The sequence below is a fragment of the Pseudomonas sp. Q1-7 genome (assembly GCF_028010285.1).
Taxonomy (GTDB): Bacteria; Pseudomonadota; Gammaproteobacteria; order Pseudomonadales; family Pseudomonadaceae; genus Metapseudomonas.
On record NZ_CP116304.1, the window covers coordinates 1,497,859 to 1,554,990 of the forward strand.

Annotated in this window: 47 protein-coding genes and 1 pseudogene (2 of these 48 cut by a window edge); 27 read left to right on the forward strand and 21 right to left on the reverse strand. The window is 65.3% G+C overall.

What is annotated here, in order from left to right; genetic code table 11:
* Window positions 1-940, reverse strand: partial view of an amino acid ABC transporter substrate-binding protein gene (locus PJW05_RS06965; RefSeq protein WP_271410990.1) — the 5' portion only. Its footprint begins 89 nt before the window's first position; the window shows 940 of its 1,029 coding nt (coding positions 1-940); the start codon lies at window positions 938-940; the stop codon falls past the left edge of the window.
* A 465-nt stretch (window positions 941-1,405) separates the two neighbouring features.
* Here PJW05_RS06965 and PJW05_RS06970 point away from each other — a divergent pair, with 465 nt between their 5' ends.
* The 5 genes from PJW05_RS06970 (at window position 1,406) to rhlB (ending at window position 8,036) form a co-directional block, all read left to right on the forward strand.
* Window positions 1,406-2,065, forward strand: coding sequence for an alpha/beta hydrolase (locus tag PJW05_RS06970; protein ID WP_271410991.1), 660 nt, complete (start codon window positions 1,406-1,408; stop codon window positions 2,063-2,065).
* A 27-nt stretch (window positions 2,066-2,092) separates the two neighbouring features.
* Window positions 2,093-3,991: an acyl-CoA synthetase gene (locus tag PJW05_RS06975; protein WP_271410992.1), complete on the forward strand. Its 1,899-nt coding sequence runs from the start codon at window positions 2,093-2,095 to the stop codon at window positions 3,989-3,991.
* A 252-nt stretch (window positions 3,992-4,243) separates the two neighbouring features.
* Entirely contained in the window at window positions 4,244-5,182 is a 939-nt protein-coding gene (locus PJW05_RS06980; protein ID WP_271410993.1) for a GGDEF domain-containing protein, read from the forward strand.
* Window positions 5,183-5,304: 122 nt separating this feature from the next.
* Window positions 5,305-6,462, forward strand: a complete 1,158-nt coding sequence (locus PJW05_RS06985; RefSeq protein ID WP_271410994.1) for a dipeptidase — start codon at window positions 5,305-5,307, stop codon at window positions 6,460-6,462.
* A gap of 98 nt (window positions 6,463-6,560) precedes the next feature.
* Window positions 6,561-8,036: an ATP-dependent RNA helicase RhlB gene (gene rhlB / locus PJW05_RS06990; RefSeq protein WP_271410995.1), complete on the forward strand. Its 1,476-nt coding sequence runs from the start codon at window positions 6,561-6,563 to the stop codon at window positions 8,034-8,036.
* Window positions 8,037-8,717: 681 nt separating this feature from the next.
* On the opposite strand, the gene PJW05_RS06995 is transcribed toward rhlB, so the two are convergent.
* From PJW05_RS06995 to PJW05_RS07005, 3 genes are all read right to left on the reverse strand, one after another.
* Window positions 8,718-10,049 (reverse strand): DUF58 domain-containing protein, encoded by a 1,332-nt coding sequence (locus tag PJW05_RS06995; RefSeq protein ID WP_271410996.1) that lies wholly within the window; start codon window positions 10,047-10,049, stop codon window positions 8,718-8,720.
* On the reverse strand, window positions 10,046-11,065 hold the full coding sequence (locus PJW05_RS07000; protein WP_271410997.1) for an AAA family ATPase: 1,020 nt from the start codon (window positions 11,063-11,065) through the stop codon (window positions 10,046-10,048). The genes PJW05_RS06995 and PJW05_RS07000 overlap by 4 nt, the downstream gene beginning before the upstream one ends.
* Window positions 11,066-11,407: 342 nt before the next feature.
* Entirely contained in the window at window positions 11,408-12,301 is an 894-nt protein-coding gene (locus PJW05_RS07005) for a LysR family transcriptional regulator (RefSeq protein ID WP_271410998.1), read from the reverse strand.
* A 138-nt stretch (window positions 12,302-12,439) separates the two neighbouring features.
* Here PJW05_RS07005 and PJW05_RS07010 point away from each other — a divergent pair, with 138 nt between their 5' ends.
* The 4 genes from PJW05_RS07010 (at window position 12,440) to PJW05_RS07025 (ending at window position 17,338) form a co-directional block, all read left to right on the forward strand.
* Window positions 12,440-13,537, forward strand: a complete 1,098-nt coding sequence (locus tag PJW05_RS07010) for a 4-oxalomesaconate tautomerase (RefSeq protein WP_271410999.1) — start codon at window positions 12,440-12,442, stop codon at window positions 13,535-13,537.
* 231 nt (window positions 13,538-13,768) lie between these two features.
* On the forward strand, window positions 13,769-15,073 hold the full coding sequence (locus PJW05_RS07015; protein ID WP_271411000.1) for a CitMHS family transporter: 1,305 nt from the start codon (window positions 13,769-13,771) through the stop codon (window positions 15,071-15,073).
* Between the two features lie 107 nt (window positions 15,074-15,180).
* Complete coding sequence (locus PJW05_RS07020; RefSeq protein ID WP_271411001.1) at window positions 15,181-16,452, forward strand: OprD family porin; 1,272 nt, start codon at window positions 15,181-15,183, stop codon at window positions 16,450-16,452.
* A gap of 202 nt (window positions 16,453-16,654) precedes the next feature.
* Complete coding sequence (locus PJW05_RS07025) at window positions 16,655-17,338, forward strand: TerC family protein (RefSeq protein ID WP_271411002.1); 684 nt, start codon at window positions 16,655-16,657, stop codon at window positions 17,336-17,338.
* Window positions 17,339-17,596: 258 nt separating this feature from the next.
* Here PJW05_RS07025 and PJW05_RS07030 read toward each other — a convergent pair whose 3' ends face one another.
* The 4 genes from PJW05_RS07030 to PJW05_RS07045 are packed head-to-tail and all read right to left on the reverse strand — an operon-like array spanning window position 17,597 to window position 22,095.
* The gene (locus tag PJW05_RS07030) at window positions 17,597-18,817 is read right to left on the reverse strand and encodes a DUF4350 domain-containing protein (protein WP_271411003.1); all 1,221 of its coding nucleotides are present in this window, start codon (window positions 18,815-18,817) and stop codon (window positions 17,597-17,599) included.
* Window positions 18,814-20,397 carry a DUF4129 domain-containing protein gene (locus PJW05_RS07035; RefSeq protein ID WP_271411004.1) on the reverse strand — a complete coding sequence of 528 codons (1,584 nt, stop codon included), beginning with the start codon at window positions 20,395-20,397 and terminating at the stop codon, window positions 18,814-18,816. Before PJW05_RS07035 ends, PJW05_RS07030 begins: the two co-directional genes overlap by 4 nt.
* On the reverse strand, window positions 20,384-21,364 hold the full coding sequence (locus PJW05_RS07040; RefSeq protein ID WP_271411005.1) for a stage II sporulation protein M: 981 nt from the start codon (window positions 21,362-21,364) through the stop codon (window positions 20,384-20,386). Before PJW05_RS07040 ends, PJW05_RS07035 begins: the two co-directional genes overlap by 14 nt.
* Entirely contained in the window at window positions 21,361-22,095 is a 735-nt protein-coding gene (locus PJW05_RS07045; protein ID WP_271411006.1) for an RDD family protein, read from the reverse strand. Before PJW05_RS07045 ends, PJW05_RS07040 begins: the two co-directional genes overlap by 4 nt.
* A gap of 319 nt (window positions 22,096-22,414) precedes the next feature.
* Here PJW05_RS07045 and sbcB point away from each other — a divergent pair, with 319 nt between their 5' ends.
* Window positions 22,415-23,845, forward strand: coding sequence for an exodeoxyribonuclease I (gene sbcB / locus PJW05_RS07050; protein WP_271411007.1), 1,431 nt, complete (start codon window positions 22,415-22,417; stop codon window positions 23,843-23,845).
* 82 nt (window positions 23,846-23,927) lie between these two features.
* On the opposite strand, the gene mvaT is transcribed toward sbcB, so the two are convergent.
* A complete protein-coding gene (mvaT, locus tag PJW05_RS07055; protein WP_271411008.1) occupies window positions 23,928-24,308 on the reverse strand; it encodes a histone-like nucleoid-structuring protein MvaT in 381 nt (126 codons plus the stop codon).
* A gap of 325 nt (window positions 24,309-24,633) precedes the next feature.
* On the opposite strand from mvaT, the gene purU reads away from it, so the two are divergent.
* From purU to PJW05_RS07070, 3 genes are read left to right on the forward strand one after another with little or no spacing between them, the layout of a single operon-like run.
* The gene (purU, locus tag PJW05_RS07060) at window positions 24,634-25,485 is read left to right on the forward strand and encodes a formyltetrahydrofolate deformylase (protein ID WP_271411009.1); all 852 of its coding nucleotides are present in this window, start codon (window positions 24,634-24,636) and stop codon (window positions 25,483-25,485) included.
* A 48-nt stretch (window positions 25,486-25,533) separates the two neighbouring features.
* Window positions 25,534-25,959, forward strand: a complete 426-nt coding sequence (locus PJW05_RS07065) for a CBS domain-containing protein (protein ID WP_271411010.1) — start codon at window positions 25,534-25,536, stop codon at window positions 25,957-25,959.
* A gap of 11 nt (window positions 25,960-25,970) precedes the next feature.
* Entirely contained in the window at window positions 25,971-26,147 is a 177-nt protein-coding gene (locus PJW05_RS07070; protein WP_271411011.1) for a hypothetical protein, read from the forward strand.
* A gap of 152 nt (window positions 26,148-26,299) precedes the next feature.
* On the opposite strand, the gene PJW05_RS26705 is transcribed toward PJW05_RS07070, so the two are convergent.
* Together PJW05_RS26705 and PJW05_RS26710 are read right to left on the reverse strand one after the other, a co-directional pair.
* Window positions 26,300-27,064: a methyl-accepting chemotaxis protein gene (locus PJW05_RS26705; RefSeq protein WP_442969244.1), complete on the reverse strand. Its 765-nt coding sequence runs from the start codon at window positions 27,062-27,064 to the stop codon at window positions 26,300-26,302.
* Window positions 27,065-27,205: 141 nt separating this feature from the next.
* A pseudogene (locus tag PJW05_RS26710) lies at window positions 27,206-28,216 on the reverse strand (cache domain-containing protein); the annotation flags it as partial.
* A gap of 86 nt (window positions 28,217-28,302) precedes the next feature.
* Here PJW05_RS26710 and PJW05_RS07080 point away from each other — a divergent pair.
* Together PJW05_RS07080 and PJW05_RS07085 are read left to right on the forward strand one after the other, a co-directional pair.
* Window positions 28,303-29,796 (forward strand): helicase HerA-like domain-containing protein, encoded by a 1,494-nt coding sequence (locus tag PJW05_RS07080; RefSeq protein WP_271411013.1) that lies wholly within the window; start codon window positions 28,303-28,305, stop codon window positions 29,794-29,796.
* 173 nt (window positions 29,797-29,969) lie between these two features.
* Window positions 29,970-31,192 (forward strand): IS3 family transposase gene (locus PJW05_RS07085; protein WP_271411014.1). Its coding sequence is split into 2 segments (ribosomal slippage): window positions 29,970-30,321 and window positions 30,321-31,192, totalling 1,224 coding nucleotides; the frame shifts between segments, so codons are not numbered across the junction.
* 57 nt (window positions 31,193-31,249) lie between these two features.
* On the opposite strand, the gene PJW05_RS07090 is transcribed toward PJW05_RS07085, so the two are convergent.
* The 4 genes from PJW05_RS07090 to ccoG form a co-directional block, all read right to left on the reverse strand.
* Complete coding sequence (locus PJW05_RS07090) at window positions 31,250-32,722, reverse strand: inorganic phosphate transporter (protein WP_271411015.1); 1,473 nt, start codon at window positions 32,720-32,722, stop codon at window positions 31,250-31,252.
* 155 nt (window positions 32,723-32,877) lie between these two features.
* Window positions 32,878-33,075: a hypothetical protein gene (locus PJW05_RS07095; RefSeq protein WP_271411016.1), complete on the reverse strand. Its 198-nt coding sequence runs from the start codon at window positions 33,073-33,075 to the stop codon at window positions 32,878-32,880.
* 302 nt (window positions 33,076-33,377) lie between these two features.
* Window positions 33,378-34,799, reverse strand: coding sequence for a GntR family transcriptional regulator MpaR (gene mapR, locus PJW05_RS07100; RefSeq protein WP_271412184.1), 1,422 nt, complete (start codon window positions 34,797-34,799; stop codon window positions 33,378-33,380).
* Window positions 34,800-34,880: 81 nt separating this feature from the next.
* Window positions 34,881-36,296: a cytochrome c oxidase accessory protein CcoG gene (gene ccoG / locus PJW05_RS07105; RefSeq protein WP_271411017.1), complete on the reverse strand. Its 1,416-nt coding sequence runs from the start codon at window positions 36,294-36,296 to the stop codon at window positions 34,881-34,883.
* 298 nt (window positions 36,297-36,594) lie between these two features.
* On the opposite strand from ccoG, the gene PJW05_RS07110 reads away from it, so the two are divergent.
* From PJW05_RS07110 to pbpG, 3 genes are all read left to right on the forward strand, one after another.
* A complete protein-coding gene (locus PJW05_RS07110; RefSeq protein ID WP_271411018.1) occupies window positions 36,595-37,035 on the forward strand; it encodes an acyl-CoA thioesterase in 441 nt (146 codons plus the stop codon).
* Between the two features lie 9 nt (window positions 37,036-37,044).
* Entirely contained in the window at window positions 37,045-37,431 is a 387-nt protein-coding gene (locus PJW05_RS07115; protein ID WP_271411019.1) for a DUF488 domain-containing protein, read from the forward strand.
* A gap of 218 nt (window positions 37,432-37,649) precedes the next feature.
* Window positions 37,650-38,492: a D-alanyl-D-alanine endopeptidase gene (pbpG, locus tag PJW05_RS07120; RefSeq protein WP_271412185.1), complete on the forward strand. Its 843-nt coding sequence runs from the start codon at window positions 37,650-37,652 to the stop codon at window positions 38,490-38,492.
* 74 nt (window positions 38,493-38,566) lie between these two features.
* Here the strand turns inward: pbpG and PJW05_RS07125 are convergent, their stop codons facing one another.
* From PJW05_RS07125 to PJW05_RS07140, 4 genes are all read right to left on the reverse strand, one after another.
* On the reverse strand, window positions 38,567-39,832 hold the full coding sequence (locus PJW05_RS07125) for an MFS transporter (protein WP_271411020.1): 1,266 nt from the start codon (window positions 39,830-39,832) through the stop codon (window positions 38,567-38,569).
* 52 nt (window positions 39,833-39,884) lie between these two features.
* Complete coding sequence (locus tag PJW05_RS07130; RefSeq protein WP_271411021.1) at window positions 39,885-40,958, reverse strand: sugar phosphate isomerase/epimerase family protein; 1,074 nt, start codon at window positions 40,956-40,958, stop codon at window positions 39,885-39,887.
* Between the two features lie 117 nt (window positions 40,959-41,075).
* The gene (gene pdxR / locus PJW05_RS07135; protein WP_271411022.1) at window positions 41,076-42,572 is read right to left on the reverse strand and encodes a MocR-like pyridoxine biosynthesis transcription factor PdxR; all 1,497 of its coding nucleotides are present in this window, start codon (window positions 42,570-42,572) and stop codon (window positions 41,076-41,078) included.
* 710 nt (window positions 42,573-43,282) lie between these two features.
* On the reverse strand, window positions 43,283-44,209 hold the full coding sequence (locus PJW05_RS07140) for a LysR family transcriptional regulator (protein ID WP_271411023.1): 927 nt from the start codon (window positions 44,207-44,209) through the stop codon (window positions 43,283-43,285).
* A gap of 114 nt (window positions 44,210-44,323) precedes the next feature.
* On the opposite strand from PJW05_RS07140, the gene lysA reads away from it, so the two are divergent.
* From lysA to PJW05_RS07155, 3 genes are all read left to right on the forward strand, one after another.
* Window positions 44,324-45,559: a diaminopimelate decarboxylase gene (gene lysA, locus PJW05_RS07145; protein WP_271411024.1), complete on the forward strand. Its 1,236-nt coding sequence runs from the start codon at window positions 44,324-44,326 to the stop codon at window positions 45,557-45,559.
* Between the two features lie 121 nt (window positions 45,560-45,680).
* Window positions 45,681-46,787 carry a cell division protein ZapE gene (zapE, locus tag PJW05_RS07150; RefSeq protein WP_271411025.1) on the forward strand — a complete coding sequence of 369 codons (1,107 nt, stop codon included), beginning with the start codon at window positions 45,681-45,683 and terminating at the stop codon, window positions 46,785-46,787.
* Window positions 46,788-46,870: 83 nt separating this feature from the next.
* Window positions 46,871-48,601: an AMP-binding protein gene (locus PJW05_RS07155; protein WP_271411026.1), complete on the forward strand. Its 1,731-nt coding sequence runs from the start codon at window positions 46,871-46,873 to the stop codon at window positions 48,599-48,601.
* Here PJW05_RS07155 and PJW05_RS07160 read toward each other — a convergent pair.
* Window positions 48,579-49,169, reverse strand: a complete 591-nt coding sequence (locus PJW05_RS07160) for a Crp/Fnr family transcriptional regulator (protein ID WP_271411027.1) — start codon at window positions 49,167-49,169, stop codon at window positions 48,579-48,581. The two genes, PJW05_RS07155 and PJW05_RS07160, sit on opposite strands and share 23 nt — an antisense overlap.
* A gap of 166 nt (window positions 49,170-49,335) precedes the next feature.
* On the opposite strand from PJW05_RS07160, the gene PJW05_RS07165 reads away from it, so the two are divergent.
* The gene (locus tag PJW05_RS07165; RefSeq protein WP_271412186.1) at window positions 49,336-49,755 is read left to right on the forward strand and encodes a hypothetical protein; all 420 of its coding nucleotides are present in this window, start codon (window positions 49,336-49,338) and stop codon (window positions 49,753-49,755) included.
* Between the two features lie 224 nt (window positions 49,756-49,979).
* Here the strand turns inward: PJW05_RS07165 and PJW05_RS07170 are convergent, their stop codons facing one another.
* Entirely contained in the window at window positions 49,980-53,459 is a 3,480-nt protein-coding gene (locus PJW05_RS07170) for a hybrid sensor histidine kinase/response regulator (protein ID WP_271411028.1), read from the reverse strand.
* Between the two features lie 250 nt (window positions 53,460-53,709).
* On the opposite strand from PJW05_RS07170, the gene PJW05_RS07175 reads away from it, so the two are divergent.
* From PJW05_RS07175 to PJW05_RS07195, 5 genes are all read left to right on the forward strand, one after another.
* Complete coding sequence (locus PJW05_RS07175) at window positions 53,710-54,279, forward strand: GNAT family N-acetyltransferase (protein ID WP_271411029.1); 570 nt, start codon at window positions 53,710-53,712, stop codon at window positions 54,277-54,279.
* 3 nt (window positions 54,280-54,282) lie between these two features.
* On the forward strand, window positions 54,283-55,125 hold the full coding sequence (locus PJW05_RS07180; protein WP_271411030.1) for an AraC family transcriptional regulator: 843 nt from the start codon (window positions 54,283-54,285) through the stop codon (window positions 55,123-55,125).
* Between the two features lie 36 nt (window positions 55,126-55,161).
* Window positions 55,162-55,893, forward strand: a complete 732-nt coding sequence (locus tag PJW05_RS07185; protein ID WP_271411031.1) for an AzlC family ABC transporter permease — start codon at window positions 55,162-55,164, stop codon at window positions 55,891-55,893.
* Entirely contained in the window at window positions 55,875-56,204 is a 330-nt protein-coding gene (locus tag PJW05_RS07190; RefSeq protein ID WP_271411032.1) for an AzlD domain-containing protein, read from the forward strand. The genes PJW05_RS07185 and PJW05_RS07190 overlap by 19 nt, the downstream gene beginning before the upstream one ends.
* A gap of 206 nt (window positions 56,205-56,410) precedes the next feature.
* Window positions 56,411-57,132 carry the start of an MFS transporter gene (locus PJW05_RS07195; RefSeq protein ID WP_271411033.1) on the forward strand. It continues 1,153 nt past the right edge of the window, so the window shows 722 of its 1,875 coding nt (coding positions 1-722); the start codon lies at window positions 56,411-56,413; its stop codon lies off the right edge, out of view.

Sequence of the window (57,132 nt, forward strand, 5' to 3'; positions counted from 1 at the left end):
TGTTGCGGTCGAAGATTTCACCGTAGTTGCCGACTTGCTTGACGATTTGCACCGCCCAGTCCTTCGGCAGCTTCAGGTCCTTGCCGAACTCGCCTTCGGTGCCCAGCAGACGGGCAACGTCGGGGTTCTTGGTGGTCTTGGCCTGTTCTTCGACATTCTTCGAGTTCAGGCCCAGTTCCTCGGCGTTGACCATGGCGAACAGGGACCAGCGCACGATGTCGAACCACTCCTCGTCACCCTGGCGCACGGCCGGGCCGAGCGGCTCCTTGGAGATCACTTCCGGCAGCACCACGTACTCGTCCGGCGCAGCCAGCTTGATGCGCTGTGCATAAAGCTGGGACTGGTCGGAGGTCAGCACGTCGCAACGACCGGACTCGAGGGACTTGGCGCTCTCGTCGGAGGTGTCGTAGGTGATGGGGGTGTACTTCAGGCTGTTGGCGCGGAAGTAGTCGGACAGGTTCAGCTCGGTGGTGGTACCGGCCTGGATGCAGACGGTGGCACCGTCGAGTTCCTTGGCACTGGATACGCCGAGCTTCTTGTTCACCAGGAAGCCTTGACCGTCGTAGTAGGTCACGCCGGTGAAGTTCAGGCCCATGGCGGCGTCGCGGGAGCTGGTCCAGGTGCTGTTGCGCGAAAGGACGTCGACTTCGCCGGACTGCAGCGCGGTGAAACGTTCCTTGGCGGTCAGCGGGCTGTACTTCACTTTGCTGGCATCGCCGAATACCGCGGCGGCAACCGCGCGGCAGACGTCGACGTCGATGCCCTTGTAGTTGCCTTTGGCATCGGCGTAGGAGAAGCCCGGGAGGCCGTCACTGATGCCGCATTGCACGTAACCTTTCTTCTTCACCGCGTCCAGGGTGGCGCCCGCCTGCGCGAAACCGCTGACACCGAGAACGGTTGCCGCGGTCAGCACGGCCAGGGTGGATTTCACCATCTTCATCAAAACCTCCAGTTGCTTTTATTGGTGTTGGAGTCTCGGTCCCACCGCCGTACCCTCGTGAGGCAGGTTCAACCTTTCATGCACTGGAAAAGGTCAACCGGGGTGTCGGACCTAAGGAAGGAGTCTAGTTGGCGCTGCTCCGCTCGCCACCAGACCTTTCCTCGCCCATTGGTCAAATGGGCTGGAGACGGATTGCGACCACCCTGAATGCCACCAGGCGATCACTTGCAAGGCAGTGGCCGAAGCCGCTACCCAACCCGTTGCACGCCTGGTGTTACCGCAAACCGGGGCGTGTTTCGATCTGCTGCTGATTAGCAAAGGGCGTACCAGCCAGGTGCCAGTAGGCCTATTCCGATAGGTCAATAGGTAAAGTTTTAGCCTTGCGACATCTTCTTCAGTTATCAAACCGTCCTCACGGACGGCATTGCCTCATTTTTGTGCAGATGCACCACAACGGAGCCACACATGAGCGACACACTGATTCTCGAGCCCACACATCGCGCCGATGCCTGCGTTATCTGGCTCCACGGCCTGGGCGCGGACCGTTACGACTTCCTGCCGGTCGCCGAGGCCCTGCAAGAGGTCCTGGGCACCACCCGCTTTGTGCTGCCGCAGGCGCCGACCCGTGCGGTCACTATCAATGGCGGCTGGTCCATGCCGTCCTGGTACGACATCCTCGCCATGAGTCCGGAGCGCGCCATCGACGAGGCGCAACTGGAGGCGTCGGCGGCGCAGGTGGTGGCCCTGCTGCAGGCACAGGTCGATGGCGGCATCGAGCCCCGGCGCATTTTCCTCGCCGGTTTCTCCCAGGGCGGCGCCGTGGTGCTGCACACCGCCTTCCTGAGCTGGACGGACGAGCTGGGCGGGGTACTGGCGCTGTCCACCTACGCGCCGACCTTCACTGACGGGATGACGCTGCCGGATACAAAACGACAACTGCCGGTCCTTTGCTTGCATGGCACCTTTGATGACGTGGTGCTGCCCGCGATGGGCCGCGCTGCCCACGATCGCCTCGCTGCTGCCGGGGTTCCCGTGGCGTGGCGCGACTATCCGATGGCCCACGAGGTATTGCCACAGCAGATCCGCGACATCGGCGCCTGGCTGGTGGAGCGTCTGCATAGCTGACCCAACCCCACAGAACAAGAAGCGACCATGGCCCAGACATCCGCCCCGCCCATCGCCACCCTGCGCGATATCGAAGCAATCGAACGTCTTTCCCTGGAAGAACGCGGCATGCCGGACAGCACCTATGAGCTGATTCGGCGCAGCGCCGAACGCCATCCGCAGAAGCGCGCGATGACCTTCCTGCTCCAGGGCGACGCCAACGAAACGCCCTATGAGCTGAGCTACGGTCAATTGCTGGCGCGGGTCACCCAGGCCGCCAACGCCTTCCACCACTTGGGCGTGCGGCCGGGCAAGGCGGTGTCCTTCCTGCTGCCCAACCTGCCGCAGACCCACTTCACGATCTGGGGCGGCGAGGCGGCCGGCGTGGTCAACGCCATCAACCCGCTGCTGGAGCCCGAGCACATCGCCGAGCTGATCCAGGCGGCCGACTCCAGGGTGCTGGTGACCCTGGCGCCATTCCCCGGCACCGACCTCTGGGACAAGGTGGCCGGCCTGCGGGAGCGCCTGCCGGAGCTGGAGGCCATCGTCACGGTGGACCTCGCCAACCTGCTGCCCGAGCCGCAGCGCAGTGCCATCAAGGCGCAACGCGGCAACTGGTCCGATGGCGTGCTGGACTTCGACGAACTGCTCGACCGCTTCCCCGACGATCACCTGCAGAGCGGCCGGGTGATCGCGCCGGACGACGTCGCCTCCTACTTCCATACCGGTGGCACCACCGGTACGCCCAAACTGGCGCCCCACAGCCACCGCAACGAGGTGGCCATGGCGATGATCCTGGCCTACGCCATCAACCTGGGGGAGGGCGACAACACCCTCTGCGGCCTGCCGCTGTTCCACGTCAACGGCGTGATGGTGACCGGGCTCGCCCCGTTCTTCGCCGGCGCCGAGATTCTCGTCGCCACGCCCCAGGGCTACCGCAACCCGCATTTGATCCAGAACTTCTGGAAAGTCATCGAGCGCTACCGGGTGAGTTTCTTCAGTGGCGTGCCGACCATCTACGCGGGCCTGCTGCAGGTGCCCAGCGAAGGCCATGACCTGTCCAGCCTGCGTTACGCCCTGTGTGGCGCGGCCCCCATGCCGGTGGAGCTGATCCGCCAGTTCGAGGCCAAGACCGGCCTCAGGCTGATCGAGGGCTACGGCCTCACCGAAGCCACCTGCGGCACCTGCGGCAACCCTGCCCATGGCGAGCGCCGGCCCGGTTCCATCGGCATGCGCATGCCCTACTGCCAGGTGAAGATTGCGGTGCTCGACGAGCAGGGCCGCTATCTGCGCGATGCCGCCCCGGACGAGATCGGCAATCTCTGCGTGCGGGGCGTGACCGTGTTCAAGGGTTACCTGCAGGCGAACAAGAACAAGGACATCTGGATCGACGGCGACTGGTTCAACACGGGCGACCTGGGGCGCATGGACGCCGATGGCTACGTCTGGCTCACCGGCCGCAGCAAGGACCTGATCATCCGCGGCGGCCACAACATCGACCCGCAGATGATCGAGGAAGCCCTGCACCGGCATCCGGCCGTGGCCATGGCCGCCGCCGTCGGCAAGCCGGATGACAAGGTCGGCGAACTGCCGGTGGCCTATGTCCAGCTCAAACCCGGCGCCTGCGTCAGCGAGGCGGAGCTGTTGGAGCACGCGGCGCAGCATGTGCCCGAGCGCGCGGCGGTGCCCAAGGATGTCTGGATCATCGACGCCATCCCGGTCACCGCGGTGGGCAAGACCTTCAAGCCGGCGTTGCGTTTCGACGCCATCCGCCGCGCGCTGGAGGATGTTCTGGGCGCCATCGCGCCGGGAGTGAAGGTCGAGGTGGTCGGCGACGACCGCCATGGCCAGGTTGCCGAGATTCGCGCGCCGGGGTTGGATGCGGCGCTGCGGGCACGCCTGGAGGCGCGCATGGCGGGGTATGCGGTGAAGTACCGCCTGCCCTGACGCCAGGGGGGCGAGGGGCCGCTTGCGGGCGGCCCTGCGCTTCCCGGACAGGCACGGATGCGTGTGACGAAATTGTGGCCAACGTCAGGAATCGTCGCGTTCCCCACCGATATCCGGCCGTCTGTCGGCCCAACTTTGGCTGGGCATTGCCAGTCAAAAAGTGCGGGAATACTGTCGCAGCGGGTTAACACCTGAAACAGGGATCGTTAGCGGTGCCGTCCGCTTCGACTGCCATCCGAGGCCGTTGCAGCCATGAAGCATGTCCACTGGCAAGAAGACTTGGCTCTGCTGAGCCGACTGCGTCTGTTCCAGAACGTCACCGCGAACAACCTCGAACAGTTGCTCAAGGAATTCCGTGCCTGCGACCTGGAGGCCGGTGAAATCCTGTTGTCGCCGTTCAACCGCAACCAGTACCTGTATCTGGTCATGAGCGGGCGGCTGAAGGTCTACCTCGGCTCCCTGGACAACAGCCCGGTGAGTAGCATCGAGCCGGGCGAATGTGCTGGCGAGATCAGCTTCATCGACAATGACCATCCTTCGGCCTATGTGGTGGCCAGCGAGCCCACCACAACCCTGCGCCTGCATCGCCAGTCCCTGGTCAAGCTGTTCCAGCAGTCGCCGCAGCTGATGCAGAACCTGCTGGAAGTGCTCTGCGACCGCGTGCGCCAGGGCAACCGGATCATTCTCGACACCGAGCAGAACGCCAAGATCGACACCCTCACCGGGCTCTTCAACCGGCGCTGGCTGGAGCACATCTATCAGCGCGAGAGCACCCGTTGCACCTTTAACGACCAGCCGCTGTCGATGCTCATGCTCGATGTCGACCACTTCAAGGCCTACAACGACTGTCACGGCCACCTGGCCGGCGACTACGCGCTCTGCCTGGTATCCCACACCCTGCGCAACCAGCTGCGGCCCAAGGACAGCATGGCCCGCTATGGGGGCGAGGAGTTCGTCATCCTGCTGCCGGAAATGAACGGCGATGAGGCGCGGACCATCGGCGAACGGCTGCGCAGTAGCCTGGAGCAGATTCCCTCGTTCTATTCGCCGCTGGGGGTGCTGCCCGGCGTGACCGTCTCCATCGGCCTGGCCGAAATGCGCCAGCCGGACAGCCTGCAGGGCCTGATTTCGCGGGCCGACACGGCGCTCTACCAGGCCAAGCAGGAAGGGCGTAACCGCCTGAATGGGTAGGGCGCCTTAGTCCTTCTGGTGAACGAATCGCACCCCGAGGACGCCTCGGCCTGGATTTCGGCTTCCCTCGAACGTCTGTTTGCTAGAGTCCGTTCACTACACAGACAGCCGGGAAGCTGGACATGCGTAAACTTTCGATCGTTTTACTGCTGCTATTGGCCGTTGGCCTGGGGATTTTCTTCTACCTGCCAGGGTTCCTCGACCGCGAGATGAACACGGTGGCCGTGCCGCCGCCCTACCGCGCCTCGGACGACGCCGAGAATCTGCACAAGACCCTGTTCGTCGCCGACCTGCACGACGACGCCCTGCTGTGGAACCGCAACCTGCTGGAGCGCCATGACTTCGGCCACAGCGACCTGCCGCGTCTGCTGGAAGGCCATGTCGGCCTGCAGGTGTTCTCCACCGTCACCAAGACCCCACGCGGCCTCAACTACGAAAGCAATGGCGCCGACAGCGACGACATCACCCTGCTGGCGATGGCCCAGCGCTGGCCGCGCGCAACCTGGAGCAGCCTGCTGGAGCGCGCCCTGTACCAGGGCCGGAAACTCGAAGAGGCCGCCGCCGGCAGCCGGGGCAAGCTGACCCTGGTGCGCAGCCGCGACGACTTCGCCGGCTATCTCGCGGCCTGGGAGAAGGCCCCGAACCAAGTCGCCGCCATCCTCGCCACCGAGGGCCTGCACCCGCTGGAAGGCAAGCTGGAGAACGTCGACCGCATGTACGACGCGGGTTTCCGCATCATGGGCCTGACCCATTTCTTCGATAACGAAGTCGGCGGTTCCGCCCACGGCCTGGAGAAGGGCGGCCTGACCCCCTTCGGCCGCCGAGTGATCGCCCGCCTCGAAGAAAAGAAGATGCTGGTCGACCTGGCCCACGCGTCCCGTGCGCTGATCGACGACGTGCTGGCCATGGCCGAGCGCCCGGTGCTGGTATCCCACACCGGCGTCGAAGGCACCTGCCCGGGGCCCCGCAACCTGAGCGACGCGCACATCCAGCGCATCGCCGCCACCGGCGGGGTCATCGGCATCGGCTACTGGGACGGCGCGGTCTGCGATACCTCGGTGGCCGCCATCGTCAAGGCCATGCGCTATGTCGTCGACAAGGTGGGCGTGCGGCATGTCGCCCTGGGGTCGGACTTCGACGGTGCGGTGCATACGCCCTTCGATACCAGTGGCCTGGCACAGCTGACCCAGGGCCTGAAGGCGGCCGGGTTCAGCGAGGCGGACATCGCCGCCATCATGGGCGGCAATGTCCGCCGGCTGCTGCTGGAGAGTCTTCCTTAGTCCGCGTCAAGTCCTTGAATGCCCGCAGCACTTCGCCCTGCGGGCATCTTGCTTTACACTGGCGGCCGTTCATTCCTTAACCAATCGACGAGACCACCGTGCTCAAGGCACTCAAGAAGATATTCAGCAAGGGTGAAGAGCCGCAGGCCAGCCCCGCCCCCACCGCTCCAGCCCCCGCCCGTACCGAGAAGGAAGAGCGTCCGGCCAAACCGAAGAAAGCGCCTCGTGCAGCAGGCGAAAAGGCCGAAGGCTCCAGCGAACGTCCGCCCCGTGGCGAGAAAAAGCCGCGCGGCGACAAGCCCAAGTCCGACAAACCGCGTCGCGAGCGCCCGGCCAAGGCGGCCGCGCCTGTGGATACCTGGAAGCTCGAGGATTTCGTGGTGGAGCCCCAGGAGGGCAAGACCCGCTTCCATGACTTCAACCTCGATCCGCGGCTGATGCACGCGATCCACGACCTCGGCTTCCCCTACTGCACCCCGATCCAGGCCCAGGTCCTCGGCCACACCCTCAGGGGCAAGGACGCCATCGGCCGTGCCCAGACCGGCACCGGCAAGACCGCCGCCTTCCTCATCTCCACCATCACCCAGTTGCTGCAGACCCCGCCGCCGAAAGAACGCTACATGGGCGAACCCCGCGCACTGATCATCGCGCCGACCCGCGAGCTGGTGGTGCAGATCGCCAAGGACGCCCAGGCGCTGACCAAGTACAGCGGCCTCAGTGTCATGAGCTTCGTCGGCGGCATGGACTTCGACAAGCAGCTCAGGCAACTGGAGTCGCGCTTCTGCGACATCCTGGTGGCCACCCCCGGCCGCCTGCTGGACTTCAACCAGCGCGGCGAGGTGCACCTGGACATGGTCGAGGTGATGGTGCTGGACGAAGCCGACCGCATGCTCGACATGGGCTTCATTCCGCAGGTCCGCCAGATCATTCGCCAGACCCCGTACAAGGGCGAGCGTCAGACCCTGCTGTTCTCCGCCACCTTCACCGAAGACGTGATGAACCTGGCCAAGCAGTGGACCGTCGACCCCGCCATCGTCGAGATCGAGCCGGAGAACGTCGCCAGCGAGACCGTCGAACAGCACGTCTACGCCGTGGCCAGCAGCGACAAGTACAAGCTGCTGTACAACCTGGTGGCGCAGAACAACTGGGAGCGGGTGATGGTGTTCGCCAACCGCAAGGACGAGGTGCGCCGCATCGAGGAGCGCCTGACCAAGGACGGCATCAGCGCCGCCCAGATGTCCGGCGACGTGCCTCAGCACAAGCGTATCCGCACCCTGGAAGGCTTCCGTGAAGGCAAGATCCGTGTGCTGGTGGCCACCGACGTGGCCGGCCGTGGCATCCACATCGACGGCATCAGCCACGTGATCAACTTCACCCTGCCGGAAGACCCGGACGACTACGTCCATCGCATCGGCCGTACCGGCCGTGCCGGCGCCAGTGGCACCTCCATCAGCTTCGCTGGCGAGGACGACGCCTTCGCCCTGCCGCCGATCGAGGAGCTGCTGGGGCGCAAGATCAACTGCGAGATGCCCCCGACCGAACTGCTCAAACCGGTGCCGCGCAAGCACCACTGAGCCTCGGCGGAATGAATAAAGGCGAAGCCACGTGGCTTCGCCTTTTTCTTTGGGGGTGGGGAGACCTGCGGTCTCCTTGGCGATTGAAATGGCTATGTTCGCGTTAGCTGTTATGGTTTCAGACGGAGGGCCCTAGCGCGGTTCGTTCAGGCCTCTGCGCCAGCCTGACACAGCCCTCTCCCCCGCCCCTCTCCCGTAAGCGGGCGAGGGGTGACTCGCGCCGACAAGGTGCAAACAGTCCTGAAGCCACCAGCGGTCTGACACCGAGCAGAGAAAGGTGGGGCAGCGACCCCGCCCCGTCAGGAGGCCGAGCGGAATCCTTGCAGAGGGGGACGAGCGGCATGGATGCCGCGAGAGGCGTGCGGGGCCATGGATGGCCCCTCACGCCGTGCCCCCGGCGCAAGGATGCAGCGAGGGCACCCGACGCAGTCGGGCCGGATGCAGGGGCAAGCCATTTGGTTACTTTCGGCGACTGAGAAAGTGACTCGTCCGGGGGACGAAACCAGAAACCTCAGCGGAACTCGGTAATCAGCTAGGCGCCAGACCTGCTAGCAACACTTAACGCAGACATAGCCGTTGAAATCGCCCCTGCAGGAAAGGTACAGAGCCCGGATGAAACCCGGGAGCGGCGGTCAGGTTCCCCCCTGGATTTCATCCAGGATCTACTGACTGCAACCGCGGTTACAGGGCCCCGGCCTTTTTCCACGCCAGGTAGCGGCTTACCAACTGCGGGCCCAGTTCGCTGGGGCGTGCGTCCAGCACCGGCACGCCGTGGGCGGCGAGTCGCTCGTGGAGGCTGTTGCGGGCATTGAGGTAATCCACCGTGCCGCAGTAGGCCAGGGCGTCATCGAAGCCTTGCACCGGCGTGTGGCGCAGGTTGTCGAGCACTTCCTCGCGCAGGCTGACCACCAGCAGGCGGTGTTGGCGGCCGAGGCGTTTTACGGCACCGAACAGCTCGGTGTCGTCCTCGTCGCGCAGGTTGCTCACCAGCACCACCAGGGCGCGGCGGTGCTGGCGGGCCAGAAGGCCATCCGCGGCCGCGCTGTAGTCGGCTGGGCGCAGCGTGCTGTCCAGGTCGTAGACGCCGTTGAGCAGGACATTCAGCTGGGCCGGCCCCTTCACCGGTGCGACGAAGCGGTCACGCTCGGCGGCGAAGGTGGACAGGCCCACCGCATCGCCCTGGCGCAGGGCCACGTAGCTGAGCAGCAGGCTGGCGTTGAGGGCATGGTCGAAATGCGACAGATCGCCGTCCTGGCTGCGCATGCGGCGGCCACAGTCGAGCAGGAAGACAATCTGCTGGTCGCGCTCGTCCTGGTACTCGCGGGCAATGGGAGTGCGCTTGCGCGCGGTGGCCTTCCAGTCGATCTGGCGCAGGGTGTCGCCGTCGCGGAACTCGCGCAGTTGGTGGAACTCCAGGCCAAGACCGCGGCGCGGGCGCTGACGCACGCCGAGCTGGCTGAGCCAGTCGTCCACCGCCTTCAACTGGGCGCCATAAAGGCGGGCGAAATCCGGGTAGACGCGTGTCTCGCCGGGCAGTTCCAGCACCCGCTTGTGGCGCCACAGGCCCAGCGGACCGGGCAGCAGGACTTCGCAGGCGGGGAAGCGGAAGTGTCCGCGCTTGAGCGGGCGGACCCGATAGCCGAATTCGGTGTGCTCGCCGGGATGCAGGGCCACCTGGCGGGGCAGGGTCTCGAATTCCATGGCCGCCGGCACCTGGTCGAACACGCCGATCTCCAGGGTGCGACCGTAGTCATGGTGCAAGGTCAGCCTGACTTCGCTCCAGCGGCCCAGCGCCAGGTTCCCCGGCAGGGCGCGGGCCAGGCGTGGCGACGGCAGGCGGCGCAGCCAGAAGGCGTCGAGCGCGCCGAGCAGGGCCAGGGCGCAGAGCAGGCCCCACCAGAGCGGACCGAGCGCCGCCGGCAGGCCGATGCCCAAGGCCGGCAGGGCACCGAGCAGTAGGGCCAGGCCGAAGAGCGTGGCCACCAGCGCGAGCAGTGCGCGGGAGGGTTTCATAGACGGGGCGCCGGCACCTGGTCGAGAAGTTGCTGGAGCACCTGGTCCACCGACAGGCCTTCGATATCCAGTTCCGGCGACAGCCGCACACGGTGGCGCAGCACCGCCAGGGCACAGCCCTTGACGTCGTCCGGCAGCACGAACTCGCCGCCGCGCAGCAGCGCGCGGGCGCGCCCGCCACGCACCAGGGCGATGGAGGCACGCGGCCCGGCGCCCATGGCCAGGCCTGGCCAACTGCGGGTGGCCCGGGCCAGGCGAACGGCGTAGTCGAGCACCTGGTCGTCCACCGGCAGTTCGCTGGCGATCTTCTGCAGCGCCAGTACGTCACGGGCCTGGAACAGGGTGCGCAGGGGCGCCACGTCGAGCATATCGGCGCGTGCCGAGCGGGTGACCTGGCGCACCAGGTCGAGTTCTTCGGTGGCGGCCGGGTAGTCCATGCGCAGCTTGAGCATGAAGCGGTCGAGCTCGGCTTCCGGCAGCGGGTAGGTACCCTCCTGCTCGATGGGGTTCTGTGTCGCCAGCACCAGGAAGGGCTGAGGCACCGGCAGGGCGCGGCCCTCAAGGGTGACCTGGCGTTCCTGCATCACTTCCAGCAGGGCGGCCTGGGTCTTGGCCGGGGCACGGTTGATCTCGTCGGCCAGCAGCAGGTTGGTGAACACCGGACCCTTGCGCAGTTTGAACTGCTCGCTCTGCATGTCGTACACCGCGTGGCCGGTGACATCGCTGGGCATCAGGTCGGGGGTGAACTGGATGCGTGAGAACTCGCCGCCGAAGCAGCGGGCCAGGGCGCGCACCAGCAGGGTCTTGCCCAGGCCCGGCACGCCCTCCACCAGCACGTGGCCGCCGGCCAACAGCGCGGTGAGCACGTCGTCGATCACCGCCGCCTGGCCGACCACGGCCTTGCGCAGTTCCAGGCGCAGGGCCTGGGCCAACTGGCTGGCGCGTTGACGCTGGGGGGCGGCCGAGGGCGCGGCGGCGCTGGCGGCATCGGGTTGATCGGAACTCTGTTCACTCATCGGGTCCGGAACCTTGTTAACGGTTACATGTGATTTATCTGTCATAAATCAATCACTTACCTAGTCTGAATTGTCGGCTTCTTTGTGCGAAGCGGGTGAGTGAATGCCAACCTGCACAGTTGCAGTCCGGCCACGAGCGGCTGTCGCTTGAAGTGCTGGATAACGACTCAAAGAGCTGGGCGTGTGCGCCAGTGATTTTGAAGAGGCTAATGATCGACACCCTGGCTCCTTGGGGATGCGTCTAGTGTGACGCGCATTCTTCCCATACTTCCTGTGTACCTGGTTTAACACGTTCATCAATTGTTCAGGCTGAATTGTCCCTGATTTTGTCGCCTCTTGGGACTATTCACGCCATCGCTTGAGCAGCATCTCAATGAAGAGTTCTGCAGTGCTCGATAGGGGCTCGCCATCTCGGCGCACCAGTCCGATGGTGCGTTCGATATGAGGCGGAGGGAGTTCCCTGGAACAGAGATTCTCATGTTCGGCATCAGGCATGGCCATTCGCGGCAAAATCGCTACACCAAGGCCGCACTCGACCAAGCCTAGCGACGTGGACAGATGCTGTACTTCGTAAAAGCCGTTGAGGCGGATTCCGTGGCCGGAAAGCGCACTGTCCAGCAACATGCGGTTTCCACTGTCCCGACTCACAGTAATCAGGCGTACGTTCTGGAGATCTTGCCAGTTCACTTCAGGGAGCGCGGCCAAGGGATGGTCGCTCCGCATGGCGAGCACGAAAGGGTCACGGCGCAGCGGCGTGAAGCTGACGTCTGGATGTTGGGCGCTGATCATGTTGATGCCGAAATCAGCGTCTCCGCTCACTACACGCTCCAGACCTTCATTGGCGCTGACATCCAGTATCCGAATGCGTATGCCCGGGTAGGCCTCGTTGAACACCCGTATCACGCTGGGCAGGAAGTAGAACGCTGCAGTAGGGATGCAGGCGATGGTGACGGTGCCTTTCTGATGAGTCTTGAGTTCGCGTATGCCCTGGATTGAGGACTCATGGTCTTCCAGCATTCGGCGCGCTCGGGGCAGGTACTCCTTGCCTATTTCGGTCAACCAGGTACGCCGAGTCGTGCGCTCCAGAAGCTTGGCGCCGAGCGTTTCTTCCAGTTTCTGAAGACGGCGTGATAGGGCAGGTTGCGACAGGTGAAGTGCCTGGGCGGCCTCTTGGAAGGACTGTGATTCAGCCACCCGTACGAAGGCTGCTAGATCCAGGAACTCTATCCTATGCATAAAAAGGCCTCTCTTCTTCTGGGGTGCGCATTAATGCTTATATCCTATCAGTGGAGGATTATCTTTGCATTTGAAGCATTAAAAACCTGCTGACAAGCTGTAGCCATCGTTGGAACGGTCACGGGTTAGACCAAGATGATGAACAGCATTCCCTGCATGATCATGCGTGGCGGCACCTCAAGAGGTCCCTTCATTCACATGACTGACTTGCCAGAGTCAGAGGAAGCTCGAGTTCAGGTACTGCTCGACTTGATGGGCTCAGGGCATCCCCTCCAGGTGGATGGTATTGGCGGCGGCAACTCGCTAACCAGCAAGGTGGCTATTGTGGGGCGTTCCAAGCGCCCTGACGCGGATGTGGATTACCTGTTTGCCCAAGTAGACGTTACTGAGCGCCGGGTCGACTTCACCCCCAACTGCGGCAACATGCTCTCAGCGGTTGGCCCGTTCGCAATCGAAACCAGTCTCGTTGCTCCCACCTATGGGGAAACGCGCGTGCGGGTGTTCAACGTCAACACTCAGCGCATCATCGAATGCTTCGTGCCTACGCCGCGAGGACGAGTGGAATACGAGGGCGATACCAGTATCAGCGGCGTACCAGGTTCTGCTGCGGGTATTCGACTCAGCTTCCTGGATGTCGCTGGTGCCAAGACCGGAGCCCTGCTTCCTACGGGGCATGTCATCGAGCAGATTGAGGGCGTCGACGTCACTTGTCTGGACGCCGCGACGCCCACAGTCATGATTCGTGCGAGTGATCTGGGCGTTGATGGTCATGCTGATCCGGTCGCACTGGATGCCGATAGCGCACTGCTTGAGCGCTTGGAGCGCATTCGTTGCGAAGCGGGCCGCCGCATGGGCATGGGAGATGTCAGCCAGTCGGTGCTGCCAAAGCCAATACTGCTTTCGCCGGCAGTTGGCGAAAACGGAACGCTTTGTGCGCGCTACTTCGTGCCGCAGCGCTGCCACAAAGCGCTTGCCGTAACTGGCGCGATTGCTCTTGGCGCCGCGGTGAATGTGCCCGGCAGCGTGGCTCAGCGCCTCGTCCAGGAAACCCGTCGCGTAGACGCTGGCAAACCACTGGCGTCAATTCGTATCGAGCATCCCTCGGGTCATCTGGACCTGCAAGTCGAGTTGCGCGATGGCAACCCGATGGAGATCGCGCGAGTTTCACTGATCCGCACTGCCCGCAAGATCATGGACGGCCACCTGTACTACCGCATGCCGGAAGCAATCCATTGACCTGACCGCTGTCTCGCGTCTCGTTGCGCCCTGACAACAATGACAAGACGGGTAAAAAATGAAGATTTCCTCTTTACGCTGCCTGCATCACTTCAGCGCCGCTATCGGTCTTCCTCGTTCGTCGTGAGGATGGCCGGGGCGCTTGCACGCCCTGGCGATTAACGGCTTCATGTGTGGCGGTTCACGCGTCGCGCATGGAGCTGGAACCCATAATTACAAGAGTCCAACGCCATGCTTTCTCTACTCGGTTTGTCCATGGTGGTCGTGTTCACCTACCTGATCATGACTAAACGCCTTTCCCCGGTAGTGGCCTTGACCGTAGTGCCCATCGTTTTCGCACTGCTCGGCGGGTTCGCGCCGGAGCTTGGCAAGATGATGCTCGATGGCCTGAAGACGGTGGCCCCCTCGGCAGCACTGCTGCTCTTTGCCATCCTGTTCTTCGGCATCATGATCGACGCCGGGCTATTCGACCCGCTGATCCGCCGGATCCTGCAGACGGTCAACGGTAACCCGGTAAAGATCGCCATCGGCACAGCGGTGCTGTCGCTGCTGGTGGCGCTGGATGGTGACGGCACCACCACCTACATGATCACCGTCGCCGCCATGCTGCCGCTGTACAAGCGCATCGGCATGAACCCACTGATCCTCGCCTGTGTGTCCATGCTGTCGCTGAGCATCATGAGTGGCATGAGCCCTTGGGGCGGTCCGGCCACACGTGCCATCGCGGTCCTCGGGCTGGACGCCACCGAGTACTTTATTCCCATGCTGCCGACCATGGTGGGCGGCGCCCTCTGGGTCGTATTCACCGCGTACATTCTCGGCCGCAAGGAGCTGAAGCGGATCGGCAACACTCACCTGAAAACCGGCGGTGACGATTGCTACATCAAGGCCATCCTTTCCGATAACCCGAACAAGCGGCCGAAGCTGATCTGGCTCAACCTGCTGCTGGTGATCGCCGTGATGGTGGCGTTGGTGGCGGGGCTGATGAATGCAGCGGTGCTGTTCATGCTTGGTTTCGTGGTGGCGCTGATGATCAACTTCCCGCAGTTGGACCTGCAGAAGGAGCGGATCCTGGCCCACTCGGGCAATGCCATGACCGTGGTGCTGCTGGTATTTGCCGCCGGTGTATTCGCAGGGATCTTCTCTGGCACCAAGATGGTGGACTCACTTGCCAACTCACTCGTGGAAATGATCCCGACCTCGTGGGGCAGCTTTTTCCCCCTGGTGGTAGCCATCACCAGCATGCCGCTGACCTTCGTGCTATCCAACGACGCTTACTACTTCGGTATGGTGCCGATCCTCGCCCAGGCGGCGGCTGCTTACGGCATTGATCCGGTAGAGATCGCTCGCGCATCGATCCTCGGCCAACCGGTGCATCTGATGAGTCCGCTGGTGGCGTCCACCCTGCTGCTGGTAGGTATGGTCGACCGCGACATCGGTGACTTCCAGCGCTTCACCTACAAGTGGGCGATCTTGACCTCGCTGGTCATCACCATCCTGGCCCTGCTGACCGGCGCCATCACACTGCTCGCCTGAGTTTTCGCGCCCGGTGAAGTCGGGCAAGCCCCCTGATATCCGACCCCGTGGCGTGTTTCTGCGCGCCCGCTGGCCGCGTGCGTCCAGAACAAAAAGGTGAACACATCATGAAAACCAACGCCAAGCCCCTGCCTTCCACCCTGGCGTGCCTGGTCGCCTGCCTGGCACCTGCCGCAGGGGCCGCCGGCTTTATCGAAGACAGCAAGGCCAACCTGCAATTGCGCAACATTTACTTCAACGATGACTTCAAGGACGAGACGGGCATGACCGCCAAGTCCGCGGCCAACGCACAGTCGAAGAAGGAAGAATGGGCCCAGGGTTTCCTGTTGGATATGCAATCCGGGTTCACCCCAGGCCGCTTCGGTTTCGGCTTGGACGCGTTGGGACTGCTGGGTGTGAAGCTGGATTCCGGCGCCAGCCGCGCCGGTACCGGGCTTTTGCCCCGGCACGATGACGGTCGGGCGGCGGACGAATTTTCCAGCCTGGGCCTGACCGCCAAGGCACGCTTCGCCGGTACCACGCTCAAGCACGGCACTCATCAGCCCAAGCTGCCGGTGCTGGTGCGCAACGATGCGCGCTTGTTGCCACAGACTTTCGAAGGCACCCAGGTTATCAGCGCAGACATAGATGGCTTCAGCCTCACGGGTGGTTACTTCGATGAGTTCCGCATGCGCGACTCCGGTGACAATCATTCGATCACGGCCGATGGCTACGCAGGTGATGACGGTGAGGGCTTCTGGTTTGCCGGTGCCGACTACAAGCCCAGCCAGGCCCTGATCCTGAGTTACTACTATGGCGAGCTGGAGGAGTTCTACCAGCAGCACTTCATTGGCCTGGTCCACAGCCTGCCCCTGGGGCCAGGCAGCCTCACCACCGACCTGCGCTTCTTCCACAGCCAGGACACCGGAGAGGCGCGCAACGGTGAGCTGGACAACGACATGTACAGCGGCCTGCTGACCTACACCCTGAAGGGCCATGCCGTTAGCGCTGGCTATCAGCAACTGAACGGCGAAGGTGGTCTTCCATTTGTTGACGGTGCCACGGTGTACAGCTTCAGCAACGCTGGTGTCGGCAAGTTCATCGAGGAAGACGAACGCACCTGGATGCTCGGCTATGCCTACGACTTTGCGGCCGTTGGGGTGCCCGGACTGACAGCTGGCGTTCGCTACTTCAAAGGCCGAGACGGTACGACCGAATTACGCGGCAGCGAAGTGAGTGCCCACGAGTGGGAGCGGGACGTCGATCTCGCCTATGTGGTGCAGCAGGGAGCGCTCAAGGGGTTGGGGCTGAAACTGCGCAATATCAGCTATCGCTCCAGTTACAGCCGGGGCCGCGACAACAATCGCCTGTATTTCACCTACGACATCGCGCTCTGGTAGGTCCCGATGCGGGCTTACCAGCCCGAAGTGGCGCTTGGAAGAGCGGGCGCCGCGCCCGTGCGCTCACAAGGCGCGCGGGCCCTTATTCCTCAAACCACGTTTTCCGACCTGCCGTCTCGACTACCCGTCGTGCCGGTAGAGATTTCGGAGCCGGGGGGGCTGTGCCCCCGGCATTTTTTATCGATAGCGGAGATACGGATTCATGGAGTGGCTGATTGACCCTGTTTTCTGGATGGCGCTTATGCAGATTATCGCCATCGACATTTTGCTGGGGGGCGATAACGCAGTGGTCATCGCACTGGCCTGTCGACATCTTCCGGAAGGGCAACGTCGGCGTGCGATCTTCGGTGGAGTAGCAGGGGCAATCCTGTTGCGCATCACGTTGTTGTTTTTCGCCATGCAGCTTTTGGCCTTGCCGTACTTGAAACTGGCAGGTGCAGCGCTGTTGCTATGGATCGGCGTGAAATTGCTGCTGCCCGAAGACGAACAGGCTCACGAAGTAAGGGCAGGCGCGAGCTTCTTCGCTGCGATCAAAACGATCATCATCGCCGACGCCGTCATGAGTCTGGACAACGTATTGGCTGTGGCGGGAGCCGCCGGTGGGAATTTGCTCCTCGTCAGCCTGGGCGTGCTGATCAGCATCCCGATCATCGTCTGGGGCAGCCAAATTGTGCTCAAGCTTATGGATCGTTTCCCGCAGGTCGTGTTGCTGGGGGGCGGCTTGCTCGGCTGGATTGCTGGGGGCATGGCTGTAACCGACATCGCGGTGACGAGTTGGATTCCAAGCGAGGTCTGGTCGAAGCACCTGGCCGCGGTCTGCGGCGCCGCCCTGGTGATGGGCGTAGGTCTGTTGCTGCGTGCTCGAGCATCAACAGTGGTTGATTAGTCAATCGATTGATGTCCAGGGGGGCGATGTCAGTCAGGCACGGATGGGTCTTCGACCTGCCGCGGCGCCTGTTGTCCGACTACCCTCCTGCCTCACGACTCTTCTCTTCGCCGCGGTCCTGCATGCCGGCTGTATGACTACACGTGCTTTCGCCGAATCGGGGCGATGGGATAGCCCCTCAAGCTCCCTCTCGGGACCTGGGTTCGTCAGGGACGATCTCTTGATAGAACGAAGGTCTAGCCCTTGACCGGCCCCAGATCACAGGGCATTCCTGAGGGTTTGCAGGTGGGCGACCTGACGGGCGAAGTCGGCGGCGTTGAGCCGCTGTTTCGGCAGCGGCCGCATGGCCTGGCTGATGGCGCTGGGCGGCAGGCGGGTCAGGCGGCCCAGCGCCTGCCATTGCTCGGCCACGGGGAGCCGTTCGAAACCGGGATGGCGATGTCGCGCGCGGCGCTGGATGTCCCGCTGCAGGCCCTGCAGCAGGCTGGCCTGGCCACTGCGGCGGAGCAGGAAGTCGGCGCTGCCGCGCAAGTGTTCTTCCAGTTGCCGGCGTGCCCGGCTGGCCGGCGCTAGCAGCGGGCCCTGGCGTTGGCCGACGTGCCAGAGCGCGAGGGCGATGAACAGGACCAGGGCCACCAGCGCCTCGGGGAAGTTTCGCCCGAGCAGGGTGGCCAGGTTGTCGCGCTCGGCGCGGTAGAGCAGGGTGACGGCGCTGTCCTGGGTCAGGTACCAGAGCAGCCAGGCGTTGTCGTATTCGTCGATGTCGCGGTTCTGCCAGACCCAGCCGTCGGTGAGCACCGTGACCAGCCCGCTGCCGTGGTTCAGCTGCAGCATGTGGGTGGCCTTGGCACTGTTGGCCCAGGCATGGGCACGGTTCTGGCTGTCGTAGAGGTGGAAGTCCGGGTCGAAGCTGGCGTAGGCCGGCGCCTGCTCATTCTCCAGGTAGAGCTTGGTCAGCTCGGGGTAGGGGTCTCTCTCGGCCGGGGCGTCGGGCGTCTGCCCGGAGGTTTGCGTGGTGTCTTCCTGTTCCTCGGAGGCGGTGTTTTCGTCGTCGTCCAGGTCCTTGGCTTCGTATTGCTGGATGCCCAGGCGGTCGGCCAGCAGGTCGCCGCTCTTGCCGTCTTCCTCGTCGTAGAGGCGCTCGGCGATGAACAACAGGTGGCCGCCTTTGCTCGCCCAGTCGAGCAGGCGGTCGGCCTGGCGGGGTGTCATGCGTTCCCGGCTGCCGAGCAGCAGCAGGCTGTGGCCGGCGCTGGGCAGTTGGTCGAGCACCTCCAGGCCATCGGCGCGGGTCACCTGCAGGTCCTGCTTGCGCAGGAACTGTTCGGCGGCCAGGTAGGGATTGCCCAGTACCTCGGGGGCCGGACCATGCTCGATGGTGTCCTGGTAGGGCTGCAGGTTCGCGATCACGTACAGGGCCAGCAGGCCCAGCAGCAGGGCCAGGCCGGCGCCGATGAGGACGCGAGGACGCAGGTTCATGTCGCGGCTCCATGGGCGAACAGGCGCCGCCAGCCATCGCAGAGGCCCTGGCGCAGTTCATCGGCGGGCAGGCGATGGCCGTAGGCGAGGTTCTGCCAGTGGCCGGTCAGCGTGCGGCTGAAGCCTTCCAGTTCGCCGTTGTCCAGGTTGCGCACCAGTTGCAGCACTTCGCCTTCGGTGTGGGATTGCCGGAGGGGCAGGCGGAACTCGTGCAGCAGGCGGCTGAGCAGGGCGCGATAGAGCAGGCCGAGGGCTTCGCGGGGTTGGCTGGCCCAGAGGCGTTCGGCTTCCCCGGCGACATCGTCAGGCAGGCTTTCCGGGGCCAGCTCCAGGCCGAACAGCACCGCCGGCGTTTCCCGCGGATGGCGCTGCGGCAGCCCGAGCCGACCGGCGAAGGCGCTGATCCAGTCGCGGTAGCGCCAGACCAGCAGCGCCAGAAGGCTGAGCAGCAGACCCCAGAGCAGTACCTTGATGACCAGGGCGACGCTGTCCAGGCTCTTGGCATACTCGGCGAGCTGGAACAGCTTGCGGATGAACTCGGCCCAGCCCTCCATGTCTTCGGGCTTCACCTCCTGGTCGGGACTGTCATCGCCCAGGCGCCAGCGGGTGACGGTTTCGCGATTCTGGAAGGGGGGAGCGTCGAGCAGGGCGGCAATGTCTTCTTTTGCCGCCTCGCCGGTCAGGGCCTGGCGGGTGAGGCGTTCGGCATCGGGGCCATCGAGAAAGGCCTGGGGGGCGAGACAGAGCGGCGGCGCATCGGCCGCCATGGCCGGTTGCGTCCACTGGCCGGCCAGCAGCGCCAGACCCAGCAGTACGGCATAGGCGCTGCCGGTGAGGCGCTGGCGCAGGCGGCGGAATTGCAGTTCGATGTCCCAGCCCTCCAGGGCGGTGCGGCGATTGAGGTAGAGGGTGAAGCCACAGGCCACGTACACCGGACCCCAGACCATCAGCACCAGGGCATAGAGGCTGTTGGACAGGTGCTCCAGCCAGAGCCATTCGCCGGAGGCGATTTCCAGCAGTTTCTGCCAGTCCCAGTCGATCGCCACCTGCTTGGGCAACATCAGGTAGAGCAGCGTGACCAGGCCGAACCAGAGGGCTGACTCCAGGTGCACGCCGATCACCGTCAGCCAGGTGGCGCCGCCGGCATCGCGCTGACCCAACACCACCAGGCGCTGGCTGCGGGCCTGTCCCGAGAGTCCTTCGAGCTGCAGCACCGGCAGGTCGAAACTGCGGGTGGTGCTGAGGCGGCGCCAGGTGAGGCTGGCGAGCAATTGCGGCTTGAGCAGGCGCGGATAGGCGCGCAGCGCCTCCCGGAGGGTCGGGGTGTCACCGAACAGCGCACGGGACAGGATGTACAGCGGCAGCCGTTCGTAAGCCGGCTTGAGCAGCCAGAAGAGGAACACTGCCAGGCCCGGGTAGTTCCAGCAGACCAGGGTGAGCAGGGCGTACACCGGCAGGGTGACCAGCGCCCAGCTGGTCATCAGCAGGCCGGCGTGGCGGCGCGCCAGTAGCACGCCGAGGTCCATGGCCTCCCAGGCGCTGCGCGGGCGAATGGCGACGCTGGCATCAGTCAGGCGCATGGGCCCTCCTGCCGACCAGTCCGAAGTAGAGGCCCACCAGCAGCCAGAGGCCGGCGCCCACCAGGTACTTCACCTGGGGTTCGATGATCCGCAGGGAAGACCAGTAGGCCTCGACGAAGGCGGCGATCACCAGCAGCAGGATCACCCCCGCCACCAGTTGCACGCTACGCCCGGCGGCCAGGCGCAGGGCTTCGCCACGGGGCAGGCGGCCCGGTGCGAGCAGGGCCCAGCCTAGTTGCAGGCCGGCGGCGCCGGCGAAGGCGATGGCGGTGAGCTCGAAGGCGCCGTGGCCGACGACGAAGGACCAGAAGGTTTCGCCGAAGCCGATCTGCGTCAGGTGGCCGGCCACCGCGCCTATGTGCAGGCCGTTGAACAGCAGGAAGAACAGGCTGCCGACACCGAACAGCAACCCGCCGGCATAGGTCTGAAAGGCGATGCCGATGTTGTTCATGATGTAGTGGCCGAACATCATCCAGTCGTCGCCCGCGTCCCGTTCGCTCATGGGGCCGATGCGCCGGGCGTCCGGGTCGTACATGGACTCCATCGATGACACCTGCTCCGGGTCCAGCACGCTGTAGACCAGGTCGGGCCAGTTGTGCACCAGCAGTCCCATGAGCAGCAGGCTGCCGTAGAACAGCAGGCTGGCGGCGGCGATGCTGCGCCACTGGCTGCGCACCAGGCGGGGAAAACCACCGAGGATGAAGCCGAGCAGGCGTGCGCCGAGATGGCTGCGATGGCGATAGAACTGCTGGTGGCCGCGCATGGCCAGTTGTTGCAGGTGTTCTACGAGGTGGCTGCTGTAGCCGCGCTCCTGGGCCAGCGCCAGTTGCTGGCAGACCTGCCGGTAGTCGGCGGAGAAGGTTTCGCAGGCGCGGGCATCGGCCTTGCCGCGCTCGAGGCGGTCGAGTAGATCGGCGAAGGTTTTCCAGCCGGCCTGATGCTGGCGTTCGAAGAGGTTCTGCTTCATGGCGGATTCGTCCCCAGCAGGCCGCGGGCGATGCCGTTGATGCGCGCCTCTGCCTGTTCCGGCGGTACGTCCAGCGGCTCGGCGAGGATGCCAGCGAGCTCGGCGCGACGGGCCGGGGACAGGCTGGCCTGGCGCTCGGCGAATCCCAGCAGGGCGCGTTGGTCGGGCAGGCTCAGGGAAAAGGGCGCGCGCTCCGGCTCGGCATCCGGCAGTTCCGGGCGCTGGGCCCTGTCGTCGCGGTAGACCACCAGGCTGCCGGCGGCGATGTCGCCCAGGCGTTTGAAGGTGGGGTGCAGCAGGCAGCTGAGGGCGCCTAGGCTGTAGGCGAAGGGCAGCATGTCGACGAAGCGCAGCAGGTTGCGCACCAGGGAGGCAGACCAGCCAATGGGCGTGCCATCGTCATGCACCACCCGCAGGCCCATTACCTGCTTGCCCGGCGAGCGGCCCTGGTTGAGCACTTCGAACAGCACCATGTACCACCAGTTGAGCAGGAACATCAGGATCAGGCCGAGGCCCAGGCCGAGTTGTCCGAGCAGGGCCAGGGCAATGAACAGCACGAGCATGATCGCGCCGCGGATCGCCAGGTCAATGGCATAGGCCAGGGCGCGCGGCAGCAGGCCGGCAGGCCGCAGCACCAGGTCGATGCCTTCGGGGGTCTCCACCTGGTAGCGGGTGTCCAGTGGTCGGGTGAGAGACTCGACGACGTGGGAACTGGCTTGGGATGCGGGCATCGGCAGGGCGTCAAGGGGAAACCCAGATGCTAGCGAGCGACCGGTATCCAGGCAACCTGCCGGGAACGACTCAGCCCCCATGCTGTGAAGGGATCGGAGTATTCGATGGCGCAGATGATGCGCAGAGGTGCGCGCGGGGAGCGGCGGGCGCGGGCATGGGGCAGTCCTTGTCGGGGGCAATCGTCCAGTGGCGACGATTCTAGGCGTGCCGGAAAGAGCCCAGCAAGCATGCGCAATGCGAAGTTTCCCAGGGCGCCCGGCGCCGTGCCGGTCCTGCGCCCGGTGTTAGACTGCCGGGCTCACGAACAAGGGGGCCGCCGTGACATCCAGCATCTTCTGGCACGACTACGAAACCACCGGCATCAACCCGCGCTGCGACCGGCCGCTGCAGGTCGCCGGTATCCGCACCGACGAGTCGCTCAATGAGATCGGTGAGCCGATCAACCTCTATTGCCGGCCCAGCGACGACATCCTGCCGCACCCCGCCGCCTGCCTAGTGACCGGCATCCTGCCTTCCACCCTGGCACAGAAGGGACTGGGCGAGGCCGAATTCATGCATCGGGTCCATGCCGAACTGGCGCTGCCGGGCACCTGCGGCGCCGGCTACAACAGCCTGCGCTTCGACGACGAGGTGACCCGCTACAGCCTCTATCGCAACTTCTACGATCCCTATGCCCGCGAATGGCAGGGCGGCAATAGTCGCTGGGACCTGATCGATCTGGTGCGCACGGCCTATGCACTGCGCCCGGAGGGAATCGAATGGCCACTGCAGGAAGGGCGTGTCAGCCTGCGCCTGGAATTGCTCACCGCCGCCAATGGCATCGAACACGGCCAGGCCCACGATGCCTTGTCCGACGTCCGCGCGACCATCGCCCTGGCACGCCTGCTGCGCGAGCGCCAGCCGAAGCTGTACGACTACCTCTATCAACTGCGCAGCAAACACAAGGTGCAGGAGCAGATTCGCCTGCTGCAACCGCTGGTGCATATCTCGGGTCGCTTCTCCGGCGAACGTCACTACCTGGCGGTGGTACTGCCCCTGGCGTGGCATCCGCGCAATCGGAATGCGCTGATCGTGCTCGACCTGCAGTCGGACCCGTCGCCATTGCTTGAACTGGACGGGGACAGGCTGCGCGGGCGTCTCTATACCCGCCGTGAGGAACTGGCCGCGGACGAACTGCCGGTGCCGCTGAAGCTGCTGCATATCAATCGCTGCCCGGTGGTGGCGCCGCTGGGCGTCCTGCGTGAGGCCGACCGCCAGCGCCTGGGCGTCGACCTGGAACTCTGCCAGCAGCGTGCCGCATTACTCGCCGAGCAGGCCCCGGCCTGGCAGGCCAAGTTGCCAGCGATCTATGCCGAGGAAGCGTTTTCTTCTCTGGATGATCCGGAACAGCAGTTGTATGAGGGTTTTCTCGGTGATCGCGATCGTCGTCTCTGCGAGCAAGTGCGTCGCGCGGACCCACAGCGACTATCCCGGGAAAACTGGCCGTTCGACGACCCGCGTCTCCCGGAGTTGCTGTTCCGTTACCGTGCGAGAAACTTCCCTGAAACTTTGTCGGACTCCGACCGGTCACGCTGGGAAGAATTCTGCAGAAATCGGCTGAAGAGCCCGGAATTCGGGGCGCCTAATACGCTCGAGAGTTTTCTCGCAGCACTGGGTGAGTTCGAGGCGACAGCCAATCCGGCACAACAGGCGGTGTTGCTGGAGTGGCGTCGATATGCGACGGAACTGGGGCATCGCTATCAGCTTTGATAACCCACCCCGTGAACTTTTCGGGGGCGGCGGAGCCAATAAAAAACGCCAGCGGTTGCTGGCGTTTTTTATTACCGGAGGCTTAGCCCAGGATGGTGGACCAGCCTTCAACGGCTTCGGCGCCCCACTTGGCTTTCCACTCTTTCAGGGTTTTGTGGTTGCCACCTTTGGTTTCGATGACTTCACCCGTGTGCGGGTTCTTGTACTGCTTGACCTTGCGGGCGCGCTTGGTGCCGGTTGCGGCGGCCTTGGCGGCGCGCGGGGCCTTGCTGGAGCGGGCATCCGGGTCGAGCAGGGCAATGATGTCGCGCAGCGACTTCTGGTATTCACCCATCAGGGTGCGCAGTTTGCCTTCGAACTCCAGTTCTTTTTTCAGCTTGTCGTCCTGGGACAGGTTCTTCAGGCGCTCTTGGAGCTCCTTGATGGCTTCTTCCGTTGCCCGGTATTCGTTGATCAGCGACATGTCGGCGTCCCTTGTTGGAATCGTACGTTGACTTGCGATTGCGAAGTGTCAGCAATAATAGACAGCGATTATCTGCAAGTAAATAAGCAGGAAAACTTTTGTGCGCATTGTTGGCGACTTCTTCATTCATACTAGTCCCGCCGCCCTGCTCATGCGTAATTGCGCGCTAGATACTCACTATATCGCTGGCTGCCGGCCCCTTTAGTTGCGCCGGTGTGTTGTTCCCCGATCCGCCGACATTTCCCTGCAAGCCACGGGGTTACTGAAGTTTTTGCGCATACTGGCTAGAATGGCCGCCTTTGCGAAGTCTCTGGAGTGTTCCCTCATGCGCACATTTCGTCTGGTGATTGCCTGTCCGGACGGCGTCGGCATCGTAGCCAAGGTCAGTAACTTCCTGGCCACCTACAACGGCTGGATTACCGAGGCCAGCCATCACTCGGATCATCAGAGTGGCTGGTTCTTCATGCGCCATGAAATCCGGGCCGACTCCCTGCCTTTCGATCTGGATGGTTTCCGCCAGGCCTTCGCGCCCATCGCCCGCGAGTTTTCCATGGACTGGCGCGTGACCGATTCCGGCGTGAAGAAGCGCGTGGTGCTGATGGCCAGCCGCGAGTCCCACTGCCTGGCCGACCTGCTGCACCGTTGGCACAGCGGCGAGCTGGATTGCGAGATCCCCTGCGTGATCGCCAACCACGATGACCTGCGCAGCATGGTGGAGTGGCACGGCATTCCTTACTTCCACGTACCGGTGGACCCGGCGAACAAGCAGCCGGCTTTCGACGAGGTCTCCCGTCTGGTGGAAGCGCACAACGCCGATACCGTGGTGCTCGCCCGCTACATGCAGATCCTCCCGCCGGCGCTGTGCCAGCGCTACGCCCACCAGGTGATCAACATCCACCACAGCTTCCTGCCGTCCTTCGTCGGCGCCAAGCCGTATCACCAGGCCTCCCTGCGCGGCGTGAAGCTGATCGGCGCCACCTGCCACTACGTCACCGAAGAGCTGGATGCCGGCCCGATCATCGAGCAGGACGTGGTGCGCGTGACCCACGGCGACAGCATCGAAGACATGGTTCGTCTCGGTAAGGACGTGGAGAAGATGGTTCTTTCCCGTGGGCTACGCTATCACCTTGAAGATCGGGTGCTGGTGCACGACAACAAGACCGTCGTGTTCGACTGATCCCGCCGGCGGGTGTCCGCGCCGGTCCCTCGGCAAAGGAGCCCGCCCATGCTCAAGTCCATCAAAGTCCGCGACTACATGACTCACCACCAGGTGACGTTCCGCTCCGACACCGACCTTTTCCTGGCTATCGGGCGACTCCTTGAGCACCGCATCAACGGCGCACCGGTCGTGGATTCCCAGGGCCACCTGATCGGCATGCTCTCGGAGGCCGATTGCCTGCGCGGCATCCTTTCCGGCGCCTACTACGAGGAGATCGGTGGCAGCGTCGCCAACTACATGAGCACCCCGCTGGAGTCCGTCAACCCGGATGTCGACATCATCGACGTCTGCCAGCGCTTCCTGCGGGAGAACCTCGAGCAGTTGCCGGTGGTGGAGAGCGGCGCACTGGTGGGGGTGATCAGTCGTCGCGATGTCTTGCGCGCGGTGAAGGCCTTTGCCCAGCATGAGCGCGACCAGCCACCGGAAGTCTGAGGAGCCTTGCCATGTCCGACCCCCGCGACCGCGCCACGTCCACGCCGCCACCTACCTTGGGCGAAGGCTGCGTCCGGCGCTACGATCCCGATGAACTGAGCGAGGACAACGGCACCGACTTCCCTGGCGCCGAGGAATTGTGGCGGAAGGTGCAGGAAGAGGAGCAGATAAATAAAAAGGCGCCCTAGGGCGCCTTTCTACTGGCATCGGCTGTTGGCCATGCTTGCCGGGTGCCAGCCCCTGTTGGGCTTCGTTCCTCAGCGCCCACCTACGGCGGGGCTGCGTCCTGCATCGCGAATGCGTTCGCTGCAAGACTCCCCGCCCGGCGTCGGTTGGCCCGTCAGATACGGAAACTGCCCACCAGCTGCTGCAATCTCGCCGCCTGTTGGTCGAGGTCGGCGCAGGCGCGCAGGGTGGCCTGGAGGTTTTCCACGCCTTCCTGGTTGAGGGTGTTGATCTCGGTGATGTCCATGTTCAGCGAGTCGACCACGGCGGTCTGTTCCTCGGTGGCGGTGGCCACCGACTGGTTCATGCCGTCGATCTCGCCGATGCGCTGGGTCACGCTGCCCAGACGCTCGCCGGCCTGGTTGGCGATCTCCACGCTCTGCTCGCTGTAGCGCTGGCTTTCGGTCATGGTGCTGACCGCCTCGCGGGCGCCGACCTGCAGTTCCTCGATCATCTGCTGGATTTCCTGGGCCGATTCCTGGGTGCGGTGGGCCAGGTTGCGCACCTCGTCGGCCACCACGGCGAAGCCGCGGCCGGCTTCCCCGGCGCGGGCGGCCTCGATGGCGGCGTTGAGCGCCAGCAGGTTGGTCTGCTCGGAGATGCCTTTGATCACTTCGAGGATCTGGCCGATGTTCACCGTCTTGCTGTTCAGGGTCTCGATGTTGCCGCAGGAGGCGCGGATCTTCCCGGACAGCTCGTTCATCGCCTGGATGGTGCGCTCCACCACCTGGCGGCCGTCTTCGGCCAGGGTGCGTGCGGACGAGGCCTGGTGCGAGGCGTCGGCGGCGTTGCGGGCGATTTCCTGGGCGGCGGCGCCCAGTTCGTTGATCGCCGCGGCCACGCTGTTGGTGCGGTTGGCCTGCTCGTCGGAATTGCTCATGGACGAGTTGGAGGCGTTGAGCACCAGCTTGGCCACCTGGTTGACGTGGTTGGTGGCCGAGGACACTTCGCGGATGGAGCCGTGGATACGCTCGACGAAGCGGTTGAAGGCGCCGGCCAGTTCACCGAACTCGTCCTGGGCGTGGATCGCCAGGCGGCGGGTCAGGTCGCCTTCGCCCTGGGCGATGTCCTGCATGGCGCGGCCCATGGTGTGCAGCGGCTGCATCAGGACGCGGATCAGCATGCCCAGGAGCAGGATGATGATCACCACGGCCACCAGCGTGGCGATGATGGCCGAGGCACGGAAGTCGCTGAGCATGCCGTAGGCCTTGTCCTTGTCCACCGACAGGCCGATGTACCAGTTCACCGAGGGCAGGCCTTTGATCGGGGTGAAGGTGAGGATGCGGGTGGTGCCGTCCAGTTTCACTTCGCTGAAGTCGGCGCTGATGGCCGGCGTGTTCTGCGGGAAGACGTCCCGCAGATTCTTCATTACCAGGTCCTTGTTCGGGTGCACCAGGATCTTGCCGTCAGCGCTGACCAGGAAGGCATAGCCCATGCCGTCGAAGTCCAGGGCGTTGATGAGCTTCACCAGGGTCGCCAGGCTCAGGTCGCCGCCGGCCACGCCATGGGATTGCACCGGCGTGGCGATGGTAATGATCAGCTGGCCGGTGGCGGCATCCACATAGGGCTCGGTCAGCGTGGTGCCGCCGGCCGCCTTCGCGCCCTGGTACCAGGGCCGGCTGCGCGGATCGTAGCCTTCCGGCATGGCGCTGTCCGGGCGCATGGTGAAGGCCCCTTCCTGGGTACCGAAGTAGGTGAAGGCGAAGGTGGAGGCCAGCGCCCGTTGTTGCAGGATGGCCGGTACCGCGTCGGCGGAGGGCGCGGCGGCCAGTGACTCGGCCACGCTTTCTACCAGCAGAATCCGGCCCGAAAGCCAGTTCTGGATATTGCCGGCGGTGACATCGCCCATTTCCTGCAGATAATTTTCCAGGTTGTCTCGGATCGCATTCCTTTGCAGGTAATCGTTGTACAGGGTGAACAGCGAGAAAGCTGCAATTACCACCAGCGAGGCGGCGAGCAGAATCTTGTGGCTGAACCGCAGGTTTTTGATCATGGTTGCTTGCGTCCGGTTAGGTCTGGCACCAGTCTTCATGGCACGAAAGTGCTGAAAAACTGATTAGAAACGTCGGTTTATGTATCGGCCAAACCCAATGAAAGCTTTAACCCGAGGGCGGCAAAATGCTCGAACAACCTTCCTTGACGCTTGGCGCTGATCCAGAAGGCAACGCCATCGTCCAGGCCATGAAACTGGCCAACCGCCATGGCCTGATTGCCGGGGCCACCGGCACGGGCAAAACGGTGACCCTGCAGCGGCTGGCCGAGGCGTTCAGCGACGCCGGCGTGGCGGTGTTCGCGGCGGATATAAAAGGTGATCTTTGTGGCCTGGGTGCCGTGGGCGATCCCCAGGGCAAGGTGGCCGAGCGTATCGCCTCCATGCCCTGGCTGGGGCACCGGCCCCAGGCCTGTCCGGTCACCCTCTGGGATGTGGCCGGGCAGTCCGGGCACCCCTTGCGTACCACCCTCAGCGAAATGGGCCCGCTGCTACTGGGCAACCTGCTGGAACTGACCGACAGCCAGCAGGCGGCGCTCTACGCCGCGTTCCAGGTGGCCGATCGCGAAGGCCTGCTGCTGCTCGACCTGAAGGACCTCAAGGCTCTGCTGAACCACCTGAAGGATCACCCGGAGCTGCTGGGCGAGGATCGCGCGTTGTTCGCCGGCGCTTCTGCCCAGGCCCTGCTGCGGCGCCTCGCGACCCTGGAGCAGCAGGGTGCCGAGGCGCTGTTCGGTGAACCCGCGCTGCAGTTGGAGGACATCCTTCAGCCCGACCGCGATGGCCGTGGGCGTATTCATCTGCTGGACGCCAGTCGCCTGGTGCATGAGGCTCCTAAGGTGTACGCCACCTTCCTGCTCTGGCTGCTGGCCGAGCTTTTCGAGCAACTACCCGAACGCGGCGATGCCGACAAACCGGTGCTGGCGCTGTTCTTCGACGAAGCGCACCTGCTGTTCGCCGATACCCCGAAAGCCCTTCAGGAACGCCTGGAGCAAGTGGTTCGGCTGATCCGCTCCAAGGGCGTCGGCGTCTATTTCGTCACCCAGTCCCCCAGCGACCTGCCGGATGACGTGCTGGCCCAACTCGGCCTGCGCATCCAGCACGGCCTGCGGGCCTTCACGGCCAAGGAGCAGAAGGCCTTGCGCGCGGTGGCCGACGGCTTCCGTCCGAATCCGGCATTCGACACCCTGGCCGTGCTCACCGAGCTGGGCATCGGCGAAGCCCTGGTGGGCACCCTGGAAGAGAAGGGCACCCCGGCCATGGTCCAGCGCGTGGCCATCGCCCCGCCGCAGTCGCGCATCGGCCCGCTGAGCGAAAGCGAACGCGCCGCGCTGGTGCGTGGCTCACCCCAGGCCGGCCGTTACGACAAGGCCATCGATCGCGAATCCGCCTATGAGATGCTCACCGCTCGCGCGGCCCAGGCGCCCGTGGAGAGCCCCGGGCAGAGCAGTGGCAAGGCACCGGCCAGCACCCCCGGTATCGGGGATCTGGCCGGCGAACTGCTTGGCACCTTCGCCAGCCAGGCGATGAAGACGGCGGTGCGCCAGGCGGCCAACCAGTTGGGCCGGCAGTTGGTGCGCGGACTGATGGGGTCGTTGCTGGGCGGCAGCAAGCGCCGCTGAGAAGAGCCTGGTGGGGGCGATTTCAATCGCCTGGCAAGCTTCGCGCAGGGCGAGAGTGGGCCTTGGGGATGGGACATCGGAAAGAGAAAGGGCGCCCGAAGGCGCCCTTTTTCAGGCTTGTGTCCCGTCCTGAATAAGGTTTACACCTTGGCCTTTGTTTTCAGGAGCGTCCCATGGCGCAAGGTGTACGACGTAGCCAGCGCGATTACACGCTGGCTTTTAAATTGGCGGTCGTCGACCAGGTCGAAAAGGGCGAAATGAGTTACAAGGAGGCTCAGGCCCGTTATGGCATCCAGGGTCGGTCGACGGTGTTGGTGTGGTTACGCAAGCACGGTCGGCAGGATTGGAGCCAGGGGGCGTCCATCCGTACCGCAAGGAGCCTTTCCGTGTCCGAGCCCGATCGACCCTTGACCCCCGAGCAACGCATCAAGGAACTGGAGCAGCAGCTGGAGCTAGCCAACCAGAAGGCCCAGTTCTTTGAGGCCGTGGTGGATGTGCTGAAGAACGACTACGGCGTTTCCATCGTAAAAAAGCGTACCGGCAAGTCCTCACGCAAAGGCAAGTCCAAGGGCTGAGCGTTAGCAGGGCTTGCCAGTTCATGGGCATCAGTCGCCAGGCCTATTACCAGCGCAACCGGACGGCGGATCGCCGCGGCCATCAGGATCGACAGGTCGCCCAGTTCGTGCGGCACCTGCGGATGCGTCAGCCGCGCCTGGGCACACGGAAACTGCATTTCGTGCTTCAGCGTCAGGCCGACCCGAGGCTGCGGGTCGGGCGGGATCGCCTGTTTCGCGTGCTGGCCGAGCACCGGCTGCTGATCTTGCCCAAGCGGGCGTATCACAAGACCACTCAAAGCTTTCACCGCTTCTATCGCCACCCCAATCTGCTCAAGCCCGGCCCGCAGCAAGTGCAGCCCGACGCGCCGGAACGGGTCTGGGTCGCCGACATCACCTACCTGCCCAGCCAAAGCGGCCCGTTGTACCTGAGCCTGGTCACCGATGCCTACTCGCGCAAGATCGTGGGGCACCATGTCCATGAAGGGCTGCATGCCGAGTCGGTTGCCCGGGCTTTTAGCCTGGCCTTGCAGCGGCGCCGGACGCGCCAGCCCCTGGTGCATCACTCGGACCGTGGCATCCAGTACTGCTCGGCGCATTACCAACGCCTGCATGCCCAGCACGGCATTACCTGCTCGATGACCGATGGCTATGACTGCTACCAGAACGCCCTGGCCGAGCGGGTCAACGGCATCCTGAAGAACGAACTGCTGACCCAGACTCCAGCGAACCTGGTACAAGCCCGCCGGATGGTGCGCGAGGCCGTGGACATCTATAACCGGGAACGCCCTCACCAAGCCCTGAAATACAAAACGCCCGATGCGGTGCATCGGGCGTTTTGAGGTCTGGATCCTGGCCTGATAGGTGTAAACCTATTTCAGGACTAGACATTGTCCGGTTCAGACGATCACGGTGATCGCCAGCCAGAAGAAGGCGGCGGACAGCACGATGGTGGTGGGCAGGGTGAGTACCCAGGCCATCAGGATGTTGCGTACGGTGCCGCCCTGCAGGCCGCTCTTGTTGGCGACCATGGTGCCGGCGACGCCGGACGACAGCACGTGTGTGGTGGAAACCGGCAGGCTGTAGATGTTGGCCATGCCGATGGCGCAGGCGGCGGTGATCTGCGCGCTCATGCCCTGGGCGTAGGTCATGCCGTGCTTGCCGATCTTCTCGCCGACGGTGCGCACCACGCGCTTCCAGCCCACCATGGTGCCGATGCCGAGGGCCAGGGCCACGGCCAGGATCACCCAGAAGGGCGCGTATTCGGTGGTGGCGGTCAGGTCCTTGCGCAGTTTATCCAGGTCGGCCTTCTCGCGTGCCGGCAGGGCGGAGAGCTTGCCCACCTTCTTCGCGGTGTCGTCCAGGCAGAGCAGATAACGACGGGCTTCGACGCGGCGCTCCTCGTTCAGGTCGTTGTAGTTGGAAACGCCGTCGAGGGTCTTCAGCAAGGCCGCGATGGTCGGCTCGGTCTGCTTCGGATCGCAGCGATACAGAGCCGGCATGTCGCTGCCGTTGTTCTTGCCCAGGGCCAGCATCTCGCCGAGGGTGTCGGTGTGGCGCTGGTAGAACTGGTTCAGGTGGATCGCCGCGTCGCGGGTGCGCTCGATCTGGTAGGTGGTGCTGTTGAGGTCCAGCACGAACTTGGCCGGAACGATGCCGATCAGCACCAGCATGATCAGGCCGATACCTTTCTGGCCGTCGTTGGAGCCGTGGACGAAGCTCACGGCCATGGCGGAGAGCACCAGCACCAGGCGGTTCCAGAAAGGCGGATGCTTCTTCTCATCCAACTCCTTACGGGTTTCCGGGGTCTTGTGCATCTTCGACAGCGGGTACACCCATTTCAGGCTGAGCAGCACCAGGGCGGCGACGAGGAAGCCGGCGGCCGGGGAGAAGATCAGCGACAGGCCGATGTCGATGGCCTTGCCCCAGTTCACGCCTTCGCCCAGCGGCACGTCGGTGAGCAGTGCATTGGCCAGGCCGACGCCGAGGATGGAGCCGATCAGGGTATGGGAGCTGGAGGCCGGGATACCGAAGTACCAGGTGCCGAGGTTCCAGGCGATCGCCGCGGTGAGCAGGCTGAACACCATGGCCAGGCCATGGCCGGTGTTGACATTGATCAACAGCTCCACCGGCAGCAGGTGAACGATGGCATAGGCCACGCCGACGCCGCCGAGCAGTACGCCAAGGAAGTTGAAGATCCCCGAGAGGATCACCGCCCGGTAAGGCGACATGGCCTTGGTGTAGATGACCGTGGCCACCGCGTTGGCGGTGTCATGGAAACCGTTGATGAACTCGAAGGTCAGGACGAATGCCAGGGCGAGACAGAGGCTCACCACCAGCCAGGCATCTAGCCCACTGAAGAGATCGAACATGAAGGTTATGTGACAGGCTCATGAAGGGGCCGCGATTATGCCAGAAAACCGGTCGTCGCCCAGACCCGGGCGTCGACCGGTTTCCGGTAGTCCCTGCATGTGTTGCCACAAATCAATAGGAGCGATTCTCCCGGCTTGCCGGCTGCGGCAATTTGTCAGGAGGTTTGTCCGAGTTCTTTCTCGATCTTTTCCAGCTCTCTTTCGAAGCTCTTGTCGAGCAGGCTGGGTTTTTTTCGCCAGGGCTTGCGCTCGGGGTCCCGTTGCGCCGCGTAGGTGGTGACTTCACCACCATAAACATCCTTGTAACGTTGCGCCTGGCGCTCGAGTTCGGCGCGCAGTTCGTCTTTCGTCACGTGGTTTTCCGTCTCTTTAATCAATGGTCGTGTGGTGGATCGGGCGATCTAGAGGCCTTGGCCTCCACAGCGTCTGTCCCCCGATCGGGGCCGTCGGTGCGGTCTTCTTGTAGGACAAAGTTCGATAGTCGCAACTACGGGCCATCTTTCCAGGCATTGCGGAATACCCCTGCGACTATTCCGGGATCAGAAGTCGAATTTTCTGAGGAACCGGAAAGAACAGGGTGAAGTATAACAAGCAAATGAGAAATCACCATTGCAGGTGATTCGCTCCGGTGTGAAGGACTTCTACTCTCGAGATATCAGGAATTGCCCAGAAGAGACCTGATAATTCTGCCCAGAGTTTCCATGGCCTGTTCGCTGGAGTTGCTCCAGGGGTGGCCGTAGTTGAGGCGGGCGCAATGGCCGAAACGCCGTGTGGCGGAAAATATCGGACCCGGCGCGATGCTGATGCCCTGGGCCAGGGCGAGTTGGAACAGGCGTAGCGAGTCCACCTGTTCGGGGAATTCCAGCCAGAGGAAGTAGCCGCCTTCCGGCCGGCTGACGCGGGTTTCCTCCGGGAAATGTCGGGCCACGGCCGCCAGCATGGCGTTGCGCTGGCTTTCCAGGGCATAGCGCAACTTGCGCAGGTGACGGTCGTAGCCGCCGTGTTGCAGGTAGTCGGCGATGGCCGCCTGGGCCGGGACGGAGGCGGAAATGCTGGTCATCAGTTTCAGCCGCTCGATCTGCCCGGAGAAGCGGCCGCCGGCGACCCAGCCGACGCGGTAGCCGGGGGCCAGGCTCTTGGAGAAGGAGCTGCAGTGCATCACCAGGCCCTCGGTGTCGAAGGCCTTCACCGGCTTGGGCGCGTGCTGGCCGAAGTACAGCTCGGCATAGACGTCGTCCTCGATCATCGGCACCTGGTGTCGGGTCAGCAGGGCCGCCAGTTGGCGCTTCTTGTCCTCGGAGAGGCTGGCCCCCATCGGATTCTGGAAGTTGCTCATGAACCAGCAGGCCTTGATTGGCAGCCGTTCCAGGCTGCTCTCCAGCACCTGCAGATCGATGCCGTCGCGCGGGTGCACGGGAATTTCCACCGCCTTCAGCTTCAGCCGCTCCAGCACCTGCAGGCTGGCATAGAAGGCTGGTGCCTCGATGGCCACCAGGTCGCCGGGACGGGCGACCACTTGCAGGCAGAGGTTCAGCGCTTCCAGCGCGCCGTTGCAGATCACCAGTTCCTCGATGGGCAGCGGCAGGCCGCCGACCATGTAGCGCAGGGCAATCTGCCGGCGCAGGGCGTGGTTGCCCGGGGTCATGTCGGCCACGGTGGAGCGTGGGTCCATCTCCTTGACCGCATGGGCCATGGAGCGGGCCAGGCGCTGCAACGGAAAGAGTTCCGGGCTGGGGAAGGCCGAACCGAAGGGCACGGTGTCCGGGTCCTTGATGGAACTGAGCACCGAGAACACCAGCTCGCTGACGTCCACTTCGGTGGTCGCCGCTTCCCTCGGTCCCGGCTGGGGTTCGGGCAGCGGTCGCCGCGCGTGTTCGCAGACGAAGTAGCCGGAGCGCGCGCGGGCCATGATCAGCCCGCGGCTTTCCAGCAGGTAGTAGGCCTGGAATACGGTGGAGGCGCTGACGCCGTAGGTACGACTGGCGTGCCGCACCGAGGGCACCTTCTGCCCCGGGGCCAGGACCCCGGTGCGGATCAGCTCGGCGATCTCGTCGGCGAATTTTTCGTAGCGCTTCATTTTTTCCAGGTTGGGCAGCGGCCAGTGGGTGCCCAACTCTAAGCGCTCGGCGCGTGCGCCGCCATGATCCCGGCCCATGGTTCAGCGCCTCGGGCTGACGAAGGTGCTGCTGGCGCTGGCCTCGTTGTCCGGCTCGTCGAGGCTGCGCACCACGAAGCGCAGCGGACGGGAACCGGCCGGGCCGCTGTCGTCGGTGTGCGCCACCGAAACCGGCAATGAGAGGATCTCGCCGGCGGCGATGCTCACCTCGTGCTCGCCCTGCAGGCGGAACCCGGGGGCATCGGCCAGCGCCACGACATAGCGCTGGTCGCGCTGGGTCTTGTTGATCAGCTTGAGGTTGTAGATGTTCTCGATCTCGCCGGCGGCGTTCTCGCGGAACATGCCCCGGTCCTTGATCACATCCACCGACAACTGCGGACGGGTGATGCCCATCCAGGCCAGGGCGATGATCATCAGCACCAGGGCGATGGCGTAACCGATCAGGCGCGGGCGCAGCAACCGGGTCTTGCCGCCCTCCAGGGCGCGCTCCGAGCTGTAGCCTACCAGGCCGCGGGCGTAGCCCATGCGGTCCATGATCGAGTCGCAGGCGTCGATGCAGGCGGCGCAGCCGATGCAGGCGATCTGCAGCCCGTCGCGGATGTCGATGCCGGTGGGGCAGACCTGCACGCACATCTGGCAGTCGATGCAGTCGCCCAGGCCTTGCGCCTGCGCGTCGCTGCCCTTCTTGCGCGGACCTCGGGATTCGCCCCGGGTGGCGTCGTAGGAAACGATCAGGGTGTCCTTGTCGAACATCACGCTCTGGAAGCGCGCATAGGGGCACATATGGATGCACACCTGCTCGCGCATCCAGCCGGCATTTATATAGGTGGCGCCGGTGAAGAAGATCACCCAGAACAGCGCCGTGCCGCCGACTTCCCAGGTGGCCAGGTTCGTCACCAGTTCGCGCACCGGGGTGAAGTAGCCGACGAAGGTGATGGCGGTGGCCAGGCTGATGGCCAGCCAGAGCGCGTGCTTGGCGCCGCGGCGCATCAGTTTGTCGGCGCTCCAGGGGGCAGCGGCCAGCTTGATGCGCTGGTTGCGGTCGCCCTCGGTGACCTGCTCGCACCACATGAAGATCCAGGTCCAGACGCTCTGCGGACAGGTGTAGCCGCACCAGACGCGGCCGGCGAACACCGTGATGAAGAACAGGCCGAAGGCGCAGATGATCAGCAGCCCCGAGAGCAGGATGAAGTCCTGCGGCCAGAAGGTCGCGCCGAAGATATGGAACTTGCTGTCTTCCAGGCTCCAGAGCACCGCCTGGCGGCCATCCCAGTCGAGCCAGAGGGTGCCGAAGAAGAGCAGGCACAGCAGACCCGCGCCGATGCGTCGCAGATCACGGTAGAAGCCGGTGAAGCGGCGGGTGTGGACGGGTCCGTTGGTGGCGGACAGGGGTTTGCTGGCTATGGGAGGCAGGCTGGGGGAGACCTCTATGACCTGCGCCGGAATTCTTTCGCTCATGATCAGTGCCCATCAGGCTGTTACGGCGAGGCGGACTGTAGGACGACACTGATGGGTAAAACAGATTCAGATCAGTCGACAAAAACCATATCAGATGGATTCGGCAGGGGCCTCCGGTGTAGCCCTGATGGTGGGTCGATGCAACGATGGTTCCCCGGCCGGACCGCTTGCGAATGTCCCTTCAAGGACAGTGAGCGACATGGCGTGATCGCAACCAGAATTGTCAGTCGCGCCAGTGTCGAAAAGGGCTGGCGCGCCCTAAAGTGAGCCTCACCACCACTCGCCACGGAGACCCGTCATGTACCAGAGGACCCTTATCGCCGGTTGGGGCGACATGGACTTCAATTCCCATATGCGCAACACCGCCTACCTGGATAAGTCGGCCGACGTGCGCATGATGTACTTCGCCGACTTCGGCTTTCCCATGTCCGAATTCCGCCGCCTGCGCCTGGGCCCGGTGGTGATGAAGGACGAGATCGAATACTTCCGCGAATGCCATCTGCTCGACGAACTGACGGTCAGCATGAGCGCCGCCGGGCTGTCGGCCGATGGCAGCCGCATGCTGCTGCGCAACGAGTTCCACCGCGGCGGCGTCCTGGCGGCGCGGGTCACCTCCACCGTCGGCTGGTTCGACCTGGAACAGCGCAAGCTGGTGGTACCGACGGCCAAGCTGCTGGAGGCGCTGCAGGCGATGGACCGCAGCGAGGATTTCCGCGAACTGCCCGGCAGCAGCCGCTGAGGAGGTGCGATGAGCATCAGCATCGTCCAGTTGGGGACACCGCGCGCCGCCGATGAGGGCCTGCGCATCGGCACCGTGCGCCGACCGCCGCGCGGCGTGCCCAAGGCCGAGTTCGCCAGCCGCGACTACTACGACACCTGGCTGCCCCTGCTGGCCCCCAGTGCCGAGCTGATGGCCGAGGGCAAGGCGGTCGAAAGCGACGCCGACTGGGCGCGCTTCGCCAAGCGCTACCGGGCCGAGATGGAGGGCGGGGAGGGCGCGCGGGTGCTCGACCTGCTGGCGGCGCTGTCCCACGGCAGCCATTTCGCGGTGGGCTGCTACTGCGAGAACGAGGCGCGCTGCCACCGCTCCCTGTTGCGTCAGTTGCTGGCCGAGCGGGGCGCGCTGATCCGCTGAATCGGCGCGCTGCTCACCGCCATTCCCTCCCACTGGCGATCACCCGACCAAAGGCGCAGAATCGCGCCCTGTCGACGGAAGGTGCTGAGTATCCCGGCAGCTTCGTTCCTATACTCTTCGTTGCGGGGCCCCCTCTCCCGGCCCCTATTTTCATTGGAAGCATCGTGAATATTCGTAGTTCGATCACCAAGTTGTTCGTTCTGGGTTCCTGCGTCTTCATGTTGGCAGGTGCCCCTGTGCAGGCCGCGGAGCAAGCCCTGCCGCAGCGCGACCCGGCGAAGCTGCAACTTTCCTCCCGCAGCGCCCTGCTGGTCGACCTTGCCAGCGATAAAGTGGTCTATGCGCGTAATCCCGCCCGGGTGATGCCCATCGCTTCGGTGACCAAGCTGATGGTCGCGGTGGTTGTGCTGGAAGCCCGGCAGCCCTTGAAGGAGGTGCTCACCGTCACCATCCGCGATAACAAGGAAATGAAGGGGATCTACTCGCGGGTGCGCCTGGGCAGCCAGCTCAGCCGCGGTGAACTCCTGCATATCGCCCTGATGTCGTCGGAGAATCGGGCCACTTCCACCCTGGCCCACAATTACCCGGGCGGCTACTCGGCCTTCATCAAGGCGATGAACGCCAAGGCCCGCGCGCTGGGTATGACCAGCACCCGCTATGTCGAGCCCACCGGTCTGTCGCCCTTCAACGTTTCCACCGCCAACGACCTGGTGCGACTGCTGAAGGAAACCCGCAAGTACCCGCTGATGACCGAGTACAGCACCACCTCGGCCAAGGTGGTCAGTTTCATCAAGCCGCGCTACAGCCTGAGCTTCCGCAACACCAACAACCTGGTGCGCAAGCCCGACTGGAGCATCCAGATGACCAAGACCGGCTTCACCAACGATGCCGGGCATTGCCTGGTGATGCTCACCCGTATGGGGCAGCGCCCCATGGCCGTGGTGCTGCTGGACGCCTTTGGCAAGTACACCCACATGGCCGATGCCACGCGCATGCGCCGCTGGCTGGAAAGTGGCGTCAGCGGCAAGGTGCCGGCAGCGGCTGTGGCCAATCGCCGATGAGCGGCCGGTGCAGCGCGCCGATCCGCTGAACGAGAAAAGCCAGCCGCGAAGGGCTGGCTTTTTCGTTGCTGCCGTCAGGCCTGGGCTGTCGCGCTTTGCGGCAGGCCGGCGCTGCGCTCGCGCACCCTGTGGTGCAGCACGCCGGACACCATGAAGCCGATCACCGCCAGGACGCTCATCAGGCTGAACACGTAGGTGTAACCCTGCTGGCCCGGGTAGTGATCGAGGATGGCGCCGTAGATGACGTAGGCGAACATGCCCGGCGCGTAGCCGATCAGGCAGCCGATGCCGAAGGCCGAGCCGGTGATGCGCGAGGGAATGCCGACTTCGCTCATGGGCGCCCAGAACACGCCGCGCATGGTGAAGACGATCAGCGCGAACGACAGGGTGGCGGCCATGCCGGCGTAGATGTAGTCCGCACCGGTGGGGATGGTCAGGATCACCGCCATGACCGGCAGCAGCGCCAGGAAGGCCCACTTCAGGTAGCGGCTGGAACTCCTGAAGCCCGTGTCCGCCAGGAAGCCGCCGGCCGGTCCGCCCAGCACCTTGAGGAAGTACTGGTTGATGATCCCGTAGGCGCCGACCAGGGCCACCGGCAAGTGGTACATGTCCTTCAGGTAGGGGATGAAGTAGGTCAGGCCGCAGTAGACGATGTAGACCATGAACACGTTGAGGCTGACCAGCCAGATACCCGGTACGCGCACCGCTTCCAGCAGGCCGGCGAGGCCGATGGTTTCACCCGCGGGCGCGCTGGCCTTGCTCTGCCGGAGCAGGAACCAGGTCAGCACGCCGATGCCGATGTCGATCGCCGAATAGAACAGGATGGCCGCTTTCAGCCCGACGGCGCCGGAGCCCATCGCGACGAACACGCCCAGGGCGGAGAACGCCACCAGGGTGTCGATGACGCCCCGGCCGCCTTCGAGGAAGCCGAACATCCGGCCCTGTTCACCATCGTCACCCAGGTTGCGGATGGCCTTGAGCAGCGACGGCCAGAACAGGCAGTCGGCGCAGATGGCGAGCAGGCTGAAGACGATCAGAAGCTGGCTGTAGCCGGGAAAGGTGGCCAGGTACAGCCCCAGGCAGCCGGTGCCGATCAGGCCCAGGGGAATCAGCTTGCGGGTGGCGAAACGGTCCGCCAGGAAGCCGCCGACCACGAACAGCGCGGTGGCGACGATGGCGTTGGCGCTGAGCAGGGCGCCGATCTCGGTATGGGTCAGTCCCATGTGCTCCTGCATGGGGACGTAGAAGGCATCCTTGAGGTTCGCCAGCTTGTAGATGGTCCCGCCGCCGAGGACGAGGACCAGCAACCTGAGCCATTTGGCCTTGGCCTGTGCTGTCATTGTTGTTCTCCACAGTTTCCGGATTGAAAGGTCACCTGCCGCCTCGGGCGGTTCAGGCAGGGGCTTGGCCGCAGGCGGCCAGGGTCAGCTCGGCCAGCACACGCCACTCGGTGAGCAGGCCGCGCACATGGCGGACCTGGTTGTTCGCCCAGCGCTGCTCGTCGGCCGCCATGCGCGCGACCGTGTAGCCCGGCGGCAGGCCGGTCTCACTCATTTCGCGGTAGGGGATGAAGGGGTCATCGGCTTCGTCCGACTGGCGGAAGGCCGGGGCGATGTAGTGGTTTTCCTGTTCCAGGATGAAGGCGATCACTTGCGGGGCCGGGTCGCCGAGCATCAGCAGCTCGAACAGCATCCGCGCGCCGGGCAGGTCGTCCTGCGGGCTGCCGTGCAGCACGCCGTAATGGCCGAAGCCGTTCTGCTCGGGGACGATGCGCACGCCCTTGAGGTGTGCCTGGCGGATGTACGGGGCCAGCGCCCGCAGCGCGGGCAGCGGCTGCTCGCAGGCGTTGATCATGTTGCCGAAGTCGAACAGCGCATTCAGGCGCGGATTGCCGACCTGGCGCAGCAGTTGGGCGATCTCGAAGCTCTTGAGCTCCTCGTGCTGCTCGAAGTCGAAGTTCAGGTCATAGCGGTCGGCGAGTTCGCCGAGGTAGCGCAGGTCCGTCTCGATCAGCGCCATGACCCGCGACAGGTGGCCCTCGTAGCGGGAATACACGCGAATGTTGCGGGTGCCGATGGCGCGGGCGATGGCCACCACCTGGTCGACGTCTTCGCGGCGCGTGCTGCTGATTTCCAGATGGACCTCCAGGCCCAGGGCGCGGGCCTTGTCGGCGAAGGCCTGGAGCTGGGCAGGGCCCATCTGTGACAGGCTGTTCGCTTCACCGTCCAGCAGGTGCAGGGAAAGGCCCTGGAGTTCGTGGCGGTAGGCGAAGTCCAGCAGGTCTTCCGGCTTGAGCAGGCCGTGGGTCAGGTTGGTCAGCAGCGGGTAGCCGTGGGCGAACAGGCGGAGGCCATCGAGGCGTTCGAGGAGTCGGCCGGCGAGGGCGGGCGTCAGCAGGGGCGGTGGCACGTCGCTGCCGGCGTTGTGGCCGAGCAGGGCGGCAAAGCGGGCTTGGATAGCGTTCATTCTTGTCATTCCTGAAAAAGGTGCCGGTTTGCCCGGCGCAGCCTTTATCTCTCCGGAATGGCGCTATCGATATAGCCATTATTTTTTAATTGTTATGACCACTTTGGCCGTCGTCCGCTACAGATGGTGACCGAGTCCTTCCAGGGCCCGTGCCAGTGCCTCGACCTTCTCCCCGGCCTGTTCGGCGGGGGTGCCGGCAAAGCCGATGAGCAGCCCCGGCGGCAGGTAGCGCTTGAGGCAGTAGTCGCCGAGGGCATAGGTGTAGATCTGCTGGCGGGCCAGCCCCAGGGCGAGGGCGGCGTCGTCCACCGTCTCGTCCAGCCAGCCGATCAGGTGCAGGCCGGCCACGACCGGATTGACCTCGAGGAAACCGTCCAGATGGCGCCGCAACTGCTCCACGAGGCTCTCCTGGCGAGCCTGGTAGAGCGCGCGCATGCGGCGGATATGGCCGAGGAAGTGACCCTCGGCCATGAAGTCGGCGGTGGTTGCTTGGTGCAGCGTGGAAGGGCTGCGGTCCATCACCGCGCGGATGGCGCAGAAGGGTTCCACCAGCGCCTCGGGGAGGATCACGTAACCCAGGCGCAGCGACGGGTAGAGCACCTTGCTGAAGGTGCCGACGTAGATGACCTTCTGCCACTGGTCCATGGCGAACAGCGCCGGCTGGGAGCGGCCAACGTAGCGGAACTCGCTGTCGCAATCGTCCTCGACTATCCAGCCGTGGCCGCGGCCCGCCCACTCGATCAGTTCCTGCCGACGGGCATAGCTCATGGTGGTGCCCAGCGGATGCTGGCGCGACGGGGTGGTGAAGGCCAGGCGAGCGTCGGGGCAGTCGCGCAGGCCTTGCTGCACGTCCAGCCCCTGGTCGTCGATGCGCAGGGGAACCAGGCGCGCGCCCTGGGCCTGGAAGGCAATGCGCGCGGCGATGTGGCCGGGGTCCTCCATCCACACGCCGTCCTGTCCGTCGAGCAGCAGCATGGCGAGGATGTTGAAGGCCTGCTGGGCGCCGGAAACGATCACCACCTGATCGACGCTGCATTCGATGCCACGGGCATCGAAAACGTATTCGACCAGGGCCTCGCGCAAGCGCAGCAGACCCTTCAGCTCGCCGTAGCCGAGCATGGCCTTGGTCGGCTGGCGCAGGTGGCGATTCATCAGGCGCCGCCAGACCGGCAGCGGGAAGGCATCGTAGGCCGGGTGGCTGGGCAGGAAGGAGGTCGGGCACTCGGGCGCCCAGGAGGCGTAGGACATGCCGCCGAAGTGTTCACTGCGCAGCGACAGCACGGACTGGCCCAGGCTGGACAGGCGCGGCGGCTTGCGTGGGGTGTCGGCGGCGGCGTTGCGGCCCTCCCATTCGCGGCCGACATAGGTTCCTGCGCCGGTGCGTGGCGCCAGGAAACCTTCGGCGGTGAGCTCGTCGAAGGCATTGAGGAGGGTGATCCGCGACAGCCCCAGCTCCTTGCACAGGGTGCGCGTGGAGGGCAGGCGCGTGCCGCCCGGCAGTCGCCCGGAGAGTATCTGCTTGCGCACCTGGAGGTAGAGCTGGCGGTACAGCGGAATCGGGCTGGAACGGTCCAGTTCGATGCCTGTCAGCAACATGCCGCCGGGGGATTTCATGCTTTGGTTGCCTCGTGTCGTTCAACTGTCCCGGAGCGGGGCCAGGCTGTCATTGTTGGTACTTCGGCCTGGCGCGGAAAGAGGTTCTTCAAGGCAATGCGAGGAGCTGAAAGGCATACCGGATTGGCAACATTGCGTGAGTGCCATGGGTTGGCAATGTGTGGCCGGATGCATCCCTCTCCCCCGGCCCCCACCCTGCGTCCCAGCCTGATCGCTTTGCGGTCAGTCGTTCATCGGCAGCGGAAGCGGTGCTCCCGAAAAGCATGCCTCTTCACCCCAGAGGTAGAGGGGTGACACGCGCCGGCGAGGGCCAGACAAAGCCAAAGCGCATACGGTTCTGAAACCGAGAGAACAAAGGTGAAGCAGGGACTTCGCCCCTTCAGGAGGCCGAGCGGAATCCTTGCAGAGGGGGACGAGCGGCATGGATGCCGCGAGAGGCGTGCGGGGCCATGGATGGCCCCTCACGCCGTGCCCCCGGCGCAAGGATGGAGCGAGGGTACCCGGCGCAGCCGGGCCGGATGCAGGGGCAAGCCCTTTGGTTCCTTTCGGCGACTGAGAAAGGGACTCGTCCGGGGGGACGAAACAGAGAGCTGAAGCCCACTCGGCAATGAGCCGAACCACAAGACCCCGAGCTCCCTCCTACCGGATTGCCAATCCGACGTGGGCCCACCGATTCCCGGAAGTTCCCGTGGCCCCCCAAAAAGGGAATATCAATCCAGCCGCCCGAGGCGTGTCTCCAGTTCCCGGCTCATCTGCCCCGCCTGTTGCTGCAACACTGCCTCCGCCTCATCCACCAGGACCGAGGAGGGACGGTGTTCCGGGCGGATCAGTTGCACCCGGAAGGGGATCGATGTGCGCAGCCGGCGTACCTGCAACCCGCGTCCCGCCTCGTCCAACGCGCTCAGCGGGTTGACGATGGCCAGTCCCAGGCCCTGGCGGACCATGGCGCAGACCGAGGCGGCGGTGCTGGTTTCCACCACCATGCGTCGCTCGATCCCGGCGGCGAGGAAGTGGGCGTCCAGGCTCTGCCGGTAGATGTCCAGGCCGGCCAGGCTGATGAAGGGCTGGCCATGAAAGTCCGCCAGCGCCAGTTCGGCCTTTGCCAGCAGTGGGTGGTGCTCCGGCAGCACGCAGACCATATCGGCGGCGAACAGCGTCGAACCGCGGGTGCCGCGCGGCAGCAAGTCAGTTTCCGACAGGCCGAGGTCATGCCGCTGGCCGCTCAGGGATTCTTCCAGCAGCGGCGACTCCTGGGCGCTGATGGCCAGGCGCACACCCGGATGGCGCGCGAGGAAGGCCTGGCAGAACGCGGGCAGCAGGGTCTGGGCGAACACCGGCAGGCCGGTGATGGCCAGCTGGCCCTGGTCGAAGCGGCGGATGGCCTGGGCCGCGCCGGCGATGCGCTCCAGCCCGGCGTAGGAGCGTTGCACTTCGTCGAACAGCGCCAGGCCCTGGGCGGTGGGGCTGAGGCGGCCGCTTTCGCGGTCGAACAGGCGGAAGCCCAGCAGGTGCTCGAAGCGCGCCAGCTCGCGACTGACGGTCGGCTGCGAGGTGAACAGCAGGCGCGCGGCGCCGGTGACGCTGCCAGCGGTCATCACGGCGCGGAAGATTTCGATATGGCGGAGGGAGAGGTCCATGGGCGGTTCCGAGGTGTTAGCCATATCAATAATGAATCGAGTATGGATGAATTGGTATTTTTCTGAATCGATACGGCTTGCCATCATGGCGGCATCCCGACTTCGGAGGCCGCCATGCGCCCGACCCTTCCCGCCGCTACCCTCGCCAATCTCGCCCGTGAACACGGCACCCCGCTCTGGTGCTACGACGCCGCGGTGATCCGCGAGCGCATCGCCCAGCTCAAGGGCTTCGACGTGATCCGCTTCGCCCAGAAGGCCTGTTCGAACCTGTCCATCCTGCGCCTGATGCGCGAGGAGGGCGTGCAGGTGGACGCGGTGTCCCTCGGCGAGATCGAACGTGCGTTGCTGGCCGGCTATTCGCCCCAGGGCGAGCCGGCCGGCGTGGTGCTGACCTGCGACCTGCTCGACCGGCCGACCCTGGCCCGCGCCGTGGAGCTGGGCATCGAGGTCAACGTCGGCTCCATCGACATGCTCGCCCAGCTCGGCCAGGCCAGCCCCGGCCACCGCGTCTGGCTGCGCATCAACCCCGGTTTCGGCCACGGCCACAGCCAGAAGACCAACACCGGCGGCGAGAACAGCAAGCACGGCATCTGGCACAGCCAGCTGGACGCCGCCATGGCGGTGATCCGCGACTATGGCCTGCAGCTGGTGGGCCTGCACATGCACATCGGCTCGGGGGTGGACTACAGCCACCTGGAGCAGGTCTGTGGCGCCATGGTTGGCGCGGTGCGCGACCTGGGCTGTGACCTGGAGGCGATTTCCGCGGGGGGCGGCCTGTCGATTCCCTACCGCGGCACCGATCCGCTGGTGGATATCCCGCGCTACGCCGAACTGTGGAACCAGGCCCGTCGCGAAATCGAAGGCATCGTCAAGCACCCGGTGCGCCTGGAACTGGAGCCGGGCCGCTTCCTGGTGGCCGAATCCGGCTGCCTGCTCAGCGAAGTCCGCGCCACCAAGGATGTGGGCAGCAACCACTTCATCCTGGTGGACGCCGGATTCAACGACCTGATGCGCCCGTCCATGTATGGCAGCTACCACGGCATGACCCTGCTGGACGATGCCGGCCAGCCGATCGACGCGCCGAGCCGCCCCACTGTGGTCGCCGGTCCGCTGTGCGAGTCCGGCGACGTCTTCACCCAGCACGACGGCGGCCTGGTGGCTCCGCGCGAGCTGCCAGCGGCGAAGGTCGGCGACCTGCTGCTGATCCACGACACCGGGGCCTACGGCGCGTCCATGTCGTCCAACTACAACAGCCGCCCGCTGCTGCCGGAAGTGCTGGTGGACGGTGGCGAGGCACGCTTGATTCGCCGCCGCCAGACCCTGGCCGACCTGCTGGCGCTGGAGTTGTAGGAGCGAGTTCATTCGCGAAGGGCCGCGCAGCGGCCCGTGGGTCCGCATCACGAATGAATTCGCTCCCACAAAATGGGGTGCCCCCTTGTTTCCCGTGGCTCAACCGCCACAATGCGGCGCCATGAACGTCGATTCCCCCCTTGCCGCCTACCGCCATGCGCTGGACCAGGGCGGCTTCCAGCCCGACCCGGCGCAGCGCCATGCGGTCGACTGCCTGCAGGCCTGCCATGAGGCGCTGCACCGTACCGGCCAAGTGACCGGCGTCTACCTCTGGGGCCCGGTGGGGCGCGGCAAGACCTGGCTGATGGACCGCTTCCACCAGAGCCTGCGGGTGCCCGCCCGGCGCCAGCATTTCCACCATTTCATGCGCTGGGTGCACCAGCGGCTGTTCCAGCTCACCGGCACGCCGGACCCGCTGCGGGCCCTGGCCCGCGAGCTGGGCCGGGAGGTGCGGGTGCTGTGCTTCGACGAGCTGTTCGTCAACGACATCGGCGACGCCATGCTGCTGGGGCGCCTGCTCAGCGCGATGTTCGCGGAGGGCGTGGCCATGGTCGCCACCTCCAACCAGCCGCCGCGACAGCTCTATGCCGACGGCTTCAACCGCGAGCGGTTCCTGCCGGCCATCGACGCCATCGAACGGCACATGCAGGTGGTGGCGGTGGATGGCGGCCAGGACCATCGCTTGCACCCGGGCACCCTTCACCAACGCTACTGGGTGGCCGAGCCCGGCCGGCCCAGTGCACTGGCGGAGGTTTTCGAGCGGCTGGCGGCGGGGCAGGGCGTGTCCAGCGGGGCGGTGGAACTGGGCCATCGCCCGGTGGCGGTGGTGCGCCAGTGTGCGGCAGCCGTGTGGTTCCGCTATGCCGAACTCTGCGAGCAACCCCTGGCGGCGCTGGACTTCATCAGCCTGTGCGACCGCTTCCCGGCCATTCTCCTGAGTGAGGTTCCGGCGCTCGGCGCGCCCCGGCGCGAAGGGCGCATTGCCCGTGGCACCGAGGATGCCGCCGAGCGCGTGGTGGCAGGCGACCGCGAGCTGCCGCAACTGTCGGTGCATGACGATGGCGTGCGCCGCTTCATCGCCCTGGTGGACGAGTGTTACGACCGCCGGGTGCCGCTCCACCTGGAGGCGGCCGTGCCCATGGACCGTCTCTACACCGAGGGCTACCTGGAATTCCCGTTCCGCCGCACCCTGAGCCGCCTGCGTGAGATGCAGCTGGCGCGCTTCTGACGCGTCTTAACATTTGTTAATGCCGCCCCGTTCGCGGCCTTCAAGAATCGGCGCACAACAACGCGCAGGTCCAGGAGGCCGCCATGTCCGTTTCAGCTCCCCGTACCGTCTATGAATTGCTCCAGGCTTCGGCCACCGCTTATCCACAGCGGACCGCCCTGACCTTCATCCACAGCCTGGGGGCGGAGATCGGCGCGCAGGATTTGAGCTACGCGGATTTCTTCGCCCAGCTCAACCGCACTGCGCGCCTGTTGCTGGACCTGGCGGGCAAGCCCAGGCCGGTGATCAGCCTGCTGCTGCCGAACCTGCCGCAGAGTCAGTGCCTGCTCTGGGCGGCCGCCAGCATCGGTGTCGCCAACCCGATCAATCCGTTGCTGAACGAGGACGCCCTCGCCAGCTTGCTGGAGAAGGCCGGCACCGACCTGGTGGTGGCCCTCGGCCCGGTGGAGAGTTCCGACCTCTGGCAGAAGGCCCTGGGCGCGTCCTTGCGCCTGCCGAACCGGCCGGCCTGCGTGTCGGTGCTGGCGCAGGGGGGCGCGTTCTTCTACGACCTGTTGCAGGCCCACTACAGCGGCGAGCCGTTGGCGGATGAACTGCGGCCCCGGGCCGACGATATCGCGGCCTACTTCCATACCGGTGGCACCACCGGCCTGCCCAAGCTGGCCCGGCAGACCCACGCCAACCAGGTGGCCGCCGCCTGCGCCTATCGCCGGTGCATGGCCGCCGTGCCGGAGGACGTGGCGCTCAACGGCCTGCCGATCTTCCATGTCGCCGGTGCCCTGGTGAACAGCCTGGGTGGCCTGGCCAGCGGGCTGCGCATGCTGCTGCCGACCCTCGGCGGCTTCCGTAACCCGGAGGTGATCCGCCAGCACTGGCGCCTGGTGGAGCACTACGGCATCACCCTGAGTGGCGGCATTCCCACCTCGGTGGCGGCAATGCTCGAGGTGCCCCTCGATGGGCGCGACATCTCTAGCCTGCGTTTCATGCTCTCGGGCGGTGCGCCGGTGCCGGCGGCCCTGTGCGAGAAGGTGAAGGCATTGACCGGGCTGGAGCTCTACCAGGCCTACGGCATGACCGAATGCGCTGGCGTGATCGCCCTGCCCAACCTGTCCGGACCGGCCATTCCCGGCAGCGCCGGGCATGTGGCGGCACCCATCGAGGTGAAAATCGACGGCGGGGAGATCTGCGTGCGCGGCCCCACCGTGTTCGCCGGCTATCTGGGCCAGGAATCACCGACGCTGGAAGCAGGTTGGCTGCGCAGCGGCGACCTGGGCCACCTGGATGAGCAGGGCAACCTGTTCATCACCGGCCGCGCCAAGGACCTGATCATCCGCAGCGGCCACAACATCGACCCGGCGCTGATCGAAAATTGCCTGGAACGCCATCCGGCGGTGTCCCTGGCGGCCGCCGTGGGCATGCCGGACGAGTACGCCGGCGAGCTGCCGGTGGTCTTCGTGCAGTTGCGCCAGGGCCATGGGGCCAGCGTCGACGAACTGCAACGCTTCGCCTTCGAACACATCGACGAGCGACCGGCCTGTCCCAAGCGGGTATTCCTGATGGACGCCCTGCCGGTAACGGTGGTGGGCAAGATCTTCAAGCAGCGCCTGCGCGAGCTGGCAGCGGCCAGCGTCTACCTGGAGCGGCTTCGCGGCGATTGCCCGGAGCTGGATTGCGAGGTGGAGCAGGGGTGCGACGGCATCCTGTGGATCAGTCTGTCCGGCGTGCCGGCCGAGCAGCGTACCCTCTGCCTGGAGCGCGCCGAAGCCCTGGGTTTGCGGGTGCGCGAGGGGGTCAGCTCGCCCGTTTGCGCTTGACCCGCGAGAACGACACCGGGTCCATCCCCAGGTAGCTGGCCAACTGGTACTGGGGAACCCGGTCCAGCAGCCAGGCTTCGTGCTCCAGCAGCCACTGGTAGCGCTGCTCACCATTGCCGGTGAGCAGCATGGCCTCGCGGTCTTCGTTGCGCAGCATGATCTGGCGGACCATCAGTTCCTGCATCTGCAGCAACTGGGGAAAGCGCTGGCCGTGCTGGGCGAGGACGGCCAGGGGCAGGCTGGCCAGCCGACACTTTTCCACGGCAGCGATGTTGTAGGTGCAGGGCTGCTGCTTGAGGTGGGCGCTGAGGGAACCGATCAACTGGCCTTCGCGGAAGAAGGTCTTGTTCCACTGCCGGCCTTCGGGGGACAGGTAGTAGTAGCGCGCCACGCCGGCGAGGATGGCGTAGAAGTGGGTGGGGCGTTCGCCAGCGCGGATGATCAACTGGTCGCGTTCGTAGTCACGCAGCTTGATCGTGGCCATCAGGCAGTCCTGCAGCGCTGGCTCGGTCATGCCGTGGGCGGTGAAGAGGGCCTGCAGCTGGGTCTGGATTTCTCTGGGGATCATGGGTAGCGCCCAGGTTGTCTGGCGTTCAGCTAAGCACAGGCTGGGGGGGGGGGCTCCAACGGGATTTGCCCATCGCCCGGGCGTGGCTGAAACTAGAATCCTTTTTCAGCCCCCCACCCAGAAGGAACCTCCCGTGTCCCCAAGCCAAGATGAGAGCTGGGCCCAGATCTGCCTGGCCGCCGGCCTCGACCCGGAAAAGCGCCAGGCCGCCCGCCAGGCCGTGCTCGGCCATGCCGATGCCCAGGACTGCAGCCTTTACCGTCCCGACGAAAACGATCTGGATGCCGAGGAGGAAGACCTGGGAGACGCGCGCATTCTCTTCACCGGCCCCTTCCAGGCACCCGCCGAATGGAGCGCCCAGGACCGCGAGGATTATTTCGGCGACATCGACCCCAGCGCCTTCGTCACGGCCCTGATCGAGTGCCAGGCCGAGCCGGCGAGCCGCGCGTTCTACCTTGCCGATGCCGGCGACTTCGTTGCGGTGGTCACCGCCAGCGGCGAGGTGCAGATGTTCTACCTCTTCGATTGCCACGAGGACGACGACGGCCTGCATTGCGTGCTGGTGCGGGAAGACGAGGAGGACTGAGCGAGCTCGCCTTCAACCCTGGCACGGCCGGTTTGATGTAGGAGCGAATTCATTCGCGAAGGGCCGCGAGCGGCCCGTTGGCCGGCATCGCGAATGAACTCGGTGGGGGATCCACCCGCTGTGTTTGGCCGGGCCGCGAATGGTGGACCGGTGAAGCGTGGTCCACCTTACGAAACGCATGCCCGGGCAAGGGTGGATAACGCTCTTTTATCCACCATTTGATTTCAGCGCAGGTTCACGTGCCGGCTGATCAGCGCCCGCAAGGCGGCCGGCTTCACCGGTTTGGCCAGGTAATCCAGGCCGGCGGCGTGGACTTCGGCCACCAGTTCGGCGCGGCCGTCGGCGCTGATCACCACGCCGGGCAGCGGCTCGCCCAGACGGGTGCGCAGCCAGGCCATCAGCTCGGTGCCGGTTTCCCCTTCATCCAGGTGGTAGTCCACCAGCGCCAGTTGCGGGCGGACTGCCTCGGCCAGCAGGTGTTCGCATTCCAGGCGGTTGCGCGCGGTCCACACCTGGCAACCCCAGCGTGACAGCAGGCTGTGCATGCCGGTGAGGATGCTGTCTTCGTTGTCGATGCACAGCACCTGGGTGCCATTGAGCGCCTGGCCGTTGGTATCGGCCTGTTTCTGCCGCGCCGGTAACGGCTGCTGGGCGCGGGCCAGCGGCACGGTGACGCTGAACACGCTGCCCTTGCCCGGCCAGGAACGCACTTCCAGCTTGTGGTCGAGCACCCGGCAGAGGCCGTCGGCAATGGCCAGGCCGAGGCCCAGGCCCTTCTCGGCGCGGGTCTGGTGGCTGTCCAGGCGCTTGAATTCCTCGAATATCACCTTGCGCTTGTCTTCCGGGATGCCCGGGCCGCGATCCCAGACCTCCAGGCGCAGGTGGTCGCCCTCGCGCCGTGCGCCCAGCAGCACATGCCCCTTGGCGTAGCGGAAGGCGTTGGTGAGGAAGTTCTGCAGGACGCGGCGCAGCAGCCTGATGTCGCTTTCCACCCGCAGCTTGCTGCCGCGCACACGGAAGTCCATGCGCTGTTCCTGGGCCAGCACCTTGAACTCGGCGCCCAGGGTGTCGAACAGCGAGGCCAGGGGAAAGGCCGTGCGGTCGGGGGTGATGCGTCCGCTTTCCAGGCGCGAGATATCCAGCAGGTCGGTGATCAGGTCCTCGGCCGAGCGCAGCGAGCTGTCCAGGTGGCTGACCAGCTCGCGGGCCTCGCGGGGCAGGGCATCCTGCTGGTGGCCGAGGGCCGCGGAGAACAGTCGCGCGGCGTTGAGCGGCTGCATCAGGTCGTGGCTCACGGCGGCGAGGAAGCGGGTCTTGGACTGGTTGGCGGACTCCGCCGTGCCCTTGGCCTCGATCAGCGCCTGGTTGAGCTGGGACAGCTCCTGGGTGCGTTCGACGACGCGCTGCTCCAGGCCTTCGTTGGCGTCCTTGAGGTCGCGCTCGGCCTGGCGGTAGGCGGTGATGTCGGTGAAGCTCATGACGAAGCCGCCGCCGGGCATGGGATTGCCGATCAGCTCGATGACCCGGCCGTTGGGGAACAGCCGCTCGGAGGTGTGCGGGGTGCCCTGGCGCATCCAGAACAGGCGCCGGGCGACATGGGATTCCACTTCGCCCGGTCCGCACAGGCCGCGCTCGGCGTTGTAGCGGATGATGTCGGCAATGGGCCGGCCGACGCTGATCAGGCCTTCGGGATAGTCGAACAGCTCCAGGTAGCGACGGTTCCAGGCCACCAGGCGCAGGGACTGGTCCACCACGCTGATGCCCTGGGTGATGTTTTCGATGGCGCCTTGCAGCAGGGCACGGTTGAACTGCAGCACCTCGGAGGCTTCGTCGGCGATGCGCACCACGTCCTCTACCTGCATCTCGCGGCCTTCGATGGCGGCCTTCACCACCGCCCGCGCCGAGGAGGCGCCGAGCACGCCGGCAAGCAGGCGCTCGGTGTGGGTGATCCAGTCCTGGTTGGCGTTCTGCGCCGGGTTGAAGCTGATTCCCTGGCGGTAGGCGAAACGGATGAAGCTCTGCCGCGCGCGCTCCTCGCCGACGAAGCGCGCGGCCAGCATCAGCAGGTCGTCCACCTGCACCGCCAGCAGCGTGCGCGAGCTGGCGCGGGCGGAGACCTGCTGGCCGACGAAGCGGCTGGCCTGCCAGTGTTCGGAGACGCGGGTACGGGAGAACACCGAGACCCAGGCGAAGAGCAGCCAGTTGCCGGCCAGCGATAGCAACACGCCTTGGGTCAGGGGCTCGATGGGCAGCTGCAGCGGGTTGGCCATCATCCAGGCCAGGCCGGGGAAGTTCTCCAGCGGCCAGCCCAGGCCACGCGCCACCACCGGCAGCACCAGGGTGTAGGCCCAGAGCGCGGCGCCGGCGGCGAGGCCGGCGAACACGCCACGGCGGTTGGCCTGTTTCCAGAACAGCGCGCCGATCATCGCCGGGCCGAGCTGGGCGATGGCGGCGAACGCGATCTGGCCGATGGTCGCCAGGCTCGCGGTGGAGCCCAGCAGACGGTAGCTGACGTAACCCAGCAGGATGATCACCACGATGCTCACCCGGCGTACCGAGAGCATCCAGTGGCGGAACACCTCGAAGGGGCGCTCGGCGTTCTGCCGGCGTAGCAGCCAGGGCAGCAGCATGTCGTTGGAGACCATGGTGGACAGCGCCACGGCTTCGACGATCACCATGCCGGTGGCGGCCGAGGCGCCGCCGATGAAGGCCAGCAGCGCCAGGGCCGGATGGGCCTCGGCCAGCGGCAGGCTGATGACGAAGGAGTCCGGAATCACCCCGCTGGGCAGCAGCATCTGCCCGGCCAGGGCGATGGGGACGACGAAGAGCGCCGCCAGGGCCAGGTAGATCGGAAAGACCCAGCGTGCCTGGCGCAGGTCGCGCGGCTCGATGTTCTCCACCACCGTGACGTGGAACTGCCGGGGCAGGCAGATGATGGCCAGCATGGCGACGCCGGTCTGCACCATCACCGACGACCAGTCCATGGATTGCGACCAGTAGTGCTCCAGCTGCGGGGCGCTGCGGGCGCGGGCGAACAGGTCGTCGAAGCCATCGAACAGGCCGAAGGTGACGTAGGCGCCCACCGCGAGGAAAGCCAGCAGCTTGACCAGCGACTCGAAGGCGATGGCCAGCACCATGCCGCGGTGGTGCTCGGTGGCGTCGAGGTTGCGGGTACCGAAGAGGATGGTGAACAGGGCCAGCACCAGGGACACGATCAGCGCGGTGTCCTGGGCGCGGGTGCCGGCGGATTCCGCCCCCGGGCCGATCAGCAGGTTCACCCCGAGGACGATGCCCTTGAGCTGCAGGGCGATGTAGGGCAGCACGCTGACCAGGCAGATCAGCGCCACCACCACCGCCAGGGCCTGCGACTTGCCGTAGCGCGCGGCGATGAAGTCGGCGATGGAGGTGATGTTCTCCTGTTTGCTGATCAGCACCATCTTCTGCAGCACCCAGGGCGCCACCAGCAGCAGGAGGATGGGGCCGAGGTAGATGGGCAGGAAGTTCCACACCTGCCCGGCGGCCTGGCCGACGGCGCCGAAGAAGGTCCAGCTGGTGCAGTACACCGCCAGCGACAGGCTGTAGACCCAGGCGCGCATGCGTGGCGACAGCGGCGCGCTGCGGCGGTCGCCATAGAACGCGATGGCGAAGAGGATGGCCATGTAGAGGAAGGCGACCGTGGCGATCAGCCCGCTGGACAGCGACATTGCGACTCCGGATGCGGCGGTGGCGGGGCGGGCCCGCCGGTGTTCGAGTTCCAGCAGTTTCGCACCAAAGGCAACAATTCGTCAGGCGGCTGCGACCAAGGTCGCAGGCGCTCTTGAGCGCCCGCACCGGGGCTGCTAGCGTGCTCGTTCGCCCGCGCCGTTCCGTCTGTTCCGCGCGGGGACCTGCTGGCACTTCCGCTTTGCGCGACGTTCTCATCCGGCAGGGTTCTTTCGCCTGAGGAGGGCGCAGATGTTCAATCCACAACCGGTCACCCTGCAGCGCGGCGCCCTGCGCCTCGATCCGCTGGTGGAGGCCGATATCCCGCCGCTGGTGACCCTGGCCGAAGCCAACCGTGAGGCGCTGGCCTACATGAACGGCCCGCTGCGTCCCGACTGGTACCGCCAGGGCCTGGCCGCGCAGCGGGACGGGCAGGCGGTGGTATTCGCCATCCGCCTGGGCGACAACCTGGTGGGCACCACCCGTTTCGCCGATTTCCTGCCCAGCCTGCCGGCCGCCGAGATCGGCTGGACCTGGCTGGCGGCCGGCGAGCACGGCAGTGGCCTGAACGCCTCGATCAAGTACCTGATGCTGCGCCATGCCTTCGAGGAATGGCAGCTGGTGCGGGTGGAGTTGAAGACCGCCGCCAGCAACCTGCGCGCCCAGCGCGCCATCGAGAAGCTCGGCGCCCAGCGCGAGGGTGTGCTGCGCAACCATCGCCGCCTGGCCGACGGCCGGCTGGACGACAGCGTGCTCTACAGCATTACCGACCGTGACTGGCCGGACGTGAAGCAACGCCTCGAGGCGCTGTTCAGCGCATAGGCCATGGGCGAGCCACGGGAAGACGCGCATTTCTGGCAGGCGGGCCACCTCGATGGTCTGGAGCTGCTGTCCGCGCGTTATATCGAGCACCGCTTCGCCCCCCATGTGCACGACGGCTATGTGATCGCCGTGCTCGAAGCCGGTGCCGAGCGTTACCGCTATCGCGGCGTCGAGCACCTGGCCGGTGCCGGCAGCCTGGCGCTGATCAACCCGGACGAGGTGCATACCGGCTCCAAGGGGCATGACGAGGGTTGGCGCTACCGGGTGTTCTATCCCGACATCGCCCTGGTGCGCGGCGCGCTGGACGAACTCGAACTGCCGCTGGCGGGCATGCCGGCCTTCATCGGCAGCGTGCACCGGGACCCGGACCTGGTGCGCTGGTTCGTCAACCTCCACCGGTTGCTGGAAGGCGAGGCCAGCGCCCTGGAGCAGCAGACCGCCTGGCGCGAGGCGCTGCTGGCGCTGTTTCGCCGCCATTCGAAGCTGCCCGAACCGGGCCTGCCCGGACGCGAGCCCCTGGCGGTGCTGCGGGCCAAGGACCTGCTGCGTGAACGCCTGGCCGAACCGCCGTCCCTGGAGGCGCTGGCCGCCGAAGTCCGGCTCTCGCCCTTCCATTTCGCCCGGACCTTCCGCCGCGCCACCGGCCTGCCGCCCCATGCCTGGCTCAAGCAGCAGCGGCTGGACCAGGCCCGCGCGCTGCTCAAGGCCGGTTGCGCGCCGGCCGGGGTGGCCGCGCAACTGGGCTTCGCCGACCAGAGCCACCTGACCCGCCAGTTCAAGCAGGCCTACGGCGTGGGGCCGGGCGAGTACCGCAACGCCTGCGCAAGATCGTTCAAGACCCATTGACGGCCGGGCGCTAGCCTTTCGGGACAAGGAGGCCCCATGTCCCGTATCAGCGAGTTCATCCGTGGCGCCCGCGACATCATCCCGATGATCGTCGGCGCCATCCCCTTCGGCATCATCTTTGGCACCCTGGCCAGCGGCGCCGGGTTGTCCGCCTGGCAAACCCTCGGCATGTCGTTGCTGGTGTTCGCCGGTTCGTCCCAGTTCATCGCCATTACCCTGCTCAGTGGCGGCGCCGGCGCGGCGGTGGTGCTGCTGACCACCTTCGTGGTCAACCTGCGTCACGCCCTCTACAGCGCCACCCTGCAACCCTTCGTGCGCCACCTGCCAACGCGCTGGCGGATGCCGCTGGCCTTCTGGCTGACCGACGAAGCCTTCGCCGTGGTGCAGCACCGCTACGCCGAGGCGGATGCCTCGCCACACAAGCACTGGTACTTCCTCGGCGCGGCCCTGGCCATGTACCTGAACTGGCAGCTGTGCACCCTGGTCGGCGTGCTCTTCGGCCAGGCGGTGCCCAACCTGGCGGCCTGGGGCCTGGACTTCGCCATGCTCGCCACCTTCATCGGCATCGTCGTGCCCATGCTGCGCAACAAGCCGCAGGTGGCCGCCGCGCTGGTGGCCGGCGCGGTGGCCCTGACCTGCCAGGGGCTGCCCTACAAGCTGGGGCTGATGGTGGCGGCGCTCTGCGGAATCGTGGTCGGCGTGGTGCTGGAGCGGCGTTATCGCCTGGACCTGATGAGGGAGGACATCTCATGCAAACCTGGAGCCTGATCCTCGGCATGGCGGCCATCACCTTCGCCATCCGCTACAGCCTGTTCGCCTGGCCGAACCTGAGCTTCCCACCGCTGGTGCGCCAGGGCCTGCACTATGTGCCGACGGCGGTACTGACCGCCATCGTGGTTCCGGGGATGCTGATGCCCGACGGCGAGCACCTGCGGCTCGCCCTGGACAACGCCTACCTGCTGGCGGGGCTGGGCGCCATCCTGATCGCCGCCCTGACGCGCCACCTGCTGGCGACCATCCTCGGTGGCCTGGTGCTGTTCTTCCTGCTGCGCTGGGCGCTGGGGCAGTTGCCGGTCTGAGCGGCTCTGTGGGCGCGATTTCAATCGCGAAAGGGACTCGTGCCGCGGTTCGTCAACGCCGTCCACCGGGCTGCTTCGCGAATCAATTCGCTCCTACAGGGTTTTCCCCCTGGAAGATCTTCGCGGTGAATGTGGCTTTCGGCCAGCCATCTGCTGTCCAATCAGCGATGTGCGGTTCCCCAGCCAACCACCAGGTATTAAGGACGATGAGCCAACACTCGCAATTCACCCTGCTGGGCACGCGGCGATTCCTGCCGTTCTTCGTGACCCAGTTGCTCGGCGCCTTCAATGACAACATCTTCAAGCAGTCGCTGATCCTCGCCATCCTCTACAAGCTCGCCATTTCCGGCGACAAGAGCCTGTTCACCAACCTCTGCGCGCTGTTGTTCATCCTGCCGTTCTTCCTCTTCTCGGCCCTCGGCGGGCAGTTTGGCGAAAAATTCGCCAAGGACGCGCTGATTCGCGCCATCAAGCTGGCCGAGGTGGCGATCATGGCGGTGGGCGCCTTGGGTTTTTATCTCGACAGCCTGCCGCTGCTGTTCCTGGCGCTGTTCGCCATGGGCACCCACTCGGCGCTGTTCGGCCCGGTGAAGTACTCGATCCTGCCCCAGGTGCTGCGGGAGGATGAGCTGGTGGGCGGCAACGCGCTGGTGGAGATGGGCACTTTCCTGGCCATCCTCGCGGGCACCATCAGCGCCGGCATCATGATGTCCGCCGAGCGCTACGAGCCGGTGGTGGCTTGCGCCATCGTCCTGACCGCCAGCCTGGGTTACCTCGCCAGCCGGGGCATCCCCCGTGCGGCGGCGGCCCTGCCGGAGCTCAGGCTGGACTGGAACATCTTCCGCCAGTCCTGGCAGATCCTGCGCCTCGGTCTGGGCCAGCGGCCATCGGTGTCCCGCTCGCTGGTGGGCAACTCCTGGTTCTGGTT

Excerpts from the sequence above, each read along its gene's own strand:
- PJW05_RS07155 (WP_271411026.1), top strand. The coding sequence starts at position 46,871 with ATGTCCGTTTCAGCTCCCCGTACCGTCTATGAATTGCTCCAGGCTTCG.
- PJW05_RS06995 (WP_271410996.1), bottom strand. The coding sequence starts at position 10,049 with ATGAAACCCTCCCGCGCACTGCTCGCGCTGGTGGCCACGCTCTTCGGC.
- PJW05_RS07035 (WP_271411004.1), bottom strand. The coding sequence starts at position 20,397 with ATGCGCCTGACTGATGCCAGCGTCGCCATTCGCCCGCGCAGCGCCTGG.
- PJW05_RS07190 (WP_271411032.1), top strand. The coding sequence starts at position 55,875 with ATGCAAACCTGGAGCCTGATCCTCGGCATGGCGGCCATCACCTTCGCC.
- PJW05_RS06975 (WP_271410992.1), top strand. The coding sequence starts at position 2,093 with ATGGCCCAGACATCCGCCCCGCCCATCGCCACCCTGCGCGATATCGAA.
- PJW05_RS07045 (WP_271411006.1), bottom strand. The coding sequence starts at position 22,095 with ATGCCCGCATCCCAAGCCAGTTCCCACGTCGTCGAGTCTCTCACCCGA.
- PJW05_RS07160 (WP_271411027.1), bottom strand. The coding sequence starts at position 49,169 with ATGATCCCCAGAGAAATCCAGACCCAGCTGCAGGCCCTCTTCACCGCC.
- PJW05_RS07000 (WP_271410997.1), bottom strand. The coding sequence starts at position 11,065 with ATGAGTGAACAGAGTTCCGATCAACCCGATGCCGCCAGCGCCGCCGCG.
- PJW05_RS07040 (WP_271411005.1), bottom strand. The coding sequence starts at position 21,364 with ATGAAGCAGAACCTCTTCGAACGCCAGCATCAGGCCGGCTGGAAAACC.
- mvaT (WP_271411008.1), bottom strand. The coding sequence starts at position 24,308 with ATGTCGCTGATCAACGAATACCGGGCAACGGAAGAAGCCATCAAGGAG.
- PJW05_RS07140 (WP_271411023.1), bottom strand. The coding sequence starts at position 44,209 with ATGGACCTCTCCCTCCGCCATATCGAAATCTTCCGCGCCGTGATGACC.
- PJW05_RS06980 (WP_271410993.1), top strand. The coding sequence starts at position 4,244 with ATGAAGCATGTCCACTGGCAAGAAGACTTGGCTCTGCTGAGCCGACTG.
- PJW05_RS26705 (WP_442969244.1), bottom strand. The coding sequence starts at position 27,064 with ATGAGCAATTCCGACGAGCAGGCCAACCGCACCAACAGCGTGGCCGCG.
- PJW05_RS07010 (WP_271410999.1), top strand. The coding sequence starts at position 12,440 with ATGAACAGCATTCCCTGCATGATCATGCGTGGCGGCACCTCAAGAGGT.
- purU (WP_271411009.1), top strand. The coding sequence starts at position 24,634 with ATGCGCACATTTCGTCTGGTGATTGCCTGTCCGGACGGCGTCGGCATC.
- pdxR (WP_271411022.1), bottom strand. The coding sequence starts at position 42,572 with ATGAAATCCCCCGGCGGCATGTTGCTGACAGGCATCGAACTGGACCGT.
- PJW05_RS07115 (WP_271411019.1), top strand. The coding sequence starts at position 37,045 with ATGAGCATCAGCATCGTCCAGTTGGGGACACCGCGCGCCGCCGATGAG.
- lysA (WP_271411024.1), top strand. The coding sequence starts at position 44,324 with ATGCGCCCGACCCTTCCCGCCGCTACCCTCGCCAATCTCGCCCGTGAA.
- PJW05_RS07030 (WP_271411003.1), bottom strand. The coding sequence starts at position 18,817 with ATGAACCTGCGTCCTCGCGTCCTCATCGGCGCCGGCCTGGCCCTGCTG.
- PJW05_RS07125 (WP_271411020.1), bottom strand. The coding sequence starts at position 39,832 with ATGACAGCACAGGCCAAGGCCAAATGGCTCAGGTTGCTGGTCCTCGTC.
- PJW05_RS07005 (WP_271410998.1), bottom strand. The coding sequence starts at position 12,301 with ATGCATAGGATAGAGTTCCTGGATCTAGCAGCCTTCGTACGGGTGGCT.
- ccoG (WP_271411017.1), bottom strand. The coding sequence starts at position 36,296 with ATGAGCGAAAGAATTCCGGCGCAGGTCATAGAGGTCTCCCCCAGCCTG.
- PJW05_RS07020 (WP_271411001.1), top strand. The coding sequence starts at position 15,181 with ATGAAAACCAACGCCAAGCCCCTGCCTTCCACCCTGGCGTGCCTGGTC.
- PJW05_RS07175 (WP_271411029.1), top strand. The coding sequence starts at position 53,710 with ATGTTCAATCCACAACCGGTCACCCTGCAGCGCGGCGCCCTGCGCCTC.
- PJW05_RS07130 (WP_271411021.1), bottom strand. The coding sequence starts at position 40,958 with ATGAACGCTATCCAAGCCCGCTTTGCCGCCCTGCTCGGCCACAACGCC.
- PJW05_RS07080 (WP_271411013.1), top strand. The coding sequence starts at position 28,303 with ATGCTCGAACAACCTTCCTTGACGCTTGGCGCTGATCCAGAAGGCAAC.
- PJW05_RS07090 (WP_271411015.1), bottom strand. The coding sequence starts at position 32,722 with ATGTTCGATCTCTTCAGTGGGCTAGATGCCTGGCTGGTGGTGAGCCTC.
- PJW05_RS07065 (WP_271411010.1), top strand. The coding sequence starts at position 25,534 with ATGCTCAAGTCCATCAAAGTCCGCGACTACATGACTCACCACCAGGTG.
- PJW05_RS07110 (WP_271411018.1), top strand. The coding sequence starts at position 36,595 with ATGTACCAGAGGACCCTTATCGCCGGTTGGGGCGACATGGACTTCAAT.
- mapR (WP_271412184.1), bottom strand. The coding sequence starts at position 34,799 with ATGAAGCGCTACGAAAAATTCGCCGACGAGATCGCCGAGCTGATCCGC.
- zapE (WP_271411025.1), top strand. The coding sequence starts at position 45,681 with ATGAACGTCGATTCCCCCCTTGCCGCCTACCGCCATGCGCTGGACCAG.
- PJW05_RS07015 (WP_271411000.1), top strand. The coding sequence starts at position 13,769 with ATGCTTTCTCTACTCGGTTTGTCCATGGTGGTCGTGTTCACCTACCTG.
- PJW05_RS07185 (WP_271411031.1), top strand. The coding sequence starts at position 55,162 with ATGTCCCGTATCAGCGAGTTCATCCGTGGCGCCCGCGACATCATCCCG.
- PJW05_RS06970 (WP_271410991.1), top strand. The coding sequence starts at position 1,406 with ATGAGCGACACACTGATTCTCGAGCCCACACATCGCGCCGATGCCTGC.
- PJW05_RS07180 (WP_271411030.1), top strand. The coding sequence starts at position 54,283 with ATGGGCGAGCCACGGGAAGACGCGCATTTCTGGCAGGCGGGCCACCTC.
- pbpG (WP_271412185.1), top strand. The coding sequence starts at position 37,650 with ATGTTGGCAGGTGCCCCTGTGCAGGCCGCGGAGCAAGCCCTGCCGCAG.
- PJW05_RS07025 (WP_271411002.1), top strand. The coding sequence starts at position 16,655 with ATGGAGTGGCTGATTGACCCTGTTTTCTGGATGGCGCTTATGCAGATT.
- PJW05_RS07070 (WP_271411011.1), top strand. The coding sequence starts at position 25,971 with ATGTCCGACCCCCGCGACCGCGCCACGTCCACGCCGCCACCTACCTTG.
- PJW05_RS06985 (WP_271410994.1), top strand. The coding sequence starts at position 5,305 with ATGCGTAAACTTTCGATCGTTTTACTGCTGCTATTGGCCGTTGGCCTG.
- PJW05_RS07170 (WP_271411028.1), bottom strand. The coding sequence starts at position 53,459 with ATGTCGCTGTCCAGCGGGCTGATCGCCACGGTCGCCTTCCTCTACATG.